Genomic DNA, 57671 nt, shown 5'->3' with positions numbered 1-57671 from the left:
TTCAGCTATTACTTGCGTGAAATTCCCGGCGCTTTCGCCCTTATCGGCGCCGATGACGGGAATGGCCACGACGCCCCCTGTCACAGTGCCTATTACGACTTCAACGACCAGCTAATTCCCAAAGTTGTCCGCCTCTATGCTGCCCTCGCGGGTGCGGCGGACGACCGACTCGGCTAAGCCCCTCGGGGCGAGCACGGCGGTAGCATGGCTGCCGCCGATTCTAAAAATCAGGAGGAAGCATGAGCATTTTTGAGCAACGTGAATCCGAGATCCGCGCCTACTGCCGGACGTACCCGGTAGTGTTCGATACGGCCAGCAATGCGCGCCAGACGGACGACCAGGGTCGCGAGTACATCGATTTTTTCGCCGGCGCAGGGGTGCTGAATTTCGGGCACAACAATCCGCATATGAAGCAGGCGATGATCGACTACCTGCAGCGCGACGGCGTCACCCACAGCCTGGATATGCACACCACCGCCAAGCGCGCCTTTATGGAGGACTTCACCCGCACCATTCTCGAACCCCGACATATGCCCCACAAAATGCAATTCATGGGGCCGACCGGGACCAATGCGGTTGAAGCGGCGTTGAAACTGGCTCGCCGTGTCACCGGGCGCAGTGAAGTGGTGGCGTTCAGCAAGGGCTTTCACGGCATGACGCTCGGCGCATTGGCCTGCACTGCCAACAGTTACTTCCGCTCAGCCGCAGGCGTCTCGCTGGACAATGTCAGTCACTACCCCTTCGACTGCGACGCCGACAGCCGCGACCACACACTGGGAGGCGGTGTTGAAGCGTTGGCGCAACTGCGGGCGCTATACAAGGATGGCAGTGCGGGGCTGGCGCCGCCGGCGGCTTTTCTGGTGGAAACCATTCAGGCCGAGGGCGGCGTCAATGTCGCCAGCCAGGCCTGGCTGGAAGCCCTGCAAACCCTGGCCCACGAGCTGGGCGCCCTGTTTATTGTCGATGACATTCAGGTGGGCTGCGGGCGCACCGGTCACTACTTCAGCTTTGACGGCCTCGGTTTAAACCCCGATATCGTCTGCCTTGCCAAGGGCCTGGGCGGCGTGGGTACGCCCATCGCCATGAATCTGGTGAAACCGGAACACGACCAACACTGGTCGCCCGGCGAACATACCGGCACGTTCAGAGGACAGGGGCTGTCCTTTGTCGCCGGACGCGAAGCGCTGCGCTATTTCGACGGCGACGACTTCATGAGCGAAGTCCGCGCAAAAGGCGAGACCATGCACAGCGCCATGCAAGTGATCGCAGAGCGACACCAAGGTGTGGAGCTGCGCGGCAAAGGCATGATTCTCGGCCTGGACGTCGGCGACGGCGAACTCGCTAAAGCCATTGTCGGCGAGTGCTTCAAAGAAGGGCTGCTGGTCTCTGCCTGTGGCAGCGGCGGTCGGGTCGTGAAACTGATTCCGCCGCTGACCATTCCCGACGCCGACCTGCAACAGGGTCTGGACACGCTTGCAAGCGTCAGTAACCGTATTCTGGAGGCCGCATGAAACAACGCGATGACATGACCTTTGCCAATGAGGAGTACCAACAGCGCATCAACGGCCTGCGTCAGCGAATGCAGGAGCGGCGGCTTGATGCGGTGGTGATTTCCGACCCGGAAAACATCATGTACCTCACCGACTACCAGACCACCGGCTACTCTTTTTTTCAGGCACTGGTGGTACCGATAGATGACGAGCCATTCATGATTACCCGGGCCATGGAGGAATCCAATATCCATGCTCGCACCTGGATCGAGCGTACCCGACCCTACCCCGACACCGGCGACGCCATTCAAATGCTGGTCGACGCGCTGCGGGAGTTCGGTCTGGCCGACAAGCGCATCGGCTATGAGCGCAACAGCTACTTTTTCCCCGCCTACCAGCAGGACCGCATTCACACCACATTGACCGATGCAAAGCTGCTGGACTGTTTCGGCATTGTGGAAGAAGGCCGTGTGTGCAAATCGCCGGCGGAAATCGAGCTGATGCACCGCGCCGCCATCGCCACCGAAGAAGGCATGAAGGCCGGTATCGAGGCGGTACAGGCTGGCGTGACAGAAAACGAAATCGGCGCGGCCGTCAGCGCCGCCATGTTTCGTGCGGGCGGCGAACCCCCAGCAGTGATGCCCTACGTCACCTCAGGCCCGCGCAGCATGATCGGCCACGCCACCTGGGAGGGCCGCACCGTACAACCGGGCGACCATGTATTTCTGGAAGTCGGCGGCTGCTATCGCCGCTACCACACCGCGATGATGCGCACCGTGCTCACGGGCCCGCAGACCGATGCCTTGCTTCATGCGCAGGAGCGAATGATCTATGCGCTGGATCAGGTCCACGAGCTGTTCCAGCCGGGCATGACCGTCTCTGACGCCGACAATATGATCCGCAACATCATCTCCGACAACCACTGCGGTGCTCGGCTGATTACCCGCTCGGGTTACTCCATTGGTATCGCCTTCCCGCCGAGCTGGGATGAAGGCTATATCGTCAGCCTCAAGCAGGGGGAGTCCACCGTACTCAAAGAGGGGATGACCTTTCACATCATTCCCTGGATGTGGGGCGTGGAAGGCGATAAAACTGTAGGCATTTCCGACACGATCTATATTACTGAAGACGGCTGCCGTTCGTTCTTCACCACCCCTCGAGAAATGACCGTAAAGCCGCCGCAAGATGCTGCCATGCCGATCAAACTGGATGAGGTAAAAGGCCGCAAGAAGAACCAGGACAACACTCCTGAAAAAGCCGAACAGAAGTCCTAGGAGGCGCAGATGCTGATAGCGAGAAACCCGTTTAATGGCGAGATTATCGCCGAGTACCCGGCGCTGACACCCACTCAGATGCACGAGCGTATCGGCGATGCCGACCGCGCCTTTGATAGCTGGCAGAGCAGTACCTTCGAAGACCGGGCAAAGGTACTGAAAGCCGTTGCCCGCGAGCTGCGCGCCGACAAGGATCGGCTCGCAGAACTGATGGCAATCGAAATGGGTAAGCCGATCAAAGAAGGCGTGCCGGAAGTTGAGAAAGCCGCCTGGTGCGCGGAATTCTATGCCGACAATGCCGAGCAGTTCCTGAGCACAGAGACTCTGGCCTCTGATGCCTCAAACAGCTACGTCTGCTACCAGCCACTGGGCACAGTGTTGGGCATTCTGCCCTGGAACGCGCCCCTGTGGCTGGCCTTTCGCTTTCTGGCGCCTGCACTCATGGCGGGCAATACCTGCGCCATGAAGCACGACCCTAACGTCCCGGCCAGCGCGGCGGGTATTGCCGAGGCCTTCCAGCGAGCGGGCGCGCCCAGCGACATTATGGTTAACCTGCCGCTGGAAACCGGCAACGTCGAGCAGGCAATTCGCGACCCCAGAATTCGCGCCGTGTCGTTCACTGGCTCCGACGCTGCCGGGCGCAAAGTTGCCGCACTGGCGGGCGCCGAGCTGAAACCCGCCGTGCTCGAACTCGGCGGCTCAGACCCCTTCGTAGTATTGGCTGACGCCGACCTGGAGAAGGCCGCCGATATCGCGGTACTGTCGCGTATCATCAACGCCGGACAAAGCTGTATTGCCGCCAAGCGTGTCATTGTTGAAGAGCCGGTGTACGGCACCTTCGTCGAGATGTTGCAAAGTCGGCTGGCAAAACTGCGCCTCGGTGACCCACTGGACAAGGGCACCGACATTGGTCCCCTTGCCCGCGCAGATCTTCGGCAGAATCTTCACCGGCAAGTCAGCGAAACCATCGACGCTGGCGCACAGTGTTTGCTGGGCGGCGAGCTGCCCGAGGGGCCGGGATTCTTCTATCCAGCCACCCTGCTCACCGAAGTCAGTGAGACGATGTGTGCCTTCAACGAGGAGACCTTTGGCCCGGTCATGTGCGTGACCCGCGCCGCCGATATGGAAGAGGCGCTGCAACTCGCCAATGAAACCGACTACGGTCTCGGCGCCGGCATCTGGACCGCCAACACGGAACTGGCTGAGCAGATGGCCCTGCGTATCGACGCCGGGCAGGTCGCCATTAACGGTATTGTCAAAACGGATCCACGTCTGCCCAGCGGCGGCATCAAGCGCTCGGGCTATGGTCGAGAACTGGGGCCTCATGGAATCCGTGAATTTGTAAATGCCAAGCAGCTCTGGATCGCCTGAGAAACCACCTGTGGTTGACGCAAATCAAGCGGCAACCGAATGCGCGAAGCGCCCAGCCCGAATGACTGGGCCTTCGCCATAGCAACCGCTATAGTCTGTGTATCCCCATTCCCAGCCCCCATGGAACAGACTTATGTCGGCATCGCTCAAGAAGTACGGACTCTTCGCCATCATTGCACTGTTAGCGTTCGCAGCCTACAGCTGGATGCAGCAGCAGAATTCGGGGTATGGCGACGCCTTTGTCAGCGGTAACGGCCGCCTTGAGGCCACCGAAGTGGATATTGCCACCAAGCTTGCCGGGCGTGTTGACAGCATTCTCGTTAAAGAAGGCGAAATGGTAAAAACCGGCCAGGTGCTCGCGCGAATGCAAGTGACCAGCCTTGAAGCACAGCGCAATGAAGCCCGCGCCATGCTGATGCAAACTCAGCAGAGTGTCGCGACCGCTGACGCGCAGGTGGCGATGAGCGAGAGTGACATGGCCGCCGCACGCGCGGTGGTATTGCAGCGAGAAAGCGAACGGGACGCCGCGGCAAAACGCCTGAAACGATCAGAAGCACTCGCCCGCGAGGGGAATATTTCCCACCAGACAGTGGATGACGAACGCTCAGCCTTGAACAGTGCCATCGCGGCCGTCAGCGCCGCCAAAGCCCAAGTTAAAGCCGCAGAGTCGGCCGTCGTCGCCGCAACGGCTCAGGCCGAAGGCGCGAGAACCGCCGTCACCGCTGCCGCCGCGACACTGGCCCGCATTGAAGCTGATCTAGCTGACGCCGAACTCAAAGCCCCCCGCGACGGACGGATTCAATACCGCGTTGCCCAGCCCGGCGAAGTCGTCGCGGCGGGAGGAAAAATTGTCAATCTGGTCGATCTTACCGATGTCACCATGAACTTTTTCCTCCCCGAAGCGGCGGCCGGGCGCCTGAAGCTGGGCAGCGATGTTCGCCTCATTCTCGATGCAGCCCCCGATCTGGTCATTCCCGCCTCGGTTTCCTTCGTCGCCAGCACTGCCCAGTTCACCCCGAAAACGGTCGAAACCGCCAGCGAACGCCAGAAACTGATGTTCAAAGTCAAAGCCCGCATTGATCCCGCACTGCTGCGACAACACCAGTCCGTCGTCAAAACCGGCATTCCCGGTATTGCCTGGATCAAGCTGGATGACAGTATTGACTGGCCCGAAGCCCTGCACATCAAGGTGCCACAATGAGCCATGGCGACAGCGCGGTCGCCTGCCGCGATGTCTCGCTGCACTACGGCCAGTGCTGCGCACTGGACAAGCTCAGCCTAAGTGTCCCCACCGGCAAGATGGTGGGATTGATCGGCCCCGACGGGGTCGGTAAATCCAGCCTGCTGGCGCTGATCGCCGGCGCACGCAAAATACAGGATGGCGAGCTAAATGTGCTCGGCGGGGATATGCGCGACAGCCGGCACCGCAACCGGATTTGCCCGCGCATCGCCTATATGCCCCAGGGCCTGGGCAAAAACCTTTACGCCACGCTATCAGTGGAGGAAAACCTGCAATTTTTCGGGCGCCTGTTCGATCATGACGCCGATGAGCGGCGGCGACGCATTGACCAGCTGACCCATAGCACCGGGCTCTACGATTTTCTTGACCGGCCCGCGGGTAAACTGTCCGGCGGCATGAAGCAAAAGCTGGGGCTATGTTGCGCGCTGATCCACGACCCCGACCTGCTGATTCTCGACGAGCCGACCACCGGCGTCGACCCGCTGGCCCGCAGCCAGTTCTGGCAGCTGATCAGCGATATACGCCGTCGCCGCCCGGCAATGAGCGTGATCGTCGCCACCGCCTATATGGATGAGGCCCGCAATGCCGATACGCTGATCGCAATGAATCAGGGCCGTATTCTGGCCAACGGCAGTCCAGAACAATTACTGGCCAAGACTGGCAGCGACAGCCTGGAATCCGCCTTTATTGCGCTACTGCCCGAGGCACAGCGCCGGGACTACCAGCCGGTGCAGATTCCCCCTCTGAACATCAGTGAGCAGGCCGATTACGCCATTGAAGCCAGCGAGCTGACCATGCGATTTGGCGATTTTGTGGCGGTGGATCACGTCAATTTTAAGATCCGGCGCGGCGAAATTTTTGGCTTTCTGGGCTCCAACGGCTGCGGCAAGTCGACCACTATGAAAATGCTGACCGGCCTGCTGCCCGCCAGCGAGGGTGACGCCAAACTATTCGGCAAAGCCATCGACCCCCGCGATCTGGCAGTCCGCCACCGGGTCGGCTACATGTCGCAGTCGTTCTCGCTGTATAGCGAACTGACTGTCATGCAGAACCTGGTCCTTCACGCCCGGCTGTTCGGCGTAGACGACGCAGACATTCCCGGCCGCGCCGAGGAAATGCTGGAGCGCTTTTCGCTGACAGGCGTTCGCGACAGCTTGCCCGGCAATCTACCACTGGGCTTGCGTCAGCGCCTGTCACTGGCCGTGGCCCTGGTGCATAAACCCGAACTGCTGATTCTCGACGAACCAACGTCAGGGGTCGATCCGGTGGCCAGGGATAATTTCTGGCGACTGCTTGTCAGCCTGTCCCGGCAGGACGGCGTTACCATTTTTATCAGCACCCACTTCATGAATGAGGCAGAGCGCTGCGACCGCATCTCGCTGATGCATGCCGGGCGGGTACTGATCAGCGACACACCAACAGCCATCCAGCGCTCACGGCAGGCCGAGAGCCTGGAGGCCGCTTTTATTGAATATCTGAGTGAGGCAAGCAGGCAGCGCCGCGACAGCGATGTCGACGCGGCACCCGAACTCGCCGACACCCCGCGCAAGATCAACCCGCACTTTAGCTGGCGTCGAACACTCAGCTACACCCGGCGCGAAGCCCTTGAGCTGCGCCGCGATCCCGTTCGCGGCATGCTGGCGCTGATCGGCTCGGTGTTCCTGATGATTGTGATGGGCTACGGGATCAGTCTGGACGTGGAGGATCTGACTTATGCCATCTACGACCTGGATCAAACCAACCTCAGCCAGAGCTATGCACTCAATCTGAGCGGCTCGCGGTATTTTATTGAGCGACCGCCCATCAAAAGTTACGACGATATGGACGCCCGTCTGCGCAGCGGTGATCTGGCACTCGCCATAGAAATTCCACCGGGCTTCGCTAGAGATGCCAAGCGTGGTGACACGGTGACCGTCGCCGCCTGGGTCGATGGCTCCATGCCCAGTCGGGCGGAAACCGTCGGCGGTTACGTACAAGGCATCCACCAAAACTGGTTAATTCAAATTGCACGCATGCAAATGGGCATGGACGCGCAAACCCTGGCAACAGCCGCCTCGGTAGAAACGCGCTTTCGCTACAACCCCGATGTAACCAGCCTACCGGCCATGGTGCCCGCCATCATGCCGATTCTGCTGCTGCTGATTCCCGCCATGCTCACCGCCCTGTCGATTGTGCGGGAAAAGGAACTGGGCTCGATCATCAACCTCTATGTCACCCCCGTTCGCCGCAGCGAATTTTTGCTGGGTAAGCAGCTTCCCTACATCGCCCTGTCGATGCTCAACTTCCTGCTGATGACTGCCCTTGCGACAACGCTTTTCGACGTCCCGGTTAAAGGCAGCTTCCTGGCGCTGAGCATTGCCGCGTTGCTTTTCTCGGTTTGCGCAACCGGCATGGGACTGGTCGCCTCTGCCGTCACGCGCAGTCAGATTGCCGCGATGTTCTTCACCATGCTGGCCACCCTCATGCCCGCCGTGCAATTTGCCGGCTTACTGAATCCCGTGGCCTCACTGGAAGGCCCCGGCCGCGTTGTCGGCGAACTGCAACCGGTGTCCTACTTCCTCACCATCAGCCGGGCGATTTTCAGCAAGGGACTGGACCTGCCGCAAATTCAGGGATCGTTGTGGCCGATCATTCTCGCGATTCCGGTCATCATGGGTATGGCCTTGTTGCTGCTGAAGAAGCAGGAGCGCTGACATGTCCAAACTGTCGAACACCTACCGCCTGGGCGTAAAGGAACTGTGGAGCTTGGCCCGCGACCCCGGCATGCTCCTGCTGATCGCCTTCACCTTTTCGATCTCGATATACAGTGCGGGATCGGTGATGCCGGAATCGCTGCACCGCACCCCGATTGCCATTGTCGACGAGGACCAGTCGCCGCTGTCGGCGCGCATCCGCGATGCCTTTTATCCTCCGCGCTTCAACCCGCCAGTCTTGCTGAACATCAATGAGGTCGACCCGGCGCTGGACGCCGGACGCTACACCTTTGCCCTGACGATTCCGGTGAACTTTCAGCGCGATGTGTTGGCCGGGCGGCAACCGGAAATGCAACTCAACGTGGATGCCACTCGTATGAGCCAGGCATTTACCGGCAGCAGCTATATTCAGCAGATCGCTCTGGGTGAAGTCTCTGAATTTGTGCAGCGCTACCGCAGCGACAGCAGCCTGCCGATCGATCTCAACCTGCGCATGCGATTCAACCCCAATCTCGACGAGAGCTGGTTCGGCTCGCTGATGGAAATCATCAATAACGTGACGCTGCTTTCCATCATTCTCACCGGCGCCGCACTGATCCGCGAGCGGGAGCACGGCACGATCGAACACCTGCTGGTGATGCCGGTCACGCCCGGAGAGATCATGCTCGCCAAAGTCTGGTCGATGGCGCTGGTCGTGCTGCTTGCCGCCACACTGTCACTGAATGGCGTTGTGCGCGGGCTGATGCAGGTTCCCGTCGAAGGCTCGATCGCGGTGTTCGTACTGACCACCGCGCTGCATCTGTTCGCCACCACGTCCATGGGCATTTTCATGGCCACCATTGCCCGCAGCATGCCCCAATTCGGCATGTTGCTGATGCTCACGCTGCTGCCGCTGGATATGCTGTCGGGAGGCATGACGCCAAGAGAAAGTATGCCCTTGCTGGTGCAGAGTTTAATGCTGGCCGCGCCCACTACCCACTTCGTTGCTGCCAGTCAGGCCGTGCTCTACCGCGCCGCCGGACTATCGATTATCTGGCCGCAACTGCTGGCGCTCGCGGCCATCGGGGCCGTATTTTTCAGCGTTTCGCTGTGGCGCTTCCGCAATACGATCAGTCGTATGGCCTGAGCTCAGACAAACGGCGCTTCGCTTTCCAGAAAGCGCCGCAGCTCCTCACACTCGTCGGCATTGCGGTCGCCCGTGCCCCGCCGACTGTCCATCACGTCGATATAGTTCAGCAGCCCCACCTCATTGAACGCGTACATCGGGGTGTCAGTATCGAAATCCGGCTCCGCCCGCTGTGCCTGCCAGTTGCCACTGCGGGCGTGAAACAAGCGGTTGCGGGAGCTGTTGTCGATAAGCAGCAAACCCGGATGCTGATTCACCAGCAGCCCCCAGCCTTGCGCAATACTCTGGGCCTGAAGACGCTGGTGAACCTCGTCGATTGACGCGCCTCTACGCAGAGCGCTCATAACGCGCTGCACCCCGTCCTCGCCCATCACCCAGGTGGCAAAATAGCGACGCGGCGCCGGTAGCCAGAACGCCGTAGGATAGGGCGGCGTGTCCTGATGCGGTTGCTGACAGAAGTCGGTGAGATAGGGATTGCTGCTGTATTGATGCTGCTGAGGCGCTCGCTGAGCCAAGGTGTAGTTTTGGGGATTTAATGGCAGACCGGGAAACTCGACAAGGCCGTAGTCCAGAATCTCCCGTCGCAGCTCCTGCAAAAACCCGTAGGCACTGCCGCAATAGGGGTAGCGCTCCCGCAATGCCTGGGGCACGGTAATTCGCAATCCCAGCCGGCGGCCATCGAGCCGGTGTACCCCGGACTCAACGCGGCACTCAGCGGCAATATCGGCAAAGCAGAACGGCACTCTGGGCATAAGGTTTCAGCGTATTTGCGAAAGAAGAAAACAACAGGATTATATATACTCACTCCCCCGTTTTCAGACCGCAAGTATCCTCGGAGTGTTCGATGCGCAGCGCCATGGCCCGCCACATTCTTGTTAAAACAGCCGACGAAGCCAAGGCACTGAAACGTCGTGTGGAGAAAGGCGATAACTTTGAGCAGCTCGCCCGCAAACACTCCCAGTGTCCATCAGGCAAGCGCGGCGGCGATCTTGGCGAAGTAAAGAAAGGCCAGATGGTCGCCAGCGTTGATAAGGCCATATTCAGCGGGCCGCTGCAGCAGGTTCAGGGCCCGGTCAAAAGCCGTTTCGGCTACCATCTGGTGCAGGTGTACTTTCGCGATTGAGCCTCAGGCAAACAGCGCCAACAGCAGGAAGACCGCCAGGCCACCTACCGATAATTGCAGGGTGCGAGTGCGCAGACCTTTGGCGGCCAGTCCCAGCCACAGCCCACTGAGCATAATCAATACCAGCGCCAGAGAGAAAATCTGCTGCCCGATACGGAACCACTGGGGGCCATGCCCTTTATGCAGTTCAATCAAAGACGCCTGAAGACTCGGCTTAACCACATCGATCTGCACCCCCCCTTCACTGGGCGTCAGACGATAGTTAAGACGGTTGCTGGGACGAGTACTCACCTCCCGGCCACGCACTTTAACTTGCTCAAAATCGCCGCCCAAACCGGCCTGATCCAGCAAGGCCCGCACATCCTCTTCCAGCTGCACGCTATCCGGGTTCAGGCTGCCCGGCAGCAGCACGGAGCTTTCCACACGCTGCTCACCTTTAATACCGACCAGATACAAACCACCGGAGATCGCCATCAGTATCACCATCGGTGCAAAGAAAGCGGCCAGATACAGGTGGATATTAATCAGTAACTTCCTTGACATGAAAACGCCCCCCTCGAGCATTCAATGCCGCCGGCAGACCGGACAGGCAAGACAGTAACGACGACCTGGTAAATCTGCGTCGTCGTGTAATTTACCACGTAATGCCAGTTTACCGACGCTAAATTAAGCCTGGATTAAAAGGCGTACTGCCAACCCGCTGTAAACGTGGACTGCTGTTCCATTTGCGGGCCATCGAGATGCTGGTAGACCGGTTCGCTGTACTCAAGCGCCAAACGGTGGCCCTTGGCACGGCCTTTGGTGAAGAGATAGTTCACCCCCACGGCCAATTCGCTGCGCTCACCGCCCTGCGCACCGGGATCTGCCGTGGGCACCATCATCGGGTTCAGATCATCGCGGGCACCATCAATATTGCCCCAGGCGCTGTGAATAAGGCGCAGAGAGCCGCTGAAGGCTGGCGTGAAACTGCGTGCCAGCCAGCCGCTGAGTTGGCCGCGATTGCCCATCCGGTAGTCATTGTCGTTGTAGTCGGTGGGCACCGTCAGCATGAGCTGCGCGCCCCAACTGAAGGTGCTTCCAAAACCCGTATAGGTCACTCCGGGCATCAGATCAACACTGCCGGAGCCGAGCTGCATGCGATAAGGCAGCTTCGCCTTATTCTGCGCGGGCGTGTCGTCACGCTCATCAATACTCCCCGTCGGCAGACTCACGCCAAGGTTGGCATGCAGTCGGTGGCGAGCGTCGTCACTCTGATAGAGTTTGAGCAGTGCAGAAGCCTTAACATCACCCACCCCCTCACTGCGCGTGGTAAAACGCTGTCCCATACGGGTTACATGCGTCATCTCGTTGCGCAGATACGGCAACATCAGCATGACGGTGACCTCGTCGCTCGGTGCGTACATCGCCCCGAACATATGCATTTCCATGTCCATGCTGAGCGGTGCCACCATATAGGGCCCCGGCGCCATCATCGTGCCGGTAATTTGCCCTGCCGACACACGGTCACCGCCGTCGAGATTGCCCTCCATCTCCATCGCCATATAACGATAGGACAGCATCCACTCTCCCACTTTATGGCGGTGATCACCCATCACGCCAATCGGTGCATGAGAGCTTGCCCCCATGCTCGCAGCCGCAGGAGCGGTTTCATGGGCAATGCTGAATGTGCTGACAAGCAGCGCCAGTAACGGCAGACCCTGCCGGATCGTTTTATACATAGGAGGAGGCACCCTGAGGAGTATGATTGTTTTTGTTTGGCGCAGAAGTTTACCATCAGGCGCAGAGCGACATCGCGCTGCTGCGACATAATGACGCAGCAGCGCAGGCCCGAACAGGGTCAACCGCTATACTTAGTCCTTTGTTTGCCAGGAGCCAACGTGAATCCGGATACCGCCAACCTCCGACGCCTGTGCGCCATTCGCAGCGTGGTGATCGCCGGTCAGTTTCTGGCCCTGGAATTTGCCAAGCATCAGCTCGGCTGGATGCTGCCCTATGTCACGCTGGAACTGCTGCTGGGGGTGATCGCCCTGTTTGCGCTGTTCTGCTGGTGGCGAAGCTATCAGCGCTGGCCGGTCATTGAGCTGGAGCTGTTTGTCCAACTTTGCGTCGACGTCGCGGGCTTTACTGCGGTGCTGTATTTCTCCGGCGGGAGCAACAACCCGTTTATCTCTTATCTACTGGTGCCGCTGTGCATCTCCGCCACCACCCTGCCCCTGCGCTACACCTGGGCACTGGGTGTGATGTCCCTGTTGGCCTACAGCCTGCTGCTGGTTTACTTCATTCCATTGGCGCCGCTATCGCCCCACAGCCACCAGACCATGCAGGGCATGACCCTCAACATGCACGTGGCAGGTATGTGGATGAACTTTGTGGTCAGCGCTCTGCTGATCGCCTACTTCGTTTCCGCCATGGCCAGCAGCCTGCGGCAGAAGGAGAACGAACTGGCGCAGGTTCGCGAACGCCAGCTACAGGATGAACAATTGCTGGCCGTCGCCACACTCGCCGCCGGAACGGCTCACGAGCTGGGCACCCCTCTGGCCACGATCAAGGTGATCAGCGAAGACCTGCGCGAAGAGGTGGAGACCGACCTGCGTGAAGATGTCGATGCGCTCAGCGAACAGGTGGATCACTGCAAGCAGATTCTCGACAAACTGGTGAGTACTGCGCGCGACCTGAGCGCCTTGCAGGCTGAAACGGAACCCCTGGCCAGCTACGTACAGGGCTTGGTGGACCGCTGGCAACTGATGCGACCCGGCAGTGAGTTAGTGGTGGATATCGCGCCCGAGCTGCGCGCCATGACCATCAGCCTCGACGGCACCGTAAGCCAAAGCATTCTCAACCTGCTGAACAACGCGGCAGATGTGACTCCGGACCAGGTGAGCCTGAGCATCTATCAAGACGACGACCAGCTCTGCCTTGCCATTAAAGACCGTGGCCCCGGCCTGCCAGGCGCCGAAGGCGTTATCCACAAAGCTTACGTCAGCACCAAAGGCAAAGGCCTGGGATTGGGCTTGATGCTCAGCCACGCCACCGCTGAACGCTATGGTGGAAATCTGCAGTGGCATCGACGGCGGGGCGGCGGAAGCCGTCTCGAACTGCGCCTGCCACTGGCCGCCATCAGCCATTATCGCGAAGAGGACAATGCATGAATGCTAGCCAACATAAACGCTTTCTGGTTATCGACGATGATGAGGCTTTCTGTCATGCGCTGTCGCGCTCACTACAGCGCAAGGGCTACCTTGTAGAGGTGGCGCAGGATCTGGACAGTGCCCGACAGGTCTGCCAGCAATTCAGTCCGCACTACGCCGTAGTGGACCTGAAGATTGATCAGGAATCCGGCCTGAGCATTATTCCCTACCTCCGGGAGCGCTTCCCCGACATTCGCCTGCTGATGCTGACCGGCTACTCCAGCATCGCCACCGCGGTGGACGCGATAAAGCTGGGCGCCGACAACTACCTGCAGAAACCGGCGGGTACCACTGCCATTCTCAACGCACTGAACGAAGAACGGCGCAGCCCGGCAGTCGAAAGCATCGACCCGATTAAGGCGCCGTCACTGGAAAGAATGACCTGGGAGCATATTCAGCAGGCGCTGAAGGAAAATGACGGGAATATCTCAGCCACGGCACGGCAGCTGGGGATGCACCGGCGCACTTTGCAGCGCAAACTGCAGAAGCGGCCGGTGAAGTCCTGAGGCTTACTCGGTCTCGGTACCAGTTCTCAGTCGGAAAATACGCACATTGCCGGTGGCGCTGTTGGCAACCGCCAGATACGCCACACTGTCAACCACGAAGGTAGCCAGCCCTTCCGGTCCGACATCACCCGTTTCATTGCTCAGCGATGCCGCAAAATTGCGGTTATTCAGGTAGCTGACGAACTGCACACCATAGGGTGAAGTGATGTCGTAAACCGCGACCCCACCGACGCCGTTGAGTGTGATCAGCGCATAGATACGCTCCTGACTGGAAACCAGGGCCAAGCCCTTGGGCTGTGCGCCCTTCTCGTCACTGAGGGTATCGCGATCATTGGCATTGTTACCCAGCAGGGTCTGTGTCACACGAATCAGATCATTACCGGAATCGTAGATCAGATTACCTTCCGCATCGCGAACCGAGAACGAGCGCGCACCGAAGGCGGAAATCTGATCGATATCACCGTCACCGTCGGTATCACCGCGCTCGCTGCTGACCTGCAGACGTCCCAGCTGGCTGTCATTGCCGGCGGCGGCAGCACTGGGGTTGGCAGGATCGATCTCCGGCCCAACTACACCGTCGAGGTCGCTGGCACGCAGCAACTCGGAGAAGCCACTGAAGTCACGGGCTCGTCCCTCATTGGCGGTCACGAAGAAATTACTGCCACCGCTTTGATAGGTGCGAAGACCATAGGGCTGATAAAGACCAACCACACCGGGCCATGTCTGCAGAGTAATACTGCCGTTGTCATTGACGTCGAGGCTGTTGCGAGCCTCGCCGAAATCTTTGACGCCCAGATCAATCAGCGCATCGACGCTGGCAGTTTCCAGGTCAATCACGGCCACTGCATTGTTGCTCTGCAGGCTGACGTAGGCTTTGTCGTTATCCAGGGTTACGCTGATGCGACCGGGCTCAAGATCCTGTGCCAGGGTCACACCGGGAGCCAGCGGCTTCAAGCCAGCGGGCACTTCATCAGCACGACTTCCACCACTGTTGAACTCACTGAAATCGATGTCGTTAATGGTCACATTGTCGACGCCATCGCTTAAATCGATCTGCGTAATCGAGCCTTCCGGATTGACGCTGTGGTCATCGCTCGGCAAGCCTTCGTTGGCAACCAGCAGACTGCTGGACAGCAAATCGAAGACAATGGCACTGGGACCGGGGCCAACGTCATAGGTCGCGACAAGGCTCAGATCTTCCAGCAGATAAAGCGCGGCAATCCCATCGTCCTGCGGATTATCCGCAGCGATCGCTACCGCCAGGAAACCGCTGCCTGTCGCAATGCTTGTGGCGGCACCCAGGGTTTTAGCGGCATCGGCTTCAGCGGCGCTGAGGTCGACGGTGCCATTGAGTACCGGCGAAAGTGCCTCACTGACGTCGACGATATCCACACCGCCCGTCTGCCCGTTGAGCACAAACAATTGGCTGTTGGTGGAATCGGAGGCCACCGCCTTGGCAGCACCGCCATTCAGCTGTGCATCATTGCGACGGATACTGGCCGATTCAGCGTAATCCATGCTGATCTGGAGCGGCACATTGTCAACAAGGAAGGCGCCCAAGGGCAGTATGGCAATACGGTTTGCGGTATCGCCGTACAGTCCGTAGCGGTTGTCATTGATCAGCGCAACGAAGTTCGCGCTCAACAGTGCCAGTGCTTCCACGTTTTCGCCCAGCGGGTCGATGCCGCTTGGCAGAGGCATGCTCAGGCTGTCAAAACCGAGGTGTTTGGGTACAAACGGAACCCCGGCCACCAGAAACTGCTCTTCCAGGCTGGGGCTTGTGTTGCTGTCGTCCCAGCTTGTGCCCAGAATGCTTTCGGCGTCGGCGAGATTGATTTTGTAGTACTTACTGACGCTGCGCGCCTGCTCAACCACCACCAGATAATCGGTGTCCACGGCCGCCGCTTCGGTCACGCGGATTTCGCTCTGATCAATCAGCTCACCGTTGTCCAGATCACCGCTGCCATTAAACAGCCGTGCATATTGCTCTGGGCTGTCGAGGCGATAGAGGTACTCGCCGTCGATGCTGGAAATCGTGCCGTCGTCATTAAGCGCCAGTTTGCCGATACGCACGATTCGCGACTCTGCCGCCGCTGCGCTGCCGGGATTGGCCAGCGGTGCCGCCATCACGAAATACAGGAAGGCATTGTCCGGGCTCAGCGCCAGCGCCGAGATACCCCGGCCATTTTGACGCTTGCTGAGAATGGACGGCAGGTAACTTTCACTCACCGTGTACGCAGCGCCAGTGTAGTCAGCACCGCGTCCGGCTGGGACTTCGCGACGCAGGATGGTGCCGTCACTGTCAATCAGCAGCAAACTGGGGCCGTAGTCGTCGGCCACCCAGAACCGTCCGTTCTCGAGCTTGACCAGCGCCTCGGGATCGATCCCGTTCGGCGTCGACAGCAGCTGGTTGCCACTCGGGTCGAAAGCCACTTCCTCGGGACCGTTGCTGTTGGCATTTGGCAGGCCACTGGCTTTTTGCGCCCCCGCCTCGATAAAGACGGTGTCCTGCTGCTCCAGCGCGAGCTTGGTACCCACACCACTGAGCTTCCATTTCTGGATGCGCGGCTGATATTGCGGCTGCACGAAGACCACACCGCTGTTGTCGTCGCAGAAATTGGCCTGACCAATCATCTCCGCACTGTCCGAACAGGGGAATGTCGGCCCGCGATCCGTGATCGTGTAGAAGATATTGCTGCCTTCATCGGTCGCGCGGAACGCACCACTGCCAACAGACAGGCTGACAGGCAGCGAGGCGCCATTACTGAACTGCACCGTGCCGAGCGATTCCTCAACGAAGAACTGCCGGGAGTTCAGCTCGAAGCTGAGTCGGCGACTGCTGGAGTCACTGTCACCACTACAAGCCACCATACCAAACGCGGCGGCCAGTAAAGGAAAGGTCTTGAGTAAGGCCCGTTTTGATCCAATCATGCACTCGATCCCGATATTGAAAGGCGGCTGCTCAGCCACCCTGAATGTTCTTGTTGTGTTATGGACTCGCCATCGCAGTAAAAAGGGGGCCACGGCCCCCTTTTTACTGCCACTCAGCCTGAGAGCTGCGAGCGGCCTTTGTTTGCGGCGATGCGCAGACGCAGTGCGTTCAGTTTGATGAAGCCTTCGGCGTCTTTCTGATCGTAGGCGCCCGCATCATCTTCAAAGGTGGCAATCGCCTCGTCGAACAGGGAGTTGTCTGACTTGCGACCTACTACGACCACATTCCCCTTATAGAGTTTCAGGCGTACGGTGCCGTTCACGAAACCCTGCGACTCGTCGATGGCCGCCTGCAGCATACGGCGCTCCGGGCTGAACCAGTAACCGTTATACACTAGCTTGGCGTAACGCGGCATCAGCTCGTCTTTCAGGTGGGCCGCTTCGCGGTCCAGCGTGATCGACTCAATGGCGCGGTGGGCCTTAAGCATAATGGTGCCGCCGGGGGTTTCATAACAGCCGCGCGACTTCATGCCCACGTAGCGGTTTTCAACCAGGTCCAGACGGCCAATGCCATTGTCACCGGCCAGCTTGTTCAGTGTGGCCAGCATAGTGGCCGGGCTCAGCGCCTCGCCGTTCAGCGTTACCGGATCGCCGTTCTGATAACCCAGCTCAATGTATGTGGGCTTGTCGGGAGCCGCTTCGGGGCTGACGCTCCAGCGCCACATGTCTTCTTCCGGCTCCCAGTACGGATCTTCCAGATTGCCGCCTTCGTAAGAAATGTGCAGCAGGTTGGCGTCCATGGAGTACGGCGACTTCTTCTTTTTGTTGGAGAAATCGACCGGAATCTGGTGCTGTTCGCAGTACGCCATCAGGGTCTCGCGGGAAGTCAGATCCCACTCGCGCCAGGGCGCAATCACTTTAATGCCGGGCTTCAGCGAATAGGCGCCCAGTTCGAAGCGCACCTGGTCGTTGCCCTTGCCTGTCGCGCCGTGGGAGATGGCATCGGCGCCGGTCTCGTTGGCAATCTCGATCAGTCGCTTGGCAATCAGCGGACGGGCAATCGACGTACCCAGCAGGTACTCACCCTCATAAATCGCGTTGCTGCGGAACATCGGAAAAACAAAATCTCGCACATACTCTTCGCGAAGATCATCGATGTAGATTTCTTTCACGCCCAGCGCCTGGGCTTTGGCGCGCGCCGGTTCCACTTCCTCGCCCTGACCAATATCAGCGGTAAACGTCACCACTTCACACTGATAGGTTTCCTGCAACCACTTGACGATGACCGAGGTGTCCAGGCCACCCGAATAGGCCAGTACAACCTTGTTGATATCCGACATAACACACTCCGAAAAACACCTGCGCGCCCAGTGCCGCAGGGTGGGAAAAGCCCGCTATTTTAGCGGGCTTTGCGGCCGCACGCCATGCCGCGCGCGCAGCGCCCATGCGCCGTGATGAGGCAGTGCGCAAAAGTGGCAAAAATGTTGGAATTTTTTCGCCCCTCAAGGATTGACTGCGCCGCCATATAGCCCGACATTAGCGCCGTTTTTTCACGTTTTTGTGGAGAGTTCCGGCGTGTTAGAAATCGTCGATGTTTCACGGCGCTTTGGCGATTACCAGGCGCTGAACTGCGTAAGCCTGCATGTCGAGGCCGGGGAGTTTTTTACTCTGCTCGGCCCCTCCGGCTGCGGCAAGACCACGCTGCTGCGCAGCATCGCCGGTTTTGAGCAACCCGACAGCGGCGATATTCTGCTTGATGGCCGCTCGCTGCTGAGTCTGCCGCCGGAGCAGCGCCCGGTGCACACCGTCTTCCAGAGCTACGCGCTGTTCCCCCACATGACGGTGGCCGACAACATCGCCTTCCCCCTGCGGATGGCTGGCTGCAACGAAACCGAGATTCGCCAGCGCGTTGCTGAAGTGCTGGAGGATGTACGTTTGCCCGACGCCGGCAGCCGCTTCCCCGACGCCCTCTCTGGCGGCCAGCGCCAACGGATTGCGATAGCAAGAGCACTGGTCAATCGTCCACGCCTGCTGCTGCTCGACGAGCCGCTGTCCGCGCTGGACGCCAAACTGCGCGAGCAAATGCAGATTGAGCTGATCAACTTGCAGAAAGAGGTCGGCATCACCTTTGTGTATGTCACCCACGATCAGGGCGAAGCGCTGGCGCTGTCACATCGCATAGCGGTGATGGAGCATGGCGAAATCAGTCAGGTCGACGAGCCCTCCGTACTGTACAGCTGCCCGGATAACCGTTTTGTGGCGGATTTTATCGGCCAGTGCAATCTGCTCGACGGCAAGGTCATCGAACAAGACGGTGAACGAGTGCGTATTGCGCTGGCGGGGCTCGGCGAGATGACCGTGCCCACCAACGAGGAAATCGACTTTCTGCCCGGCGATGCCTGCGCGCTGACACTCCGCCCGGAGAAAATCCGTCTGGCACGAGAACTGCAATGCGGCGACGACGAATTCCATGTGCGCGGCGAGGTGCACGACATGCTCTACCTGGGCGACGTCACGGTGTACATCATTGAAGCTGACGGTGTGCGTATTGAGGCGCTGCTGGCCAACAGCGCTCCCGGCCGCACCCGCCTGTTTGAGCCCGGTGATACCGTTGAACTGTGCTGGCGTTACGACGCCGGACACCTGGTGCGCTAGCGTGAAGAACCTTTCTGCCAAGCTGGGGCGCGCCCTGCTGTCGCTGCCCCCGGCGGCCTATTTGCTGCTGTTTTTCGCACTGCCGACGCTCATGATGCTGTTGGCTTCTTTCCGGTATCCCGGCGACTATGGCGGTCTCGCGCCCTGGTATTACCTGGACGATGGCGCGCTGAGTTTTGACCTCACCACCGAAAACTGGGCGCGACTGTTCGAGTCCACCATTTACCTCAGCCTGTTGATCAAGTCGCTGGGCTTTGCCTTGCTGACCACCGCCATCTGCGCCGTGATGGCCTACCCCCTGGCACTGACCATCGCCCGCAGTCCCAAGAAATACCGCGACCTGCTCCTGCTGCTGGTGATTCTGCCGTTCTGGAGCAACTTTCTGGTGCGCATCTACGCCTGGATGATTATTTTCAGCCCCCAGGGCGCCCTCACTGTCGCCCTTAACACCCTGCTGGAAAGCGTCGGCCTGCCCACCGTCAACCTGATGTTCAGCAGCACCGCCGTTATCACCTGCCTGGTGTATGTCCACCTGCCCTTTATGGTGTTGCCGCTGTACGCCAATCTGGAAAAACACGATCCAGCGCTGCTCGATGCCGCCCGCGATCTGGGCGCCAGTCGCCACCAGTGCTTCTGGAAAATCACCTGGCCACTGAGCTTGCCCGGCCTCTATGCGGGCAGCGTGCTGGTATTCATTCCCTCCCTCGGCATGTTCGCCATCCCCGACCTGCTCGGCGGCACCGAGGGCATTATGATCGGCAATGTCATCAAGCAGCAGTTTGTCGAGGCCCGTGACTGGCCCTTTGGCAGTGTGCTGTCGCTGGTGCTGACCGCCTTTACCCTCCTGCTGGTGCTGGTAGCCGGCCGCGCGGGCAAGGCCTCGGGCGGCAAGGAGGCGCGCTGATGAAACACAATGCTCTGCTGGTCAGCGCCACCCTGATGGTCTATGCCTTTTTGTATCTGCCGCTGATGGTGGTCGTGCTGTTCAGCTTCAATGATTCCAAGCTCAACGCCGAGTGGGTGGGCTTCACCCTGAAATGGTATGAACAGCTTTTCGATAATCCCGCCATGCTGAAAGCGGCGATGAACTCGCTGATTATTGCCACAGTTAGCGCGCTGTTGGCCGGCATTCTGGGCACGCTGGCGGGCATTGCCATTCACCGCTTCCGGCAAAAGTGGCTGTCGGCACTGGTACTCGGCCCGGTGGCGATGCCCGATATTCTGATTGGCGTGAGCTTGCTGCTGATGTTCATGCTGATGAATATCAGCCTGGGTATGGTGTCGATTATCCTCGCCCACGTCAGCTTCAGCATTGGTTTTGTTGCGCTGGCAGTGCAGTCGCGCATGGCGGGCATGGACGACAGCCTGATTGAGGCCGCCCGGGACCTGGGCGCCACACCGCTGCAAAGCTTCCGCCTGATTACCCTTCCACTGCTGATGCCCGGCATTATCGCCGGCATGATGATGGCGTTCACGCTCTCTATCGACGATTTTGTTGTGACCTTTTTTACTGCGGGTGTCGGCAGCTCAACCCTGCCCCTGGAGATTTACTCCATGGTCAAGATTGCGGTCACGCCCGAAGTTAATGCGGTATCGACACTGCTGATGCTGTTGACGCTGATTCTGATCACCGCGCTTTCCCGCTTTTCGCCGCAAACGCTGCGAAGCTAACCCGAGGATACACACCGTGAAATCCCTGCTGCGCTCTCTGCTGTTCAGTCTGTCCGTCGTCGCGGTGCCGGTTTCGGCCGCCGACAAAACCCTTCACCTGTTTAACTGGAACGACTATATCGCCGACGAAACCGTCGCCCGCTTTGAGTCCCAGTGCGGCTGCACCGTGGTGCAGGACTATTTTTCCGCCACGGAGGAAATGATGGCCAAGCTACTGGCTGGCGGCGGCGACTACGACATTGTCATCCCGACCCAGAATGCGGTTGAAGCGCTGATTGCCCAGGGCTTTCTGCTGCCGTTGGACAAGAGCAAACTGGACCGCATCGGCAATTTATCACCCGGCTTTATGAACAAAGCCTACGATCCCGGCAATGTGTACTCGCTGCCCTATGCCTTCACCACCACGCTGGTGGGCTATAACGAGCAAAAGCTGGCCGAGCTGGGCATCGACCCCAGCGACTGGTCGGTGATCTTTGATCCCACTGTGCTCAGCAAGATCAAAGGCAAGGTCACGGTGATGGACGATTCGGAAGAACTGTTCGCTGCCGCCCTGAAATACCTGGGCTACTCGATTAATGACAACAACGAAGCGCACCTGAAAGAGGCCCAGCAGGTCATTCTCAAAGCAAAACCCTACTGGGCGGCGTTCAACTCATCGAGCTACATCAAGGAATTGACCGTCGGCAATATCTGGGTAGCCCACGGCTATTCCAGCGACATGTTCCAGGCACGCGCTGACGCGGCCGATGCCCAGCGCGACTTCAGCGTTGGCTTTGTGCTTCCCAAACAAGGCGCGGTGCTGGCACTGGACAATATGGTCATCCCCAAGAAGGCCCGCAGCCCGGAACTGGCCCACCAGTTCATCAACTTCATGCTGGCCCCGGAAAACGCGGCTGAGCTGAGTAACATCGTCGGCACCGGCAACCCCAACGCCGCTGCCAAGCCGTTTATCGAACCGGAAATTCTCGCGATCAATGCGATCTTCCCCAGCGAAGAACAACTGGCGCAGCTGGAAACCGTCGCCGCCAAGAAATCCCGCGAGCGCCGATTGGTCAGCCGTTTGTGGACAGAGGTAAAAGTCCGCTAAGTCGCCCCAGCGCCAACGTGAAGGCCCGCCACCGTGCGGGCCTTTTTATTCCGCATGCTGGAAGCCATTCCGACGAACTGCTGCTAGACTGAAATGGCGCCAACGGATGGCGCCCTACTTTATCGTGAAACCAAAAGGACTTGTGCCATGCATACTCTTTCCCTGACACGCATTACTGCCCTGCTGACCCTGATGATTGCCTTACTGGGCGGTGCCAGCTTTACTCACGCTCTCGACGTCAACCGCGCCTCTGCAGAAGAGCTGACCGAACTCAAGGGTATTGGCCCCAAACGGGCCGAAGCCATTGTGCGCTACCGGGAGGCTAACGGGCCGTTTGCCAGCCGCGAGGCCCTGCTAGCCGTTCCTGGCGTCGGCCCCAAGCTGTTGGAAGATAACGCGGCGATGATCGAGCTGGGCTCAAGCTCCGCAAGCAAAAAATAGCGTGCTGCGGGTTTCGCGTGCCCTCGCCGTGGGGGCACGCGAAGCCCGGAGGCTGCTGAGTGAAAAGCTGACTCAGCGGGGCGTAATCGAATAGTTCTTGCGCGGAAAATGCACATGCAGACGCCCGAACTGCGGTGTGTCGCGGGCAACAATAATCCGTGTATCAGTGACAGCGGCCAACTCTCCGCTGACCGGCACCAGGCCGTAATCCTCTGGCGCCACGTTTACCGTTGTGCCCAATGCTACCGGCAAGTCGTCGATACTGGTCGGCACGGCCACAGGCTCCGCATCGCGGGCGGCGGCAAAGGCCTCACCTTGAGAGATCTCCCGGCGCTGACCCTGTCCAATCTCCGCGACACGCGCAAACCACGCCGTCACAACGGAGGGTGCCACCAGCGCGCGGCGGCTGACGTTCGCGTGCAACCAGAGTGGGTGGTATACCGACAGGTCCACGATGGACGGCGCATCACCACTCAGCCAGTCCTGATGCTGCAAGCGCGACGCCATTGCCGAAAACAGCTCGCTTAACACCTCTTTGGCACGTTCAGGGGTTACGCGACTGACTTTCCCGCCTTTTAGCAGGCTCGCCCGGTCTTTCATAAAACGGCTGACCCCGAAAGGGCCGAAGGCCATCAACATCGTTGTCAGCGCACGCAACTTGGGCACCGCCACAATCGCCGAGAAGAACGCCTCACCTTCCGCCAGTGATACGAGCGACTGGTCCGCGTCATTCAATCCATAGGGCGACAGCGCCTGACAAGCCGTGCGCTGCGCGACTTCCTCGGCAATCACTGCCGAATCGCAGAAAATATCCGCACCGCACTGCGCAACAGGAATGCGGCGATATCCTCCCGCCAGCGGGTCAACATTCGGCCGGGGTGGCCACGGCGGCGACAACAGCGACTGCCACTCGCTATGGGTCACACCAAACATCAACCGCACTTTCTCCGCGTAAGGCGAGCGGTCGTAGTGGTGCAAAATAAACGCATCTGTCATTGTCATAGCTCCTCTTGGGCATTCGCTGCATAGCCGGTATCGGCCTTTTTAACACAGTAGCGAGACATGTACGGCGGTCACGCGTCACAGCGATGTGCCTGCGGACAATTCTCTCTCGCCAGGGACAACCCCGGACTCGATACCGATAAGCGCGACAAGGCTGACCCGCGCTTGATCCAAATCAGCGCCCTCCCTCAAGCCGCGTTCTACAGTGACGTAATACCTGCAAGGGAGGAGCAACTGTGAACTACAAAAAAATGGCGGGCACTGCCGCAGTCTTTGTGTTTGCCGACCAACACGCCAACAAACCCGTTGAACGCCAGGGTGAGATATGGAGCGAGGAAGAACTTCACCTCAATACGCTTCCCGCCGAGCTGAATCCTAAACCCAGCATGGCCAGCAGCCTGGCACTGGAAGGACTGGAGAGCTACGACCCGCCGCGCCACGGCGACCTGCGGGATGTCAGCGCATTGAACGCCCGTTTTGTTTATATCGATGGCATCAAGGGCTGGGTAGAAGTCGGAACCACCGCAGGGGCTGACTGAGCCCTTTGCCTAGTTGCCTCACACCGCCGCTAGATCAATGTCGACAGCGGCGAATACTGTTTCGCCGACATGGCGTTCGACAATGTGGGGAATGCTACAGCAGTGACTTTTCGATACGACGACAGCTACCTGAACATTCATGCCAATCGCTTTGCATACGTCACAACTAAACGACGTGGCGGCTTCAGGCGGCTGATACCACCACGACGGACCAACATCGTCACGCTACCGAAACGGTATCCATCTAACCCCCGTCGACATTGAATCCGGTGGTCGTCGGCGGGCGAATCTGACTGCCAACACCATCAGGCAACCCTGTATTGATATCTTGACGAACACGTTCCAGCAAGGGCCCACGCAAGCTTCCGGCAGCGCGAGGAGAATGTCACGCTGGACGACACAGCCTTTTATACTCGCGCCACCATCGCGGTTGCCGAAACAGGCAGTATCGGCGTGGACAGTCACGTCGCCGCAACACACAAGCTCTATCTCTGTGATCACCTGTACCTGGGAATCACGGAGCACAACATCGTGCGTTACTTGCACGATGCATTGCGCATTGCCGGGAACACGGGCGCGCGCGCCTTCCACTTGATTACCGGCCCATCGCGCACCGCCGATGTCGAGCAGACGATTCAAATCGGCGCGCATGGCCCCAAACAGCTTACCATCATGATCTATCGCGATGACTCATAAGCCCCCTATCTGATACCCCGTTGACGCAAAAGGTCATTGGCCCACTGAATGCATCTCGATAAACTTTGATACACACTATTTTCCGATTGATAATCGCGCTGCCGACGATCACCGCCTCGGCGGACGGTCACGGCCGAGCAAGGATTCCGTATGGCATTACGACTGATTGGTGACCTTGGCGGCACCAACTGTCGCCTCGCATTAAGCGAGGCCGGTGGGGGCCCCGAACAGCTATGCAGCTTACGCGCCGCAGATTTTCCGACGCTGGAGGAAGCCGTACAGCACTACCTTGATGAAGTGAAAGCCAGTCCCGACGAAGCCTGCCTTGCCGTGGCCGGCCCGGTCAGCGAAACCCGCTTTCAGATGACGAATGTGGATTGGAAGTGCGACCGCCTTGCTCTGCAACGGCAGTTCGGCATCCAACAGCTCGCCTTCATCAACGACTTTGAAGCCATCGCGCTGTCGCTTCCCGCCCTGCAAGACGCCGACCTGATGGCGCTGGGCGGCAGTATTGATCTCTCTGCACCGATGGCCGTACTCGGTCCGGGCACCGGCCTGGGCGCCGCGCTATTGATCCCCTGCGACGGACACTTCAAAGCCATCGCTACCGAAGGAGGACATACGAGCCTTCAAGCGGAAAATGAGATCGAGCAACAGGTTTTCGCGTACTGGCGAGAGCAGGGGATCCCGCTTTCCAGAGAGAGCTTCCTGTCGGGCATTGGACTCTACCGGCTGTATCAGGCGATCGCACATATCAGCCATCAGCCTCTGCACGCGAATAATGGCGGCGACGTCAGTGCATTGGCGGAAACGGGAGACGCAACGGCCTGTCAGGCCATTGCGATGTTTATGGGCTTGCTGGGTAGCGCCGCGGGGGATCAAGCCTTGGGTAGCGGCGCGCGGGGCGGGATTTTTCTGGCCGGGGGAATTCTGCCGAAACTGCGGCAACATCTGGCCAACAGCGATTTCCGTCAACGTTTCGAGAACAAAGCGCCGATGGCGCATTACCTCCAGCCGATCGCCGTCCGGCTGGTCCTGCACGACAACCCCGGCCTGCTGGGCGCCTCGCAGTACACACTGCCCTGACGTCAGCCCCGTGCCGCGCTCGACTCGCGAACAACCAGCTCGTGCGGCAGTACGATGCGCGAATCCGCAGGCGTATTGCCCGCCAACATCGCCAGCATCATCGTCATGACCTGCTCACCAATGCGGTTACGCGGCTGGTGTACGGTGGTCAATCGCGGGTGGGTATAGGCTGCGAAGCCGATATCATCAAAGCCCACTACCGACATGTCACCGGGCAGGCTTAAGCCCGCTGCGTGGCAGGCCTGCATCGCGCCAATCGCCATCTCATCGTTCGCGCAAAAGAGCGCTGTCGGCGGATTCGCCGACGCCAGTAAGGCCGCGGTGCAGTCATAGCCTGAAGCAAGGGTAAAATCTCCCTGCTTGATCAATGCGGGCTCCACCGTCAGTCCTGCTTCTCTCAAAGCTTGCTCATAGCCTTGCAGGCGATCTTCACAAAGCGGTGATTCACTCGGGCCGTTCACATAGGCAATGCGTTGATGCCCGAGCTCAAGAAGATGATTGACGGCATCTCTGGCCGCCGCAACGTTATCAATGCACACCGTGGGCACCGGAATTTCACCGTGGTACTCACAGGCCATAGCGAATGGCGGCCAGTCGGGGTCGAGTGTCTTGCGCCCTTTTCGATAGCGGAACGGGATATTGCGTCCCAGGCAAATCACGCCATCGGCCTGCCGCTGGGAGACCAGATCGGCATAGGCCTGCTCCCGCTCCTGCTCTCCCTGCGTATCCCCCAGCAGAATACGGTATTGATGGCGGCTGGCGACCCGCTCGATACCTTGAATAATATTGGAAAAGAAGGGGTTCGCAATATCCGGCACCAGCACAACGACCATATTGCTGCGGCGACGGCGAAAATTCCGGGCCAGAGTATTGGCAACGTAGCCGCTGGTTTCCACCGCTTCCATAACCTTTTTACGGGTCTTTTCCGACACCTTGTCCGGCTCGGCCAATGTGCGAGAGACGGTGGCAATCGACACCCCCGCCATCTTCGCAACATCCTTTATCGTTACCATGCAATCACTACTCTGCAATCATTCTTTATGCTGGCGACGATCGCGCCACCACACCAGACCAAACACCGGCAGCAGCAACAGGGGAAGTATCGCTACGGCTTGAAAAGACTCCACCGAGGCATAACGCAGTACGGCGTCCAGTTCCTCACCCCCGAGGGTCGACAGTCGCGCGACACCGCCTGCGGCCTCTATTTTAGCGCTGTCAAAAATCGCACCCATCTGCGGCAGTACAAACTGTATCGACAGGCCTGCGGCAAAGCCGGTCAGCCCTAAAAACAGCGCCCCGCCTTTCGGGTAGCGCTCGCTGACCACCGACAGCATGGTCGGCCAAAAATAGCACACTCCCATCCCCCATACCGTCGCAGACAGGAAGGCCGTCAACGGCGATGTCGACAAGCTCAGGCCGTACAGCCCCAGCGCCGCGAAAATACAACCGAAGAACAGCAAGCCAACGGAAGAGATATGCTTGGCAATCGCACCGGCAAAATGGCGCATGACAAACATCAGCATACTGACATAAATCAGTACCAGAATGCCCGGCATCCCCACAATATTGGTCAAGGACAGATCAACCCACTGCCCCGGAGCCAGCTCCGCAGCCGCAGTGATCATCATACAGAAGAACCAGATGAAATAGCCGGGAGCCCGGAACAGCTCCTTGAACATATCGCCGTAGGACACGCCTGACTGCACGCGTTCGGAAACGGGAAACTGCGTAGACAGGGTGAGGTAGGCAAGCCAGCAGGCCGGCAACACCAGCATCAGCAAATTGACCTGCCAGGGCAGACCCAGCTCGGCAAACGCCAGTCCGGCAATGCCGCCCACCACAATACCGGCTGGCCACCAGGCGTGCAGAATATTCAGTCGATGGGTCTTTTCCTCGGGATAGACCGCCGTGACCATCGGGTTGCTGGCAGCCTCCACCGCGCCCCACCCCAAACCGGTTAACAGGAAGCCGGCAAAAATCAGCCAGTAGCTGAGCATGGAGACCGGCATAAAGGACACCGCCAGCACCAGCGCGCTGCCGATGATATAACCCAGCGCCGAGAACAGCAGCATGGCGCGCATACCAATACGATCAACCAGTGCACTGCCAAATAACAGAGTCAGAGCGAAGCCGATAAACGTTGCCCCCAGTACCTCGCCGACCAGACCCGCCGAACGCGCCAGATCCAACTGATTGAATAAATCGTTTTGAATGTCGGAGGCGATGCTGGCGCGCACAGCGAACCCCAGACCAATCATAAAGATCGACAGATTCCCGACCAAAAATAGACGTTTGCGATCCAGTGCATCGCTCATGTGGTGATTTCCCCGTTATTAGTATGTAGACGTCGCCAGCCCGCTAGCTCAAGCCCAGGACTCGGCGATTAAAAACCTCGTCACTGCCAACCCCGGCAAAATCATCAAAGGCGCGGTCCGTCAGTCGTATCATGTGATCGCGAATAAATGGCGCGCCCTCCCGCGCCCCATCCTCGGGATGCTTCAGGCAGCACTCCCACTCCAGTACCGCCCAGCCTTCGTAGCCGTATTGAGCCAGCTTGCTAAAAATCCCTTTGAAGTCGACCTGTCCGTCGCCCAGAGAGCGGAAACGACCGGGACGATCGACCCAGGCGTCATAGCCGCCGTAGACCCCGCTTCGACCATTCGGGCGAAACTCGGCGTCCTTCACGTGAAAAGCTTTGATGCGCTCGTGGTACAAGTCGATAAAGGCCAGATAGTCGAGCTGCTGCAGCAGCAAGTGGCTGGGATCGAAGAGGATATTCGCGCGCGGATGCTGATCCACGGCCTCCAGAAAACGTTCAAAACTGGCGCCGTCATGCAGATCTTCACCGGGATGAATTTCAAAACAGCAATCCACCCCTGCCTCATCAAAGGCGTCCAGAATAGGCCGCCAGCGTTTACCGAGTTCCGCAAACCCGCTGTCAACCAGCCCTGCCGGACGCTGCGGCCACGGGTAGAAGGTTTGCCACAACAGGGCGCCGGAGAAGGTCGCGTGCGCCGTTAACCCCAAGCGCTGACTCGCCTTGGCGGCCAGCATAAGCTGGTCGACCGCCCATGCCTGACGCTCGGCGGGCTTGCCGCGCAATGCCTGCGGTGCAAAGCCGTCCATCAGTTCATCGTAAGCGGGATGCACGGCAACCAACTGCCCCTGCAAATGCGTGGACAACTCGGATATCTCCAGCCCCGCCGCGTTGACCTGGCCTTTCAGTTCGTCACAGTAATCCTGACTCTCCGCCGCCAGAGACAGATCGATAAGATTGCGCTCAAAGCTCGGCAGTTGAATCCCCTTGTAGCCGAGTTCAGCGGCCCATCGGCACAAGCCCTCCAGCGTATTAAAGGGCGGCTCAGCACCGACAAACTGAGCAAGAAATATAGCCGGACCTTTCATAGCTGATTCTCCAACGCCATCAAGGCGGGTAAGCGGTGCCATTTCTGATCAGTGCTTGCGGCGCTGACCGTCGCTTCAATAAAACGCATACCGCGCAGAGCATCGACGATGTCAGGGACATCGCTCTCGATCGCCGTTGCGGCTCGGCCTTCCAGCCGCGCGCGAATCTGGCCCGCAAAATTACGGTAGTGGTTGGCGAAGGCTTCGAGATAGCCCTCGGGGTGTCCGCCGGGCGTGCGGCAATTGGCGAGCGCAAGCTCCGTCAGGCCCGGACCGCCCGCACGCAGCATCTCGGTGGGACGATCAATCCATTTCAACCACAAGGTATTGGGCTCGTGTTGCTGCCACTCCAAGCCGCCTTTTTCCCCATAGATTCTGAGCTTCAGATTATTCTCTTCACCGGCGCAGATCTGGCTGGCAATCAACACCCCGCGCGCGCCATTTTCAAACCGCAGCAGGACCGTGGCATCGTCATCCATTTGCCGACCGTCTACCACGGCATTCAAGTCGGCGCAGATTTCGCTGATCGCCGTACCGGCCACATATTCACTGAGCTGAGCGGCATGCGAACCGATGTCGCCAATACAGCTACTGACACCCGCCTGATTGGGGTCGAGACGCCATGCCGCTTGTCGGCTATGGGCCTCGATGCCCGCCTCCGCCAGCCAGCCCTGGGGATACTCCACCAGCACTTTTCGCACACGCCCGAGCGCGCCCGCGGCGATCATACTGCGCGCCTGCTTGATCATCGGATAACCCGCATAGGTGTGGGTCAGGCCGTAGAGCAAACCGCTTTGCTGAAGGCTTGCGGCAAGCTGCTCGACTTCGTCCAGCGACTTGGTCGCAGGTTTGTCGCTCAGCACATGAAAGCCATGCTCAAGCGCCGCCTTGGCAATCGGAAAGTGACTGTCGTTCGGGGTCACAACGGCGACAAAATCCATGCGTTCTCCGTCGGGAAGCGCGGCTTCGCCTTGCATCATCGCCCGATAGTCGGGGTAGACCCGCTCGGCGGGCAAATGCAGGGACTCGGCAGTTTCCCGACTCCGCTCGAGGTCTCGGGAAAAGGCCCCGCAAACCAGCTCAACCTCACCATCAAGACGTGCCGCCAGACGATGAATAGGACCGATCATCGAGCCGGGGCCACCCCCGACCATCCCCATACGAATCTTGCGGCGCATCATTCGCCTCCCTCATCACTCGCGACCGCCTCGGCGTCGGCCTGCGGTTCAGCAGCGCCGCGCACCCAGTGCATGGCCTTGACGAGAAAGGCCTGATACATCGGCAATTCATAGGTATAGGGCTGATGACCAATGGCACTGTAGAACACCCGCCCTTCAGCCAGCTTGTGCCGCCAGGCAATGGGGTGCTCGCCCTCCATGTGGTCGTTACCGAAGAAGTTTTCGCCCTTGATGCGGTAAGAGTCCTCGTCGAGGGTCAACAGAATTTCATAACCTTTATCACGCGGGTTATTGGCAAAGGCGTACCACTCTTCCTTTTCCACCGTCCATCGCGCGGGCAGATGATCGGTAACGGCCAGAGTGTCATCGGCCACAAGGACATCGGCATCCTGAAACTGCGGGTGCATGGTGTGACCAATAAACTGTGCACCCAGCAGGGTGTCGCCATACCAGGACCACAGGTAGCTGTGGTCGCCGCCCGAGGCATGAATCCCCAGCCAGCCGCCACCACTTTCCAGCCACTGTTTCATTGCCGCGCGTTGCGGCTCGGTCAGCACATCACCCGACACATTGTTCCAGATAATGAAATCGAACTGTTCAAGCAACTCTGGAGAATGCACGGCCGCATTATCCGTGAGGTACGCTTCCCAGCCCTGCTCGGCGATCAGTTTGCCCAATACGCGTTTGGCCACGGGAATCGCATCTTTATGAATAAAGCCGTTGGTTTTGGTGAATACCAGCACCGCCGGCTTGCTGAAGGTCGGCAAGGTCGGCGGCACGGTGTCATAGTCGTAGCGCGGAAAGACTCCCATAGACCGGAGCTGGTAGTACGCCGTTCCGCCAAGCAGGAGTACGACGGCCAGCAGCGTCCAAAGGCTGCGCTTTATCCAGAGTTTCATTGTTGAAATACACCTCGTGAAAATCGCGTGGAAACGCTCACAAATTCCCTGCCTGCATCTGCTTCACCGCGTAGTCGCAGGCGCGCGCGGTCAGCGCCATGTAGGTGAGCGATGGATTGACGCAGGATGCGGAGGTCATGCAGGCGCCGTCTGTCACAAACAGATTGGGCACATCGTGGGCCTGGTTATGGCCGTTGAGCACCGACTCGGAAGGGTCCGCACCCATGCGCGCTGTTCCCATTTCGTGAATACCCGCGCCCATGGGACTTTCCACCTCTTCCTGCGGCATGATCCAAACCGAACCCGCCGCCCGCATCAGACGCTCACTCTGTGCAACCGCGTCCGCCCAGAGCTTGTATTCGTTGTCTCGCCACTGGGCGTCGAAGACCACTTGGGGAATGCCAAAACGGTCTTTTTTGCTGGGATGTAAGTAGAGGCGGTTGCGCTTGTCCGGCAGCGCTTCGCCAAACGGCGTGAGCACCCAGATCCAGGGACCGGGTTTTCTCAAGTCGTTTTTGAGGTCGGCACCAAAGCCTTTGCGGTGGTAACTGGTTTTCCAGTTCAGGCGCACGATATTGGCTTGCATACCATAGCCCCGCAGGAAGTCAGTACCTTCCTCCTGACCCGGTAGATTGCGGAAGCGCGGGATGTAGCAGCCATTGGGGCGGTTGCCGTACCAATAGCTGTCCATGTCATCGAGGAATATCCCCATCGACGCATTGCCGTGCACGTGGTCCATCAGATAGTGGCCCAGTGCCCCGCTGCTGTTTGCCAGGCCATTGGGCGCCTCATCGGAGGCAGAGTTGAGCAGTAACTGGGTACTGCCCACCGTGGACGCGCAGAGAAAGACCAGTCGCGAGCGAAAGCGCAGTCGCTCACCCGTTTTACTGTCGATGACGCGCACTTCGGAAATTTTTCCGCTGTCACGATCAACGATCAGCTTTTCCACAACCGAGTCGGGGCGCAGCGTCATATTGCCGGTCGCCCTTGCCGCAGGCAGTGTCGAGCTCTGCGAGCTGAAGTAGCTGCCGGTAGAGCAGCCTCGGTGGCAGGGACCGCAGTAGTGACACGACGCCCGGCCATTATGGTCTTCCGTGAGAATCGCCGCCCGCCCGATGGTCATTTTGGCGTCAGGGGCTTTGCGCTTTAAGCGACCGCGAATGGTTTCCTCAATTTTGTGCATCCCCATCGGTGGCAGGAATTCACTGTCAGGCAGCTCGTCCAGACCGAGCTTTTCCCCACTGACACCGATAAAGTTTTCTACATAGCTGTACCACGGCGCGACATCCTCGTAGCCAATCGGCCACGGGGTGCCGTGACCATCGCGCTTGTTCGCCTCAAAATCCTGCTGACTCCAGCGGTAAGTTTGCCGCCCCCACAGCAGCGAGCGCCCGCCGACAACATCGGCACGAACCCAGTGGAAGGGCTTATCAGTCTGGTAGGGATTCTGCTGGTCGTTAACGAAAAAGTGGCGTGTCGCCTCGTTAAAGGCATAGGAGGTACTCTGTACCGGGTACTGTTCTTTATAGAGTTCCCGTGGCGGTTTGCCCTGAAACGGCAATTTCCAGTCGGGGGCGTGCTCGCCGAGATAGTCCACACCGTGACGCACATCGCGGCCACGTTCCAGCACCAGCACCTTCAAACCTTTTTCCGTCAGCTCTTTCGCGGCCCAGCCGCCAGTGATTCCCGAGCCGACCACAATGGCATCAAACTCATACTGCTTAACGTCAATCATCGCCATTCCTCAAATCATTACCGACATCCAGCTGCTGTCGTCATCGTCCAGCTTGCGGTGTCCATCAAATTTCATCGGCATGGCCTCGTAGCGCAGCACCTGCGTGCCGCCCACCTCGGAGGTAAAGAAGCCCCAAATCGTCAGTTCTTTAAGCTGGCAGATAAATGGCGCATCGCTGACATACACCGGGATTTCGCCAAAGGCGTACCAGCTGGAATCAGAGGCCTCGCGCTCCAGATCGTCGAGAATGTCGACACGGGTCGATTCGGGCAGCTCATCGAACGGCTGCTGATACTGCTCCTGCACCGTGGTCATCAGCGCATTGAAGCCTTCCAGAAAGAGTCGGCGCTCGTCCTCGTTCAGCCACTCAAAGACCATCAGCTCGACAAAGCGCGGCACACCGGCATCCATCGCCCCCGGCGTTTCGGTGCGCGGAATAATCGTTTCGGTCAACATGGCCAGCGTGCTTTTCTGCGCGGCCGTGAGGTACTCGACCTTGTGGTCAATATAGTTCGGTGCCGCCGCCAGATGCTGGCGCTGCTCATGGGTCAGCGATACCCCCAACTGACTGGCACTCGCGCCTGCAATCAGCAGTGCGGCGCACTCAAGAAACTCTCGCCGGTTCATCCCCGTCCTCCTATTGCACTGCGCAAATAACGCCACCAGGGCAGCGCCACCAAGGCTCCCACAAGCAGGCAGGCAAGCCACTGGTATTCCCAACTTCCGAAATAGTAGGCCGCCGCCTTAAACGCACTGTAGCCGTAATAAATCGCGCCGAATCCCGTCAGGTGGTAAAGCTCATAAAACAGTGTTGCCGTCGCCCCGAGCAGCGCATACAGGTAGAGCGCCAGCGCCACCCCCAGCAACACGCGCGCGGGACGAATAGAAGAGGTCGCCATCGCAATGGGCTCCTTGTTCATTAAAATCTCAGCTCCAGTTCCACACCGGAGGTTCGCGGCGGCAGATTACCGACCAGGGTCAGCTGATTGGGCCGGTCGCTACCCAGGAACAGCGGCGCCGCCGAGAAGAACAGATCGCTGTTGTCTTCGAGGTTCTCCACAAACGCGGTGATCTTCACCTGCCCGCTGACATTCTCCCAGCCCAGTCGGACCGAACTGTTGGTATAGGCTTCGACAACATCCTCGTCATTGCCCAGACCACGGCGGTTAATTTCATCCGTCCAACTGGTTTGCAGCGAGGCCGTCAATCGTCCCCAGTCGTTCAGATCAATCAGGTAACTGGCCAGCAGCGATACCGCAAACTCCGGTGATGCAGGCAGCGTCGCGCCGGAGAAGTCGAAGGGGTTTTCGGCATCACAGCCCGGTGCCGGATCACCCTGCTCACGCACCGGATCATTGCCGCAATAACGGTCATAGCTGGCGTCGGTCCAGGCAAAACCGCCCATCAGGCTGAAGCTTGCCGTCGGCATCCAGCGCACATCCATTTCCAGCCCTTGAATTGTCGCTTCTGCCGCATTCTCGGTAATGACACCGCCGGGGGTAATCTGGCTGACCTGCAGGTTCTGGTAGTCGTACATGTACAAGGCCATATTGGTCTGCAGACTCTGTTGCAAAAAGCTCGCCTTCCAGCCCAGCTCGATAGAATCCAGAAACTCGGGATCGACCGGATTCTGCAGCACCCCTTCATCGAGGGTTTCAATGCGCTGCGCCAGTCCTGGCTTGTAGCCGCGCGCGGCCTTCACATAGGCCATACCGCTTTCACTGTAGAACCAGCGCACACCCAGCTCGCCGGTGGTTTCTTCGAATGCCGCGTACTGGTTGATGTTCTCTTCCTGCACCAGCGGGAAGGTGCCGATGGGCGTTACCAGTGCGTTCACCGAGCTGTCGGTTTCGTTGGTGAATTCATCCCGGTTATGACGAATACCTGCCGACACCTCAATGTTGGGCAGCCCAAGCAGCTCGCCCAGATCCATATTCATATTGAAGAAGGCCGCCTTGCTGTCATCAACAATATGGATGCCATCAATCCGCACTTCGGCGGTAATCGGCATGGAGACGAAGTCCAGCCAATCGGGAAGACCAACCGTTGAGGCCGACAGGTGACTGCGAACATCGATGGCCTGATTCCAGTCATCCACTTTGCGATAGGCAAAAAAGCCCAGCAACCAGTCGAAGCCGCTGGCGTTGGTAGACACAAAGCGCAGCTCTGCGGAACGGCGAACATCGCTGGGGTGCTCGGAAAGGCCATCGGTGATAGCTGCCTCGGTGCCGTCAAGGTCGAACACCGAGCGCCAGTCGCGACGCATCTCGCCCCCGACAAACACCACGTCCATACTGCCCAGCAAGGGCAGGTCTTCGAGCGACCAGGTGATGTCGCCCGACACCCGTGTAAAGTCTTCTTCAAAATTGCCAAAACGCTCATGCGCCGTGGAACGGACGATCGTCAGATCGTCGGGCAGCGACTCGGCCCCTAACTGCTCCAGCTCGCCGCTGTTCCTGGTGGCCCTCGAGGGCGAAAAAACGGTATTCGTGCCGTTGGTACGATACTGATACTTGATGGCCCGCAGACCAAGCGCGAGGGAATCCGTCAGCTGACTGGTCAGGTAAATGCGCAGAAAACGATCCTGCAGGTTGCCCGGATCGGCGTCATCGGGAGTCAGCAGATTGTTATAGGTACCGTCTTTCTCGCGAGCTACTGCCGCCACCCGCGCCAGCAAACGGTCGTTATCCTCACCGAGCAGCGGCATGTTCACATAGGCGCGCAGCTCCTTGGAGTTGAGATCCGTTTGCCGATAACTGCCGCCGACACCCCACTCCAACTCCGGCTTTCGCCATTTGGCGTTGATCGCGCCGGCGGTGGCATTGCGCCCATAGGCGGTGCCCGACGGACCGCGCACCACCTCAACGGCCTGAAGGTCGTAATACGGCTCGCCGCGCATATCCAAAAACATATCGTTCACATGGAAGGCCACTGGCGACGGGCCGTCGCGTGTGCGACTGATACCGCGAATAGCCACTTGCTCGCTGCCGGCCTCTTCCCCCTGCACCACCATGCCGGGCATGAGTTCAGCCATGCTGCGGAAATCCTGAATATTCTGCTCAGCAATCATTTCGCCCGAAAGCGCTGACACTGACCCCAGCACATCCTGAAGCGACTCGCTGCGTTTGGAGACAGTGACGACCACCTCTTCAATGCGCAGTCCCGAATCCGTCACGTCGGGATAATCCTCAGCATGGGCAGAAATAAAAAACAAAAGCTGCAGCACAACGGCCACAATCAGTGAGTATTTTTGCATGGGTAAAGGTCTCCATACCCGTCGCCCAGCGCTTCCGCCTGGCGACTTCAACTATTATTATGTAATCGTTTACATCATAAGCAGAGATGGGGGGCAAAAACAAGCCCCGAATAGACGATTGGAGCCCTCGACACACATCTGGCAATGTGCGACTCCCCACCGATGGGCGAATCGCTGAATAGTACGACACCCAAACAAGGAGAAAGCAATGCGTTTTATCGTTATGGCCACACTATTCCTGCTCAGCTTAAGCAGTTATGCCGCAAGCCCAACGGTTGGCGAGCCGATGCCGTCGCTGGAGATTCGCGACAAGGGCGAACTCCACCTTAACGGCAAAGCGATAGACTACCGCCCCTGGGCTACCAGCTCATTGAATGGGGACTGGGCCCTGCTGCAGTACATGGCGGCGCGCCCCAAAGCCAGCAAAGTGAATCGCCACGTTGTCGACGCCGTATCCGAAAAACGCGCTCAAGGCGTAGCCGTTAATATTTTCAACATCATCAATGTTCGCGACGTGCCATTCGGCGCGACGGGATTCGCACTCGCCGAACTGGAGAACAATAAGCGGAAATACCCCGACAGCCCGCTGATTGGCGACATGGACAACGGTCGTCAGGCCTGGGAACTCAAACCCGGCGGCAGCGCGATTTTCCTCGTGGACCCCAAAGGCACGCTGCGTTTCTTCAAAGACGGCATTGTCAGCCAGCAAGAGCTGGACAGCCTGCTGACCCTCCTCCCGGCAGCGGATCAATAAGCTCTCACTTACGGCGCCACCAGCTCGACCACCGGGCTTTCGCGCCAGCCATAGCGCACGGATTTTGAGGCTACCCGGTCGCCCGCTTTAACGGGTACCGGGTCACGATAGAGCAGCCAGCGCCCGTCATTGGCGCGATACCCGACCGACGCTCCCTGCGTACCAGCGACTATACGGACCTCACTTTTCGCGGCCGTGTATTCCAGCTCAGGCTTCGCCGTTATCGGTGCCTGACCGCCCGGCCAGAAACGCTCGGCCATTTCGGACTCGTTCAGGCTGCCCATATCTGGCACCTCGCGCTGCCAGTGATCCAGCGCCTGCCGCATACGCAGCAAAATCGGGCGATAGGCGGGCAACGATGCGATGTTGCGAACCTCATGGGGATCGAGCTGAGTATCGTAGAGCTCCTCGGGAGGGCGCGGTGCAAACCATTGTGCCTGCTCCGTATTCAACTCCCCCTTCCGCTTTGCCGCCCAGAGTGACTGCATACTGCCCAGATAATCCCTGAACGCCAGCGGCTGGGCGCCAGGGCGGCCAGACTGGTAATTGCGGATGTACTTGTAGCGATGATCACGCACCGCCCGCTGGCGATCCTCGACCTCATCCATCCGGTCTTTCGCGGCATAGATATAGCGCCGCGGGGGATGCCCCCGATCCAGAAAATCCTGCCCGTGCATAAAGGCCGGGGGAGCAACACCGGCCATTGTTAAAATCGTAGGCGCCAGATCCACGAAGCTGATCAAGCGTGAGTCCACCTGACCAGGCGATAACCCGCCGGGGCGGAACGCCTCAGGCCAGTAGATAATCATCGGCACATGCAGCCCCGAGTCGAACAGTTCGCGCTTGGCTCTGGGCAGACCATCGCCGTGATCAGACAGCCAGATAACAATCGTCGAATCCAGCAGCGCCTCTCGCTGCAAGGCAGTCATAATCTCGCCAACACGCCGGTCCATCGTCGCAATATTGTTGTACTGACGGGCAATGTCGCGGCGCACCGCAGGCGTATCAGGGTAGTAAGGCGGCACACTTACCCTGTCTTCGCTCACGGGTGATGGCTCACCCCAATGCCGGTATATCTGCATGGCCGCCATCAGGGCGTGAAGGCCACTGCGAGGCCAGCAGCAACGCGGGAACAGAGCGGATTCATGGGTTTCCATGAAATTGTACATACCGAAAAATGGCCGCTGCGCGGGACGATCTCGCCAGCTCACCGGCGAGAAGAGGCTCGATTCCTGATCCCAGATCGTAAACGGCCCCGAGCCCGGCTGTGTTCCCGAAAACTGGTAGTCCAGCTTGTCATTCACATAGGTGTAGTAACCCGCGGCTCTCAACAATTCCGGAAAGGCCTTCAGGTCATGAGGGGGTACCGCGAGGTAGTCGCCACCAAGCCCGTCAGAAGCCCGCATATGCCCTGCTCCAAAACTGTTTTGATGAACCCCGGTAATCAGTGCAGCCCGACTGGGCGCACAAACACCGGCGGTCGCAAACACCTGATCAAAGCGCACACCACTACTGGCCAGTGCATCAAGATTGGGGGTCTGCGCCAGCGAATCACCGAAGCTGTTCAGGCGCGGGCCAAGGTCCTCGGCCACCAACAACAGAATATTCGGACGCGCCTGTGCCTGAGCGTTAACTGCGAAGAGCAAAAACAGCATTGCCATCGAAAAAATGGAGAACTTGCGCATAAATCCTGAGGCCCCACGCCCAAAACAGGAGGACTTTCCGGTCTCAGGCTTGACATTATTATGTAATCGTTTACAAAAACATACTTCATCCCCATCACACAAAACAAGTCTATTGAGAAAGGAGAAGCCCTTACCGCAATACTCAAGCTCGCGAACGGCAGACAGGCGCCTCGGCGCCAAGCATGCACACGTCTGCCTCATGCCAAATCGATAAAAGCCGCTGTATGACCGGTCAACGCAGTAATACGCGCAATGGCTGGCGGCGCTCACGAATTGGCGGCATTCCCCCTGACCCAAGCAAGCAACACCCCGCCTTCGCTTAACTGTGCTTATCAAAGACAGATGGACTGGCGGCAAAAATACCGAGCCTTGTCACGCTACTGTCCGCAGAGACACGAGCGAAAAGATGGCGTTCGTTTACGTTTTACTCATACCGGGAGTTTTTTGAGATGTTACGAACTTTATATATCGCGCTATTAACAACACAGCTCCGCCGTTTACGCCCTGTCGCGGCATCCATTGTGGCGGCCCTGTTACTCAGTGGCTGTGGCGGCGGAGGCAGCTCCTCCTCAGACTCAAGCGCTGAGCCCGATCAACGCGCCGACGCCAATACGCAGGAAGTGCTGCTGGTGGGCAATAACTGGGATGGCACGGCGGATATTCTTTCCGTGCCCGGCTATACGCGGCTGGCCCGCATCAATGTGGTACCCGATCTGGAAGAACGCAAGCTGGAGATTCTTACCAACCCCATACGTTTCGCCTATTACCTGGCGATCCAGCAGTTGATTGGCGAGGGCAACGACCAGCTCGTCGATGATATGTTTGCCTCTAACGACGGAAAAACCCTGTTTGTCTCGCGCCCGAGCCTTGCGGACGTGGTTGCCATTGATATCGCCAGCGGCGACATTGTGTGGCGTACCAAAGTGGCCGGACAGCGGTCTGATCACATGGCCATTTCGCCCGACGGCGAGCGCCTTGCGGTGTCAGCCTCGACCGGCAACGTGGTTCACCTTCTCGACACCGCTACCGGCGAAATTGTCGGCGAATTCGAGTCCGGCGACTCGCCCCACGAAAACAATTACTCCATCGATGGCTCAAAGATTTTTCACGCCAGCATTGGCCTGATCTACACCCCTTTCGACAACCCCATTCTGGATACCACCAAGGGTGAACGCTATTTCCAGATCGTCGATGCCGAGACCCTGGAAATTATCAAACGTCTGGATATGGGGAAGGTGCTTGAGGACGCGGGCTACCCCAATATGAGTTCTGCGGTTCGCCCGATGGCGCTAAGCCCCGATGAAAAAACCCTGTATTTTCAGGTGTCGTTCTTTCACGGCTTCATCGAATACGACCTTGAAAAGAATGAGGTCGTGCGTGTCGTAAATCTGCCCCTGAGCGAAGAAGCCAGAGACCTGCCAAAAATCGACTACATCCTGGACTCCGCTCACCACGGCATCGCCATTAACGGCGCGGGCGACACACTCTGTATTGCAGGCACAATGTCGAACTATGCCGCGATGGTGGACCTCAACACGCTCACCTATTCCATCCACGATCTGGGCGCGCGCACCTACTGGGCAACCACCAGCGAGGACGGTAAATTCTGCTATGTATCGGTTGCCGGCGACGATACCTTGTCGGTCTTCTCCTATGCGACCGACACCGAAGTGGCGCGCATTCCGGTTGGCGACCACCCGCAGCGCGTGCGCACGGCAAGGATTGCCAAGGCATCACTGCCTGAATAACACGGCGAAGCCGGTTTTATCCCTGCGGGGCGCAGCCGCCCCGCTAGTTTACGGACGACGATACAGCGTAACGACCGCCGCACCGCCCAAGCCGATATTGTGCTGCAAGCCATGCCGGGCGTTGTCCACCTGGCGCTCTCCAGCCTGTCCACGAAGCTGGGAAACCAGTTCATAACATTGCGCCAGTCCTGTCGCGCCAATGGGATGCCCCTTGGACATCAGGCCACCGGACGGATTCACGACCACGCTCCCGCCATAGCTGTTTTGCCCGTCGGCAACGAAGCGACTGGCCTCGCCCTCTCCGCACAAGCCCAGCGCCTCGTAGCTGATGACTTCGTTAGTGGTAAAGCAGTCGTGCAACTCAACCAGATCCAGATCGTCTGGCCCGACGCCCGCCTGCTCATAGGCCAGCTGGCTGGCGGCCCGACTCATGCCCGCACCGACCAACTGCATGGGATCGTCCCAACTGCTGGCGGTATCCGTCGCCATGCCCTGCCCGGCAATTTCAATGGCCTGATCCACACCCCGCTGGCGGAGAAAATCGTCACTGCACAACAACGCCGCTGCCGCGCCGCAGGTCGGCGGGCAACACATCAACCGCGTCAGGTAGTTCATATACAGCGGCGGCCCGGCCATCACCTCATCTACGGTCAGCGGGGCATTGAACAGGGCCAGCGGATTCTTGGTAGCGTGACGCCGGGTCTTCACGGCCACCTCGGCAAACAGGCTGGGCTCGGCGCCGTATTTCTCAACATAGTGGTGCCCCGCCGCGCCAAAGCAACGCAGCGCCAACGGCCCGGTGGGATAGCCCATGGTATCGAGGGCATCGTCAAAGCGCTTGAACGGCGATTCGTGCTGGTCCCATTGGGAACTGATCGCACCGGGGAACATCTCCTCAAAGCCGAGCACCAGCACACATTCCGCACTACCGGACTGGATCGCCTGCCGCGCCAGATAGAGCGCCGTCGAACCCGAGGCACAGTTATTGTTCACATTAAAAATGGGGATGCCGCTCATGCCCGCATCGTAAATGGCGTGCTGCCCGCAGCAGCTATCGCCGTAGATATATCCGGCAAATGCCTGGTCAACATCGGCAAAACTGAATCCGGCATCCGTCAACGCCTTGTCGATAGCGGCTTTGGCCATCTGGCGATACGGTTGCTGACTGCCCGGTTTGGCAAACTTCACCATACCGACTCCGGCTACATAGGTTCTGGACACAGTGCCTCCTGTCGTCTGTAAAGAAAAAAGCGGCTCGACCGAGCCGCATCAATCACCTCGAAGAGGGGAGTCCCCGTGGTGAATCAATAGTTGTAATCGAGTGCAATCGCCCAGGTTTTTGGCGCCGACACATAGCGGGTCACAATATCGCTGACCACCTGAGCGTGGGCGGTTGTTGCGTACTCATTGAAAATATTGCGACCGTAGAAGGTAAGCATCCACTCGCCGTCCGAGCGCCCGAAGCGCAGTCGCGCATTGGTAATACCGAAGTCGTCATGGGCAAAGAACGGATCGCCATCCAGTGTGGAGTTGGTCTCGTCCTTATAGCTGTAGTCCACCCCCACACCGGCCTCGTAGTTGCTGGCGATCGGCAGGCTGTAATCGACCAGAAAGGTATAGGTCAGCTCAGGCGAGTAGTTAAACGACTGCCCCGTTACGTCGGTGGGTTCGCCCCGGGTATTAAAGGCGTTGGGGAATTCCTTTACCTCGGTTTCGATATACGCCGCCGCGGCCGACAGATACAGACCGTCGATGGGCGCGCCGGAGATATCAAATTCAATACCTCGCACCTCCGACGACGGAGCATTCTGCAGTTGGGGCAGTGAGCCGAACAGCGGGTCCTGAATCCGCGAGAACAGTTGCTTGTCGCTGTAGTCGTAGTAGAACAGCGCCGTATTGAACTGCAAGCGTCGATCGAAGTAATTCAGTTTCGCCCCGATTTCATACGCGTCCACCTGCTCCTGCTTGGCGGGCTGATACTGTCCCTGGTCGGTGGTATTGGTCACCGGGAAGCTGCCGGATTTAAAGCCGCGAGACCGCGACAGATAAATCAGTGTGTTGTCGCTGGGTTCCCAGTCCAGCACCGCCCGCCAGGACAGACTGTGTTCTTCCAACGTATCCGCGTAGGGCTCCAGGCTGCCGTCCTCAGCCAGTGAAATACACTCCCCCGGCGAGGTGGTATCGGGCAGCGTTCCCGCCAGCAACGCACGCTGTAAAGACAGCGCGGTAAACACCAGATTCACATTGATATTGTTGTCGCGCGCATCGTCGCCCAGACAGCCGGTAAAGTCGCGCTCCTCATCGGTATAGCGCGCACCCAGACTCAGGCGGAAGGTGTCGCTGAGCTGCCATTCCATGTTGCCGAATGCCGACTGCGACTGATAATCCATATAGCCATAGCTGTAGTAGTAACTGCCCAGCAGACTGATGTCGTCCAGCCCCGGCAAAGCCCCCACCAGCGGCACCACATAAAACACGCTGTTGTTATCGCTGGCGCCAAACAGGCGCACATCGCTGCCCTCTTCCTGCGGCGTGGTATGAACACCCGCGGTCCATTTAATGTCCCGCGAGAACAGTTCGCCGGTGCCGCTCAGACGAAACTCAACATCCAGGTTTTCAATTTCAGAAAAAATGGTCGTTTCAATATGACGCTTGTTATAGGACGAGGAGGGAATTTCGGTGCCGTCCGACTCGAACTTGTTGTACGAGACCAATAAAATCGCTTCCAGAGACTCGGTAAAAAAGGTCGATAATCTCAGGGCCGCCTGATAGAAGCTCTCGTCGTTTTTGAAATCGTACGGTTTGCCGGTCACATCCACACAGGAGGGATCCCCTTTACAGAATTCCATCACCCGCGGGTCGTCAGTATCCGGAATATAGGGATAGTTCTGCACATTAATTGAGGTGAGCAATTCACTCTGCGGGTTCTGTGCATTGAAATACACCGGCTGTCCCGCCTGTGCATCACTCCTGTCTTTCCAGCCAGCCAGCATTAAACGTGCGCTGGTGTTATCGCTGAGATCCCAGTCCAGAATTCCCCGCAGCGAAAACTTGTCTTCTTCACCGTGGCGGTTGTCATGCTGGGTATTACTGTACTGCCAGGGTTCTTCCTGAAGAATATAACGACCTGCCAGCCGGTATTTGAAATTGTCGGTAATCGGCCCACTGACATAGGCTTCCAGATCTTTTCTGTCCCAGCGACCATACGAGGCGGTAAAGCCGGTGGCGAATTCGTCCGTGGGTTTTTCAGCAATATAATTAATGGCGCCGCCAGTGGTGCTGCGCCCGTACAGCGTTCCCTGAGGACCTTTCAATACTTCCACCCTTTGTACATCGAGGTTGGGCCCTTTCGACATAATGGAGTACGGCATGCTGACTTCGTCGATATACACACCGGTTGTCGGGCTGGCGAAATAGGTGGAATCCGGAAAACCGACACCGCGAAGGGTGTATACCGGTGTTCCATAACCGCCATTGGACGCCGAGAATCCGGGGACAACGATATTCAGATCGCGGGTGTCGGTCACACCCAGCGTGTCGAGCTGTTCCCCATTGAGCGCCGTCACCGCAATCGGCACATCATTGAGGTTCTGCTCCCGGCGCTGTGCCGTGACCACCACTTCCTCCAGCAGACTGTTACGTGTTCTTGAGCGAGCTTCTCCGGTACCATCCTGTGCCATCACCAGCAGAGGCTCTGCCAGTGCAAGCATTCCCGTTGTCAGTGTTATGGCTTTTGTCAGTTCTTTTTTATTTCACCATGACTCCAGCACCGAACTTCGCTGGACTACGCCACAGCCAGATACAGCAGGTTTATCAATAACTTAGGCGAGTTCATCATATGCCGGTGCTTTCTGAAACTTGACCCGGCTTCCACCCGCTTGGCTCCCAACAGGCTCCTGGAAATCGGGTCTTCCGAGGAGTCATCATGGCGAAAATCAAACTCACCAAGTCCGCAGTCGATGCGGCACAAGCCCAAGCGCAGCCAGTCGAACTGCGCGATACCCTGGTTCCTGGCTTCCTGTGCAAGATCACCCCGGCAGGCCGCAAGGTGTTCATGCTCCAGTACCGCACAAACGCCGGAGAGCGGCGCAAACCTGCCTTGGGCCTATACGGAGAACTGACCGTCGAACAGGCTCGATCGCTGGCGCAGGAGTGGCTGGCGCAAGTGCGCCGGGGTGGAGATCCTGCCGCAGAGAAGGCTGCAGCGCGTCAGGCACCCACAGTCAAGGAACTGTGCATCAAGTTCATGGAGGACTACTCCAGCCAGCGCAACAAGCCGAGCACGCAAGAAGGCTACCAGAGCGTCATTGATCGCAACATCATCCCAATGCTTGGTCGCATGAAGGTGCAGGATCTGAAGCGGCCTGACGTGGCTTCAATGATGAAGAAGATGGCGCACAAGCCCGCCGATGCGAACCGCACGTTCAGCGTGATGCGCAAGATGTTCAACTTGGCCGAGGTATGGGGCTATCGCCCTGACGGCACCAACCCATGCCGCCATGTGCCCATGTACCCGAACGGCAAGGCGACTCACCTCATCAGCGATGAGGAAATGGGCAAGTTGTTTCGCTACCTTGACCAGTTGGAGGCGGAAGGGCTGGAGCATGTAGTGATCCCGCTGGCCATCCGCCTGCAATTCGAGTTTGCTGCTCGCCTTTCTGAGATCGTCTCACTCCAATGGGATTGGATTGATCTGGAAAACCGGCGGGTGGTGTGGCCTGACAGCAAGACAGGCGGTATGTCCAAGCCCATGAGCGAAGAAGCCTATCGGCTTCTTTCGACGGCGGCTCGCAATGCTACGACGCCCCATGTATTACCGTCTCCGCGGCACCCTGATCGGCATTTGACCGACGGGGAGTATTACAACGGTTGGAGCCGCACTCTCAAAGCCGCTGGCGTGACGCATGTGGGTACGCACGGCATCCGTCACCGCTCGGCGACGGACATTGCCAATTCTGGCATCCCGGTGAAGGTCGGTATGGCTCTGACGGCGCACAAGACCGTGGCGATGTTCATGCGCTACGTCCATACCGAAGACAAGCCCGTGCGAGAGGCCGCCGAGTTGGTGGCGAACCGACGCAAGGCGATCACCGGCGCTAAGCAATCCCCTGCGGAGGTGGCGGCATGAGCAGGCGCAAGGTGTCCACCCCTTCACCAGCAGCGCCGAAGGCACTGTTGGGTGACATTCGGGCACTGATTGAGGCTGCGCGCCAGCGCGCCGCCTCGGCGGTCAATGCTGAACTGACCTTGCTGTTCTGGAGGATCGGCCAGCGTATCCATACGGAGGTGCTGGCCGGGCAGCGGGCCGAGTACGGCGAGGAAATCATGCCATCCCTGGCCGAGCAGCTTGTCCGCGACTACGGGCGCAGCTTCGCGGATAAGAACCTGCGCCGGATGGTGCAGTTCGCGGCCACTTACCCCGAAGAGCCAATTGTCGTGACGCTGTCACGACAATTGAGCTGGTCGCATTTCGTGGCATTGCTGCGACGTCCCCCCGCTTTCAGTAGCGGAGCTGTTTGGAGTCCGGCTTTATCGTAGCGGTTTCACCGCCAGCTGTTGGGCATAGGCGGCAGGCGTTAGCCCGCCGAGCGATTTCTTCGGCCGCTCTTCGTTGTACTCCCGCCGCCAGCGCTCGATCTCGGTGCGCGCGTGCAGCAGTGTTGGGAACCAGTGCTCGTTGAGGCATTCGTCGCGCAGGCGCCCGTTGAACGATTCAACGTAAGCGTTCTGATTCGGCTTGCCCGGCTGGATCAGACGCAGCGACACGCCACGTTCGTGCGCCCAGGCCACCATTGCCTTGCCGCAGAATTCCTTGCCGTTATCGGTCCGGATCACCTTCGGCAGGCCACGGCTGAGTGCCAGGCGGTCCAGCACGCGGCTGACGCCGTGGCCCGAGATCGCACGCTCGACCTCGATTGCCACCGCCTCGTGGCTGGCGTCATCCACAATCACCAGGCACTTGATGACACGGCCGTCGGCTGTGCGATCGAAGATAAAGTCCATCGACCACACCTCGTTGGCCGCAACCGGACGAATCAGTGGTTGCCGTTCGCCCAGGGGCACCTTCTTGCGCTTGCGCCGCCGCACCTGCAGTCTCGCCTGCTGATACAGCCGCTCGACGCGCTTGTAGTTCACGACCTGGCCGCCTTGCCGCAGCTTGAGGTAGATCATGCCCACCCCGTAGCGCTTGTGCCGATGCGCCAAGGCCTGGATCTGCGCCCGCAGTTCTACATTGCGGTCCGGACGAGGCGTGTAGCGCAGTGCGCTGGCACTCATGCCGACCACGCGCAGAGCGCGCCGCTCGCTGAGTCCTTTGCCTGCCATGTAGCGCACCTGCTCGCGTCGGGCGGGTGCGCTCACCATTTTTTTCGCAGCACGTCCTTGATCACTTCGTTCTCGAGGACCTGCTCGGCCAACAGCTTCTTCAAGCGCGCGTTCTCGGTCTCCAGTTCCTTCAGGCGCTTGGCCTCCGACACATTCATGCCGCCGAACTTGCTGCGCCACAGGTAGTACGACGCCTCGCTGAAGCCGTGCCGACGGCACAGCTCCTTGACCGGCAGCCCGGCCTCGGCTTCACGCAAGAAGCCGATGATCTGCTCTTCGCTGAAACGCTTTTTCACGTCCAATCTCCTTCTCGTTGGGGATTGGACTCCAAAGCAACTTGCTACTCAATTGAGGGGGGACGTCGGCTGCCGCTGAAAGATCCGCTCCAGCGGGACTATTACGCGCAGATGGCGAGCACCGAGCGCTGGAGCGTGCGGACGCTACGCGAGCGCATCGACTCGATGTTGTACGAGCGCACGGCGCTGTCCCAAAAACCGGAAGAAACCATCGCGCAGGAGTTGGCGACCCTGCGCGATGCAAAGCGCATGACCCCGGCGCTGGTCATGCGCGATCCCTACATCCTCGACTTCCTGGGGCTGCGGGATAGCTGGCAGGAAAGCGACCTGGAGGCAGCCATCATCCGCGAAATGGAAGCCTTCTTACTGGAGCTGGGCGCGGGCTTTTGCTTCGTCGCCCGTCAGAAACGCATCCAGATCGACGACGAGGATTTCCACCTTGACCTGCTGTTCTACAACCGCAAGCTGCGGCGGCTGGTGGCGGTGGAGTTGAAGATCGGCGAGTTCAAGGCCGCGCACAAGGGGCAGATGGAGCTTTACTTGCGCTGGCTAGACAAGCACGAGCGGGAGCCAGAGGAGGCCTCGCCGCTGGGGATCATTCTTTGCACTGGCAAGAAGCGCGAGCAGATCGAATTGCTGGAACTGGACAAGTCCGGAATCCACGTCGCCGAGTACCTGACAGCCTTGCCGCCGAGGGGCGTTCTAGTGGAGCGGCTACAACAGGCAACTCAGCGGGCGCAGTTGCAGCTAGAACAGCGAGAAACGCGCAACGATTAGCCTTGTCTCAAACAGACTAGCTTCCCAATGTGCCGCTCAAGCTATCTGCGGTATCTGGCCTCCAATCACCTAAAACGATCCTAGTGGGAGTCCTGATCCTTCGCTGACCGATCATCAACTGATGCAGCAGATCAAGGGAACGCTCACTTGCGCACTGGGCTGCTCAAGACGGGACAATCTATCGCTTGCCGAGCGTTACTTGACATGAATCTAAAAAAATGGGGACGTTGGAGTCCCCACTTAATTACTAAAAATTATTCGATCACAATGATCGGATGACCTCGGTCACGCGGCGATCCCGGGAAATTCGAATAGCACACTCTCTTTCCAGGCATGGCTGATGACTTTGACCCATAAACGCTTTCTCGACTAAAAAAGGTCGTTACACCGTCATCCCCGTCTATGAATCCGCTATATCCATTTTGAATCAGGTTGGTCACACTTCCAACTTTTCTGTCAACACCGATAAAGCAAAGATTAGAAATCTTCGCAACAACATCATCAGCGGTAGGGCGATCTGCAACATTGTACTGAAGGCAGTCTTCCACGAGGGATTGTAACTGCTGCGCAAGAATCTTATATTGCGGGTTTGACGTCATGAAGTCCGGCCACGGTTCTCTATTTCTATTTTGAACATTGACAGCCGCCTGGAGATAGACGCCGAAAGGAACTTTTCCGGTCAATATCTGGAACATCATAGCGCCGAGCGACCAAATGTCGACTGAGGCGCCTGGGTGTTCACCCGGCTGCCTGAACATCATCTCTGGTGCCATATAAGGAAGAGCTCCGCGAATTGTTCCAGATGTCGATCTGGTTATATCGCCTTCCCGCGCAGCTTCGTCAAAAACTTCTTCTGTTAGTGTAGCGATGCCGAAATCAGTTATTTTCAGTTCATGCAAATTAATGCCATGTTCAACAATGATATTGCTTGGCTTCAAGTCACGATGAACAACTCCAGCATGATGTGAAGCGGCAACGCCTTTGGAAACGTGCAGAAATATACGAGCAGCGAGGTGCGGGTCGATAGCTCCAAAGGTCTTGAGCTTATTTTCAAGATTGTCGCCATCAACGAATTCTTCAATAAGAAAAAGCCGACCATTCTCCTCAATGTAGTCTAGAGTTTTAGCGACGTTATGATGATTAACTCTAGCGGAAATCTTCGCACTGCTTTTGAATCTCTTATCGGGCTGTCCGGGTTGAGGTGTTTTTAGTGCAACGTTAGATTCCAACAATATGTCCTGCGCCAAATAGACGTCTTGCATACCGCCTCGACCGATATGGCGCTCTATGCGATAGCGCCCGGAGACAATATCTTGCGCATTCATGGCATTACCTCCGGGTTTGAAACATCAAAAGTCACGAACTTTCTGCCACTGCCGTTGCCGAAGGTTAGAACGCAACAGCCTGGCACTATCGCCCCTACAGTGACGGATGTGTTATTTATATAAACGGCACCAGCGACCTGAGTGACAGTGAAGGCTAAGCCGTCATATTCAATCGTGAGACTTCCCACGGTTGCATTCAGAGATATTCTTCTATTCTTGTGGTCTAGTGTGTTTGCTACGCCGTTTAAAACAACCGTGGCACGATGCCTGTCCCTCAGAAGATGTTTCTCCAACAAATTCTTGATGGCTTGCATGGATGGTCTATCCTGCCTGCTTGTCGCAAGACATTGGAACAGGGCATTTGTAATTTCAGCGGGCATCCCAGCGAACGGAGTAGAAAAATCTGCTAGTGTTGGCTGGCTTGGAGGCCTATGACGCAAACTAAGGGGAGGCTCGTTGGTCAGCAAGGCCAGACATGTCACACCAAACGCATAGACATCAATGGAAGAGTCAAACGCGATTGTTTGGTCACCCCATAGTTCCGGCGCCATAAATATAGGAGTTCCTATTATGCTCCTAGTCTCTGCATCGGCAGTATTTCTAGACAAACCGAAATCAAGAATCTTAACGACACCCTCGCCATCTATTTTTATGTTTCCGGGTTTAATATCTCGATGGATGATTCTGTGCGAATGAATGTCAGCAAGTCCGCATGAAATCTGCCATATCAGGTTTAGATAATCCGCATTGGCAGAAAGAGATCCAACTTGGAGTGTCTCTCCATCAATAAACTCAAGGACAATAGCGGGCTGTTGCGTGACTGCTCCTTGAATATTTACGATGTCATAAAGTTGAACGACGTGTTTCGACCTAACTTTTGACAATGCCTTTTGCTCATCGAGCAATCTACGAGCTTCGACGCCAGCCTGCAGATGCTTTAGCACAACTTGACGTTGTAGATGTAGATCTTCGCAAAAAATTACCTCCCCCATTCCGCCCCTGTCGGAGTTGTCGAGAGTTTTATATCTATTTGCTATCAACACCGACGTCTCCCTGTTCGGCAGAACTGCCAATTTCTATATCCAGTTGAACTTCTTCTGGGTAATTCTCGTTTTTCTTTTTTCGAGATTTGCGAACGGGTGGCTTTGACTTCTTCGGCGCCCCCTCATTCGTCGGCGGCGTACTGGGTATCAGTTGGGATGAAAAATTATTTTTTGCTTCATTCGTCTCGTTTGGAACTTGAGCGTTTTTTGCATTAAAGGCCTGGTCTTCCTCTCGCAGCCAAAGCGTGGTTAGATCTCCAGCTGCATCCCATAAACGGATTCCGCTTCCTTCATATCGTGCAAGCGATGGAGGCATTCCGGCAATGTCAAATATGGCCGATGTTGAGTTGTCATTCCCCCCGCACCACATCGCGACAGAATTCAGACGCTCGGAGGCATCATTAAGGCTTGATGAATTTTCTAGAATCCTGCTGAGGGTCTTTTCTTCTATGCCGTGTATGCCATCAGTGGTAATGGCGCAAAAACCTTCCTGACAAAAAAAATCAGTTATCTTGGGCTGCATCGAATCGCCCATTCCAACAAATTGGAGTAGTTCTCGACCGCTTCCACCAACAGCTTCGACGAGAGAGTCGTCCGTTGTGTGCCGCTCAACCTTTTTCCCAGCCCCGAAAGTGTAGACACGCGTATCGCCAAGATGAACAATTATCTTGGTGCCTTGAGAGTCAAGCAAAACGGCAGTCAGCGTAGAGCCGCCATCGCCTTGATATGTGTCGAACACCTGTTTGTTTGACGCTTTTACAGCTTCATAGGCCCGTTCCTTGATACCTAAATTACGGTGCTGTATCAAAGAGTAGAAGAAGCTCGATATTGCCAATGAAGAGCATTTCCCTCCATCGCGCATGCCTCCCATGCCATCAGCAACTGCTATCGCAAACAGGGGATTTATCGACTTCTTTCCAGTATAGAGAGCGGCCACTCGATCCTGATTCTCCTTTCGAACCAGTCCTATATCACTGGAAAGCACAAAAGGAATCTCAAGGGATTGACTGGACGTGCGGTCTGCAAGACGCCTAGAAATCCAAGCTTGTATGTTTTCTTGGAATGGGTGCATTGTGTTTTCGTAACTCCTATATTGAAAGCAGTCTATTTGCGTCTTCTTTCGGACTTACGTCACTTTGATTTTGAAATGCTGTGCGATAGTTACATTTTAGCTGAGGCACTTCAAAGCGTCACGCTCATAGTGGCTCACGTCGCCGACGCTTCCGACCGTCTCGGGCGGGGCCGCTTGCAGGCTGAGCAGCACGAGTAGCCCAAGCAGCAATTCGTGCGCCCCGCGCCTCGTGCCGAATCGTGGCCATTCGGCTTTGACCCCTGACATCTTCGGCCCTGACGGGCCTGCGCGCTTCGCTTGCCATGAAAACCTACTGTGCGCTGTGGGTGGGAGTGGGCGGTCTTGCTGTTCCCTTCACCGTATCACGGCGTTCTCGCCGTCAATGGCTGCACGCGCCATGCGCGCTTGCGGCCCATTGGCCGTCTGCGACCCCTGACTGCTTGCGCTGCGCCGTGCTGGCCACGGTTCCGGGCAATTCCGCCCGTGCAACCGGAGCACGATCATGTCGCAACTTTCTCTTTCTTCCTTCGATTCCGTTCTGATGGTTCGTAGCGCGCGTGGGCGCTACCAGCCAGCTTCTGCCGATCAGATCCTCGAAGCCGCACGCCTGGTCATCGACCAGAAAATGCCGCGCGGCGAATCCTTTACATCACCGATGGCGGTAAAGGAGTATCTGAGCACCAAGCTGGCGTGCCTGGAGCATGAAGTCTTCGCAGTGTTGTTCCTCGATACGCAACATAGGCTGATCGAGTACAGCGAGCTTTTCCGGGGCACCATCGACAGTGCATCGGTGTACCCGCGTGAAGTTCTCAAGGAGGCACTGCGGCTCAATGCAGCGGCAGTCATCATTTCTCATAACCACCCGAGCGGGAATCCCGAGCCTAGCGCAGCCGATAAGTTGCTGACGAAGCGACTTCGGGAGGCGCTGGCGATGGTGGACGTGTGCGTGCTGGATCACATCGTTGTGGGTGGCACGAAAACGACGTCGTTTGCGGAATACGGCCTTATTTGATCCTAGGGGCTTCGGCCCCTTCTCTCAAAACAAACCGAGCATGGGGCGGTAGTCTTCTTGAACTCTAGGCCGATGCCTCTGCAAAATACTCTTGAATCAAGTCTCTATTATTAAAATAAGCGTCGAGAACCTGAATCAAGAATATATTTCCGTTGACCCTGGAATTGAATGGGATCATTGATCCATCGACTTTGAATGTCTTTACCTTTCTATGCCCCTTTACTCCTGCATTGCCCATTCTTTCCCCATACTGTTCAATGGTGTAAATAATGAACTCATGATCCAGGTGGGTTATAAAGAACTCATCACCTCTTGATGTGTATTCAAGGTGAATAACCTGCGTGACGACATTGTCATCAGCCACCTCAAAATCCTCCAGGAGTTCTTCAAATGTCAAACTCTGCTTTATTTGGTCATGCTGAATCCACAGATTATTGTTGTAATTATCTGTAGAGTAGAATTTGGATAGTTCGGGCAGGGATGAAATACTCAATTTCATTGGAGATCCAAACTCCTTCTCCTCCATCGAAGGAACATGATCGGAAACATAATCCACCCTGAATGCAATTTCAGCAATCATTCTTTGTTCAATCAGGGATTCAATGCTCGCTAGCAAGCCTCTTGGTACTTTGATCCAGAAATACTTATCTAGCCGGCTGTCCTGTATCGTTTGACTGTCCTTGTCATTGAATATTTGAATATTGTCACTGAGGCTAATGAGTTTGTATTTTGAAAACTGGAGATCCTCCTTCTCTATGTCAATTCCCAACTTTTCATATTCAGACCTGACGACATCAGAATATTTCATGCTCAGCATGTCGCCCCCGCCTTTTTCGGACTGGTGTTTTCGATACAAAATGGAGCCAATCGAGTAATTGACATAGTTATTTCTTATATATTTAGTGCCGTCTGCATTGTGGATTATTTTGTAAGCGTTATTGAACACCTCTAACGATCCTGCGTACTTGTCTAGGTGGCTGCCTAGAGAATCAATAAGCTGCTGAAATGTCTTTATAGAAAGCTTGCTATCAACAAGATCAAGTTGCGGAGTGTAAAACCTCAATGCATCCGGATGACCTCTCGTTGCATCTAGTTTTTCCATTATTGCTTGCTTTTCATTGATGCATTCATTGGTGTAAGCCTGCATCACGTCGGACTGAAATTTTTCGTCTGTGGATGAGGCATCAATGAGGGGAAATAGTCTTTTGACAACAGTCGGATTTTCCCCAAGAAATGCATCGCAGAATCTCCCAAAGCTCGACCGCTCATCTTCTTCGAGATGAATGCCGTCTATTTCTTCAAATATATTTTTCATTTTTCCTCCAAAATAGTTATGCATTGAATAGTAACCATTGAAGCCACTGGCGTCTCCGCTTCGCAGACCGCGCTGCTCCAGGTTCGCTATTCGCTCATCCCTGACGGGACTGGCATTCGCCAGCCTTCCACATCCCTGACGCCTACGGCCCGGCTTCCAGCTTCGGGCCTGCGCGCTTGCGCTTGCGTGCGGTCTGCACATCGCGGCGGCCGTTGCCATGTCCAGCCGTCTCTCCTGACTCCATCACCTTGCTCGCGACTGTAGCCCGTGGCCGTGTGCCATCAAGGCGCGCCAGGCCGTGTCCTCGGCTGCGCCTGCGGGCCGCACCAACCTGACGCTTTCCTCCTTGACGGCCCACGTCCGTGGGCTCCTGACCGTCGCGGGCGATGAACTCAGGAAAGACGGTGGCAACAGGGCCAACCGGGTTCCTCGTGCCAACCGCACCGAACAGCCGAAAGGCTGGGCTCCGAATCTAGGAATCCGGTGTGCGGCTTGAACAGCAAACCATTTTCGTCAGGAGAAAGACCATGCTTGCATCCCGTTTCGCTTCCCGTTCCCCGGTACTGCGCAGCGATTCCCCGCTGTCCGATGACCAGATCCACCGCGTGGCCCCGTCCATCTTTGCGGAAGCACCCCACGAAAGCCGCTCCCAGCGTTACGCCTATATCCCCACCGCCACGGTGCTGACCGAACTGCGCAAGGAAGGGTTTCAGCCCTTCATGGTGACGCAGACCCGCACCCGCCACGAAGACCGGCGCGACTACACCAAGCACATGATCCGGCTGCGCCATGCCAGCCAGATCAACGCCCGAGGCGAAGCCAACGAAATCATCCTGCTGAACTCGCACGATGGCACCAGCAGTTACCAGATGCTGGCCGGCATGTTCCGTTTCGTGTGCAGCAATGGCCTTGTTTGCGGCGACACCGTGGCCGATGTGCGCGTGCCGCATAAGGGCGATGTGGCTGGGCAAGTGATCGAAGGTGCCTATCAGGTACTGCACGGTTTTGACCGTGCGCTGGAATCCCGCGAATCCATGCAGGCCATCACGTTGGACGAAGGCGAAGCCGAAGTGTTCGCCCGCGCCGCGCTGTCGCTCAAGTACGACGACCCGGACAAGCCCGCACCGATCACCGAATCGCAAATCCTGATGCCGCGCCGTTTCGACGACCGCCGCCCGGACTTGTGGAGCGTGTTCAACCGCACCCAAGAGAACCTGACCAAAGGCGGTTTGCACGGACGCAGCGCCAACGGACGCCGCCAGCAGACCCGCCCGGTGCAGGGCATTGATTCCGATATTCGCCTCAATCGCGCCCTGTGGCTGCTGGCTGACGGCCTGCGCCAGTTGAAAGCCTGATTTCCCTGCGCGGCAGGGGCAGGCAGCAACCCTTGCCGCGTCATTCGCTGCTGCATTCCATCATCGCAAGGAGTCTTCACCATGAACGCCATCAACCACACCGAAGCCCAAGCCATCCACGCCACGGCCATCGCCGCCCCTGCCGTGCTGCTGGAAGCCGCCGACCCGAGCAAGAATCTGATTCTGGTGCCGCTGTCGCGGCTGGTATCGCGCCCCACGGGCCGCAACGTGCGCAAGACCCCGCGCATGTCGATTCCCGAACTCGCCGCCAGCATCCAGCGTGTCGGCCTGCTGCAAAACCTGATCGTCACCGCGACCGCTGACGGCGAGCGTTACGAAGTCGTGGCCGGAGGCCGTCGCCTTGCCGCCCTCAAGCTGCTGGCGAAAAAGCACCGCATCAGCAAGGAATGGGAGGTGCCTTGCCTGCTGGTGGCCGATGGCACCGCCCGCACCGCCAGCCTGACCGAGAACGTGCAGCGCGAAGCCATGCACCCCGCCGACCAGTTCGAGGCATTTGCCGCGCTGGTGGCCGAAGGCCGCCCCATCGAGGACATTGCCGCAGATTTCAGCGTCACGCCGCTGGTGGTGCAGCGACGCCTGAAACTCGCCAACGTGTCGCCGCGCCTGCTGGCCGACTACCGGGCCGAGGCCGTGAGCCTTGACCAGTTGATGGCCCTTGCCATCACCGACGACCACGCCGCGCAGGAAGCCGCGTTCTACGATGCGCCCACATGGCAGCGCAGCCCGCACAACCTGCGCGACCGCCTGACCGAGCGCGAGATTGATGCCCACCGGCATCCGCTGGCGCGCTTCGTTGGACTGATTGCTTACGAGGCCGCAGGCGGTGGCACCCGCCGCGATCTGTTCGCGGAAGCCGATAGCGGCGTGTATCTGACCGATGCCACGCTGTTGGAACGGCTGGCGCAGGACAAGCTGGCCAGCCTTGCCGCCGAGGTGAAGGCCGAAGGCTGGGTATGGGTGGATGCCACCCCCGGCACGACCCATGCCGACCTGCAAGCCTTCCAGCGCGCCCCGAGACAGCGCCGCAGCCCGAACAAGCGCGAAGCCCAACGCATCGAGAAGCTGCAAACCAAGATGCAGGCGCTGGCCGAGGCCGTGGATGCCGCCCTGGACGCCGACGATGAAGAAAAGGCCGACGCCTTGCAGGAGGAAGGCGAACACCTGGGCGAACAGTTGCAGGCGCTGGAAAATGGCTTGCAGGACTACGGGGAAGCCGTCAAAGCTGCCGCCGGTGCCATCGTCACCATCGACCGCAACGGCGAGGCCGTGATTCATCGTGGCCTGCTGCGCGAAGCCGAGGCCAAGGCACTGCGCACGCTTGAACGGCTGCGGCAAGGTTTCGGCAGCGAGGGCGAAGCCGGGAACGACGAAACCGGCGAGGAAGCCGACGACGCCCCCAAGCCCGCCGCCATGTCCGACCGGCTGGCGCAACGCTTGAGCGCCCACCGTACCGCCGCGCTGCAAATCGAAGTGGCCCGGCATCCGCAGGTGGCGCTGGCCGCACTGGTGCATGGCATGGTGCAGACTGTCTTGCAAGGCAGCCACTACGGCCACGATCTGCCGCTGGGTGTGAAACTGACCCAGCAAGATCGGCTGGAAGGCATGGCCCCGGACTGGCCGGAATCGCCCGCCGCCGTGGCACTGCGCGAACTGCAACAGGTAGCGGGTGAAGCCTTGCCGGGGGACAGCGCCGAACTGTTCGCCGCGCTGCTGGCGAAGCCGCAGGATGAACTGGTGCGCCTGCTGGCCGTATGCATGGCATCCACGGTCGATGTGGTGACGCCCCGCGCCACGCAGCACCAGCCGGGTGCCGAACTGGCGCAGGCGGTGGGGCTGGACATGGCGGTATGGTGGCAACCCACCGCAGATGGCTATTTCCAGCATGTGCCGAAGGCCGCGATTCTGGACGCCGTGGAGCATTACGCCCCGGAGCACGTCACCCGGCTGGCGAAGTTGAAGAAAGGCGACATTGCCAGCGAAGCCGAACGGCTGGCCGATGGCACCGGCTGGATGCCCGCCATCTTCGCCGCCAAAGCCACGCAGCAGGCCGCGCAGGACGTGAAGGCAGACGAGGAAGCCGAAGCACAGGAGGAAGTCGCCGCCGTGGCGGATGAGCAGACGCAAGCCGAGGCACTGGCCGCTTGACCCCGCACCACAGATAGCGCCCCGGTTCCGGCCGGGGCGCTTTCATGCCGGGGATTCCCCCATGAGCCACGACACCACGAACCGCCCGCGCATGGCCGCGACTTACGCCCCCGGCACGATACGCGCCCGCCGCTGGCATGGCGATGGCGACGTGCGCGGCTATCGTCCGCCTCGCGGCTGGACAGCCCGTGCCGACCTGACCGACCT

At 58.2% G+C, this 57671-nt stretch carries 51 protein-coding genes (2 of these 51 cut by a window edge); 27 read left to right on the top strand and 24 right to left on the bottom strand.

What is annotated here, in order from left to right:
- The 7 genes from doeB2 to G411_RS0118420 all read left to right on the top strand — a co-directional run.
- A protein-coding gene (gene doeB2, locus G411_RS0118450) for a N(2)-acetyl-L-2,4-diaminobutanoate deacetylase DoeB2 (protein ID WP_022960671.1) crosses the window boundary here: on the top strand, positions 1 to 177 show its 3' end. It extends 990 nt beyond the left edge of the window; 177 of the gene's 1167 nt are visible here — the last part of the coding sequence; the start codon falls outside the window, past its left edge; it ends in the stop codon at positions 175 to 177.
- A 62-nt stretch (positions 178 to 239) separates the two neighbouring features.
- Entirely contained in the window at positions 240 to 1511 is a 1272-nt protein-coding gene (locus tag G411_RS0118445) for an aspartate aminotransferase family protein (protein ID WP_022960670.1), read from the top strand.
- Positions 1508 to 2764: an ectoine hydrolase gene (gene doeA, locus G411_RS0118440; RefSeq protein ID WP_022960669.1), complete on the top strand. Its 1257-nt coding sequence runs from the start codon at positions 1508 to 1510 to the stop codon at positions 2762 to 2764. The genes G411_RS0118445 and doeA overlap by 4 nt, the downstream gene beginning before the upstream one ends.
- A gap of 9 nt (positions 2765 to 2773) precedes the next feature.
- Positions 2774 to 4135: an NAD-dependent succinate-semialdehyde dehydrogenase gene (locus G411_RS0118435; RefSeq protein WP_022960668.1), complete on the top strand. Its 1362-nt coding sequence runs from the start codon at positions 2774 to 2776 to the stop codon at positions 4133 to 4135.
- A gap of 133 nt (positions 4136 to 4268) precedes the next feature.
- Positions 4269 to 5336, top strand: coding sequence for an HlyD family secretion protein (locus G411_RS0118430; RefSeq protein ID WP_022960667.1), 1068 nt, complete (start codon positions 4269 to 4271; stop codon positions 5334 to 5336).
- Positions 5333 to 8068: a ribosome-associated ATPase/putative transporter RbbA gene (rbbA, locus tag G411_RS0118425; protein ID WP_022960666.1), complete on the top strand. Its 2736-nt coding sequence runs from the start codon at positions 5333 to 5335 to the stop codon at positions 8066 to 8068. The genes G411_RS0118430 and rbbA overlap by 4 nt, the downstream gene beginning before the upstream one ends.
- Before the next feature lies 1 nt (position 8069).
- On the top strand, positions 8070 to 9194 hold the full coding sequence (locus tag G411_RS0118420; RefSeq protein WP_022960665.1) for an ABC transporter permease: 1125 nt from the start codon (positions 8070 to 8072) through the stop codon (positions 9192 to 9194).
- 2 nt (positions 9195 to 9196) lie between these two features.
- On the opposite strand, the gene G411_RS0118415 is transcribed toward G411_RS0118420, so the two are convergent.
- Complete coding sequence (locus G411_RS0118415) at positions 9197 to 9946, bottom strand: hypothetical protein (RefSeq protein ID WP_022960664.1); 750 nt, start codon at positions 9944 to 9946, stop codon at positions 9197 to 9199.
- Between the two features lie 92 nt (positions 9947 to 10038).
- Here G411_RS0118415 and G411_RS0118410 point away from each other — a divergent pair, with 92 nt between their 5' ends.
- Entirely contained in the window at positions 10039 to 10317 is a 279-nt protein-coding gene (locus G411_RS0118410; RefSeq protein WP_022960663.1) for a peptidylprolyl isomerase, read from the top strand.
- Between the two features lie 3 nt (positions 10318 to 10320).
- Here G411_RS0118410 and G411_RS0118405 read toward each other — a convergent pair whose 3' ends face one another.
- Together G411_RS0118405 and G411_RS0118400 are read right to left on the bottom strand one after the other, a co-directional pair.
- Positions 10321 to 10860 carry a PepSY-associated TM helix domain-containing protein gene (locus G411_RS0118405; RefSeq protein ID WP_028968592.1) on the bottom strand — a complete coding sequence of 180 codons (540 nt, stop codon included), beginning with the start codon at positions 10858 to 10860 and terminating at the stop codon, positions 10321 to 10323.
- A gap of 134 nt (positions 10861 to 10994) precedes the next feature.
- Positions 10995 to 12035, bottom strand: a complete 1041-nt coding sequence (locus tag G411_RS0118400) for a transporter (protein ID WP_022960661.1) — start codon at positions 12033 to 12035, stop codon at positions 10995 to 10997.
- Positions 12036 to 12194: 159 nt separating this feature from the next.
- Between G411_RS0118400 and G411_RS21155 the strand changes: the two genes are divergently transcribed.
- Together G411_RS21155 and G411_RS0118390 are read left to right on the top strand one after the other, a co-directional pair.
- Positions 12195 to 13466 carry an ATP-binding protein gene (locus G411_RS21155; RefSeq protein WP_022960660.1) on the top strand — a complete coding sequence of 424 codons (1272 nt, stop codon included), beginning with the start codon at positions 12195 to 12197 and terminating at the stop codon, positions 13464 to 13466.
- Positions 13463 to 14011 carry a response regulator transcription factor gene (locus tag G411_RS0118390; protein ID WP_022960659.1) on the top strand — a complete coding sequence of 183 codons (549 nt, stop codon included), beginning with the start codon at positions 13463 to 13465 and terminating at the stop codon, positions 14009 to 14011. The genes G411_RS21155 and G411_RS0118390 overlap by 4 nt, the downstream gene beginning before the upstream one ends.
- Positions 14012 to 14014: 3 nt before the next feature.
- Here the strand turns inward: G411_RS0118390 and G411_RS21725 are convergent, their stop codons facing one another.
- Positions 14015 to 16942 (bottom strand): choice-of-anchor I family protein, encoded by a 2928-nt coding sequence (locus G411_RS21725; RefSeq protein WP_157581411.1) that lies wholly within the window; start codon positions 16940 to 16942, stop codon positions 14015 to 14017.
- 113 nt (positions 16943 to 17055) lie between these two features.
- Entirely contained in the window at positions 17056 to 18282 is a 1227-nt protein-coding gene (locus G411_RS0118380) for an argininosuccinate synthase (RefSeq protein ID WP_022960657.1), read from the bottom strand.
- 235 nt (positions 18283 to 18517) lie between these two features.
- Here G411_RS0118380 and G411_RS0118370 point away from each other — a divergent pair, with 235 nt between their 5' ends.
- From G411_RS0118370 to G411_RS0118350, 5 genes are all read left to right on the top strand, one after another.
- On the top strand, positions 18518 to 19597 hold the full coding sequence (locus G411_RS0118370) for an ABC transporter ATP-binding protein (RefSeq protein ID WP_022960655.1): 1080 nt from the start codon (positions 18518 to 18520) through the stop codon (positions 19595 to 19597).
- Position 19598: 1 nt separating this feature from the next.
- On the top strand, positions 19599 to 20501 hold the full coding sequence (locus tag G411_RS0118365) for an ABC transporter permease (RefSeq protein ID WP_022960654.1): 903 nt from the start codon (positions 19599 to 19601) through the stop codon (positions 20499 to 20501).
- On the top strand, positions 20501 to 21268 hold the full coding sequence (locus G411_RS0118360) for an ABC transporter permease (protein WP_022960653.1): 768 nt from the start codon (positions 20501 to 20503) through the stop codon (positions 21266 to 21268). Before G411_RS0118365 ends, G411_RS0118360 begins: the two co-directional genes overlap by 1 nt.
- Before the next feature lie 16 nt (positions 21269 to 21284).
- The gene (locus tag G411_RS0118355) at positions 21285 to 22355 is read left to right on the top strand and encodes an ABC transporter substrate-binding protein (RefSeq protein ID WP_022960652.1); all 1071 of its coding nucleotides are present in this window, start codon (positions 21285 to 21287) and stop codon (positions 22353 to 22355) included.
- Positions 22356 to 22502: 147 nt separating this feature from the next.
- Positions 22503 to 22796, top strand: a complete 294-nt coding sequence (locus tag G411_RS0118350) for a ComEA family DNA-binding protein (RefSeq protein WP_022960651.1) — start codon at positions 22503 to 22505, stop codon at positions 22794 to 22796.
- Positions 22797 to 22868: 72 nt separating this feature from the next.
- Here G411_RS0118350 and G411_RS0118345 read toward each other — a convergent pair whose 3' ends face one another.
- Positions 22869 to 23792, bottom strand: a complete 924-nt coding sequence (locus tag G411_RS0118345; RefSeq protein WP_022960650.1) for a glutathione S-transferase family protein — start codon at positions 23790 to 23792, stop codon at positions 22869 to 22871.
- Positions 23793 to 24034: 242 nt separating this feature from the next.
- Between G411_RS0118345 and G411_RS0118335 the strand changes: the two genes are divergently transcribed.
- Positions 24035 to 24337: a hypothetical protein gene (locus G411_RS0118335; RefSeq protein ID WP_022960648.1), complete on the top strand. Its 303-nt coding sequence runs from the start codon at positions 24035 to 24037 to the stop codon at positions 24335 to 24337.
- Between the two features lie 18 nt (positions 24338 to 24355).
- On the opposite strand, the gene G411_RS22535 is transcribed toward G411_RS0118335, so the two are convergent.
- On the bottom strand, positions 24356 to 24478 hold the full coding sequence (locus G411_RS22535) for a hypothetical protein (RefSeq protein ID WP_281168412.1): 123 nt from the start codon (positions 24476 to 24478) through the stop codon (positions 24356 to 24358).
- A 249-nt stretch (positions 24479 to 24727) separates the two neighbouring features.
- Here G411_RS22535 and G411_RS0118330 point away from each other — a divergent pair, with 249 nt between their 5' ends.
- Positions 24728 to 25033 (top strand): LUD domain-containing protein, encoded by a 306-nt coding sequence (locus G411_RS0118330; protein WP_084495692.1) that lies wholly within the window; start codon positions 24728 to 24730, stop codon positions 25031 to 25033.
- Between the two features lie 150 nt (positions 25034 to 25183).
- Positions 25184 to 26119 (top strand): glucokinase, encoded by a 936-nt coding sequence (gene glk / locus G411_RS21145; RefSeq protein ID WP_022960646.1) that lies wholly within the window; start codon positions 25184 to 25186, stop codon positions 26117 to 26119.
- A gap of 2 nt (positions 26120 to 26121) precedes the next feature.
- Here the strand turns inward: glk and G411_RS0118320 are convergent, their stop codons facing one another.
- From G411_RS0118320 to G411_RS0118280, 9 genes are read right to left on the bottom strand one after another with little or no spacing between them, the layout of a single operon-like run.
- The gene (locus G411_RS0118320) at positions 26122 to 27132 is read right to left on the bottom strand and encodes a LacI family DNA-binding transcriptional regulator (RefSeq protein WP_022960645.1); all 1011 of its coding nucleotides are present in this window, start codon (positions 27130 to 27132) and stop codon (positions 26122 to 26124) included.
- 18 nt (positions 27133 to 27150) lie between these two features.
- The gene (locus G411_RS0118315) at positions 27151 to 28434 is read right to left on the bottom strand and encodes an MFS transporter (protein ID WP_022960644.1); all 1284 of its coding nucleotides are present in this window, start codon (positions 28432 to 28434) and stop codon (positions 27151 to 27153) included.
- Between the two features lie 43 nt (positions 28435 to 28477).
- Positions 28478 to 29524 carry a sugar phosphate isomerase/epimerase family protein gene (locus tag G411_RS0118310; protein ID WP_022960643.1) on the bottom strand — a complete coding sequence of 349 codons (1047 nt, stop codon included), beginning with the start codon at positions 29522 to 29524 and terminating at the stop codon, positions 28478 to 28480.
- Positions 29521 to 30705: a Gfo/Idh/MocA family protein gene (locus G411_RS21140; RefSeq protein ID WP_051151395.1), complete on the bottom strand. Its 1185-nt coding sequence runs from the start codon at positions 30703 to 30705 to the stop codon at positions 29521 to 29523. Before G411_RS21140 ends, G411_RS0118310 begins: the two co-directional genes overlap by 4 nt.
- On the bottom strand, positions 30702 to 31601 hold the full coding sequence (locus tag G411_RS21135) for a ThuA domain-containing protein (RefSeq protein ID WP_022960641.1): 900 nt from the start codon (positions 31599 to 31601) through the stop codon (positions 30702 to 30704). Before G411_RS21135 ends, G411_RS21140 begins: the two co-directional genes overlap by 4 nt.
- A 37-nt stretch (positions 31602 to 31638) precedes the next feature.
- Positions 31639 to 33336, bottom strand: a complete 1698-nt coding sequence (locus tag G411_RS0118295; RefSeq protein WP_022960640.1) for a GMC oxidoreductase — start codon at positions 33334 to 33336, stop codon at positions 31639 to 31641.
- A 9-nt stretch (positions 33337 to 33345) separates the two neighbouring features.
- Positions 33346 to 33963 carry a gluconate 2-dehydrogenase subunit 3 family protein gene (locus G411_RS0118290; RefSeq protein ID WP_022960639.1) on the bottom strand — a complete coding sequence of 206 codons (618 nt, stop codon included), beginning with the start codon at positions 33961 to 33963 and terminating at the stop codon, positions 33346 to 33348.
- The gene (locus G411_RS0118285) at positions 33960 to 34256 is read right to left on the bottom strand and encodes a hypothetical protein (RefSeq protein ID WP_022960638.1); all 297 of its coding nucleotides are present in this window, start codon (positions 34254 to 34256) and stop codon (positions 33960 to 33962) included. Before G411_RS0118285 ends, G411_RS0118290 begins: the two co-directional genes overlap by 4 nt.
- Entirely contained in the window at positions 34256 to 36592 is a 2337-nt protein-coding gene (locus G411_RS0118280; protein ID WP_022960637.1) for a TonB-dependent receptor, read from the bottom strand. The genes G411_RS0118285 and G411_RS0118280 overlap by 1 nt, the downstream gene beginning before the upstream one ends.
- A 208-nt stretch (positions 36593 to 36800) precedes the next feature.
- On the opposite strand from G411_RS0118280, the gene G411_RS0118275 reads away from it, so the two are divergent.
- Positions 36801 to 37346 (top strand): YtfJ family protein, encoded by a 546-nt coding sequence (locus tag G411_RS0118275; protein WP_022960636.1) that lies wholly within the window; start codon positions 36801 to 36803, stop codon positions 37344 to 37346.
- A gap of 8 nt (positions 37347 to 37354) precedes the next feature.
- Here the strand turns inward: G411_RS0118275 and G411_RS0118270 are convergent, their stop codons facing one another.
- Positions 37355 to 39031, bottom strand: a complete 1677-nt coding sequence (locus G411_RS0118270) for a sulfatase family protein (protein ID WP_022960635.1) — start codon at positions 39029 to 39031, stop codon at positions 37355 to 37357.
- Between the two features lie 449 nt (positions 39032 to 39480).
- Here G411_RS0118270 and G411_RS0118265 point away from each other — a divergent pair, with 449 nt between their 5' ends.
- Entirely contained in the window at positions 39481 to 40779 is a 1299-nt protein-coding gene (locus G411_RS0118265) for a YncE family protein (protein WP_028968589.1), read from the top strand.
- A 48-nt stretch (positions 40780 to 40827) separates the two neighbouring features.
- Here G411_RS0118265 and G411_RS0118260 read toward each other — a convergent pair whose 3' ends face one another.
- Together G411_RS0118260 and G411_RS0118255 are read right to left on the bottom strand one after the other, a co-directional pair.
- Positions 40828 to 42000 carry a lipid-transfer protein gene (locus tag G411_RS0118260; protein WP_022960633.1) on the bottom strand — a complete coding sequence of 391 codons (1173 nt, stop codon included), beginning with the start codon at positions 41998 to 42000 and terminating at the stop codon, positions 40828 to 40830.
- Between the two features lie 83 nt (positions 42001 to 42083).
- Positions 42084 to 44489: a TonB-dependent receptor gene (locus G411_RS0118255; protein ID WP_022960632.1), complete on the bottom strand. Its 2406-nt coding sequence runs from the start codon at positions 44487 to 44489 to the stop codon at positions 42084 to 42086.
- A 215-nt stretch (positions 44490 to 44704) separates the two neighbouring features.
- Between G411_RS0118255 and G411_RS0118250 the strand changes: the two genes are divergently transcribed.
- Positions 44705 to 45907, top strand: coding sequence for a tyrosine-type recombinase/integrase (locus G411_RS0118250; RefSeq protein WP_022960631.1), 1203 nt, complete (start codon positions 44705 to 44707; stop codon positions 45905 to 45907).
- Positions 45904 to 46317: a DUF1016 N-terminal domain-containing protein gene (locus G411_RS0118245; protein ID WP_022960630.1), complete on the top strand. Its 414-nt coding sequence runs from the start codon at positions 45904 to 45906 to the stop codon at positions 46315 to 46317. Before G411_RS0118250 ends, G411_RS0118245 begins: the two co-directional genes overlap by 4 nt.
- Here G411_RS0118245 and G411_RS0118240 read toward each other — a convergent pair.
- Positions 46309 to 47399 (bottom strand): IS3 family transposase gene (locus G411_RS0118240; RefSeq protein WP_157581407.1). Its coding sequence is split into 2 segments (ribosomal slippage): positions 46309 to 47141 and positions 47141 to 47399, totalling 1092 coding nucleotides; the frame shifts between segments, so codons are not numbered across the junction. The two genes, G411_RS0118245 and G411_RS0118240, sit on opposite strands and share 9 nt — an antisense overlap.
- Here G411_RS0118240 and G411_RS21130 point away from each other — a divergent pair.
- Positions 47310 to 48176 (top strand): PDDEXK nuclease domain-containing protein, encoded by an 867-nt coding sequence (locus G411_RS21130; RefSeq protein WP_022960628.1) that lies wholly within the window; start codon positions 47310 to 47312, stop codon positions 48174 to 48176. The two genes, G411_RS0118240 and G411_RS21130, sit on opposite strands and share 90 nt — an antisense overlap.
- A 254-nt stretch (positions 48177 to 48430) precedes the next feature.
- Here G411_RS21130 and G411_RS0118225 read toward each other — a convergent pair whose 3' ends face one another.
- From G411_RS0118225 to G411_RS21720, 3 genes are read right to left on the bottom strand one after another with little or no spacing between them, the layout of a single operon-like run.
- Positions 48431 to 49501: a serine/threonine-protein kinase gene (locus G411_RS0118225; protein WP_022960627.1), complete on the bottom strand. Its 1071-nt coding sequence runs from the start codon at positions 49499 to 49501 to the stop codon at positions 48431 to 48433.
- On the bottom strand, positions 49498 to 50544 hold the full coding sequence (locus G411_RS0118220) for a serine/threonine protein kinase (protein ID WP_022960626.1): 1047 nt from the start codon (positions 50542 to 50544) through the stop codon (positions 49498 to 49500). The genes G411_RS0118225 and G411_RS0118220 overlap by 4 nt, the downstream gene beginning before the upstream one ends.
- On the bottom strand, positions 50528 to 51481 hold the full coding sequence (locus G411_RS21720) for a PP2C family protein-serine/threonine phosphatase (protein ID WP_060494925.1): 954 nt from the start codon (positions 51479 to 51481) through the stop codon (positions 50528 to 50530). Before G411_RS21720 ends, G411_RS0118220 begins: the two co-directional genes overlap by 17 nt.
- Before the next feature lie 637 nt (positions 51482 to 52118).
- On the opposite strand from G411_RS21720, the gene radC reads away from it, so the two are divergent.
- The gene (gene radC, locus G411_RS0118205) at positions 52119 to 52628 is read left to right on the top strand and encodes a RadC family protein (protein ID WP_022960623.1); all 510 of its coding nucleotides are present in this window, start codon (positions 52119 to 52121) and stop codon (positions 52626 to 52628) included.
- A 64-nt stretch (positions 52629 to 52692) separates the two neighbouring features.
- On the opposite strand, the gene G411_RS0118200 is transcribed toward radC, so the two are convergent.
- Positions 52693 to 54162, bottom strand: a complete 1470-nt coding sequence (locus tag G411_RS0118200) for a hypothetical protein (RefSeq protein WP_022960622.1) — start codon at positions 54160 to 54162, stop codon at positions 52693 to 52695.
- Positions 54163 to 54428: 266 nt separating this feature from the next.
- On the opposite strand from G411_RS0118200, the gene G411_RS0118195 reads away from it, so the two are divergent.
- The 3 genes from G411_RS0118195 to G411_RS0118185 all read left to right on the top strand — a co-directional run.
- Positions 54429 to 55298, top strand: coding sequence for a DUF932 domain-containing protein (locus tag G411_RS0118195; RefSeq protein ID WP_425423274.1), 870 nt, complete (start codon positions 54429 to 54431; stop codon positions 55296 to 55298).
- A gap of 81 nt (positions 55299 to 55379) precedes the next feature.
- On the top strand, positions 55380 to 57464 hold the full coding sequence (locus G411_RS0118190; protein ID WP_022960620.1) for a ParB/RepB/Spo0J family partition protein: 2085 nt from the start codon (positions 55380 to 55382) through the stop codon (positions 57462 to 57464).
- 61 nt (positions 57465 to 57525) lie between these two features.
- Positions 57526 to 57671, top strand: the 5' portion of a protein-coding gene (locus G411_RS0118185) for a hypothetical protein (RefSeq protein ID WP_022960619.1). It continues 64 nt past the right edge of the window; 146 of the gene's 210 nt are visible here — the first part of the coding sequence; it begins with the start codon at positions 57526 to 57528; its stop codon lies off the right edge, out of view.

This window comes from Spongiibacter tropicus DSM 19543, assembly GCF_000420325.1.
In the GTDB taxonomy this organism is placed as follows: domain Bacteria; phylum Pseudomonadota; class Gammaproteobacteria; order Pseudomonadales; family Spongiibacteraceae; genus Spongiibacter; species Spongiibacter tropicus.
The sequence above is the reverse complement of the archived record's forward strand: the minus strand, read 5'-3'. Positions and strand labels throughout refer to the sequence as shown.

Bases quoted from the DNA above. Each gene is read 5' to 3' on its own strand.
- G411_RS0118445 (WP_022960670.1), top strand. From the start codon at position 240: ATGAGCATTTTTGAGCAACGTGAATCCGAGATCCGCGCCTACTGCCGG.
- doeA (WP_022960669.1), top strand. From the start codon at position 1,508: ATGAAACAACGCGATGACATGACCTTTGCCAATGAGGAGTACCAACAG.
- G411_RS0118435 (WP_022960668.1), top strand. From the start codon at position 2,774: ATGCTGATAGCGAGAAACCCGTTTAATGGCGAGATTATCGCCGAGTAC.
- G411_RS0118430 (WP_022960667.1), top strand. From the start codon at position 4,269: ATGTCGGCATCGCTCAAGAAGTACGGACTCTTCGCCATCATTGCACTG.
- rbbA (WP_022960666.1), top strand. From the start codon at position 5,333: ATGAGCCATGGCGACAGCGCGGTCGCCTGCCGCGATGTCTCGCTGCAC.
- G411_RS0118420 (WP_022960665.1), top strand. From the start codon at position 8,070: ATGTCCAAACTGTCGAACACCTACCGCCTGGGCGTAAAGGAACTGTGG.
- G411_RS0118415 (WP_022960664.1), bottom strand. From the start codon at position 9,946: ATGCCCAGAGTGCCGTTCTGCTTTGCCGATATTGCCGCTGAGTGCCGC.
- G411_RS0118410 (WP_022960663.1), top strand. From the start codon at position 10,039: ATGCGCAGCGCCATGGCCCGCCACATTCTTGTTAAAACAGCCGACGAA.
- G411_RS0118405 (WP_028968592.1), bottom strand. From the start codon at position 10,860: ATGTCAAGGAAGTTACTGATTAATATCCACCTGTATCTGGCCGCTTTC.
- G411_RS0118400 (WP_022960661.1), bottom strand. From the start codon at position 12,035: ATGTATAAAACGATCCGGCAGGGTCTGCCGTTACTGGCGCTGCTTGTC.
- G411_RS0118390 (WP_022960659.1), top strand. From the start codon at position 13,463: ATGAATGCTAGCCAACATAAACGCTTTCTGGTTATCGACGATGATGAG.
- G411_RS21725 (WP_157581411.1), bottom strand. From the start codon at position 16,942: ATGATTGGATCAAAACGGGCCTTACTCAAGACCTTTCCTTTACTGGCC.
- G411_RS0118380 (WP_022960657.1), bottom strand. From the start codon at position 18,282: ATGTCGGATATCAACAAGGTTGTACTGGCCTATTCGGGTGGCCTGGAC.
- G411_RS0118360 (WP_022960653.1), top strand. From the start codon at position 20,501: ATGAAACACAATGCTCTGCTGGTCAGCGCCACCCTGATGGTCTATGCC.
- G411_RS0118350 (WP_022960651.1), top strand. From the start codon at position 22,503: ATGCATACTCTTTCCCTGACACGCATTACTGCCCTGCTGACCCTGATG.
- G411_RS0118345 (WP_022960650.1), bottom strand. From the start codon at position 23,792: ATGACAGATGCGTTTATTTTGCACCACTACGACCGCTCGCCTTACGCG.
- G411_RS22535 (WP_281168412.1), bottom strand. From the start codon at position 24,478: ATGAATGTTCAGGTAGCTGTCGTCGTATCGAAAAGTCACTGCTGTAGC.
- glk (WP_022960646.1), top strand. From the start codon at position 25,184: ATGGCATTACGACTGATTGGTGACCTTGGCGGCACCAACTGTCGCCTC.
- G411_RS0118320 (WP_022960645.1), bottom strand. From the start codon at position 27,132: ATGGTAACGATAAAGGATGTTGCGAAGATGGCGGGGGTGTCGATTGCC.
- G411_RS0118315 (WP_022960644.1), bottom strand. From the start codon at position 28,434: ATGAGCGATGCACTGGATCGCAAACGTCTATTTTTGGTCGGGAATCTG.
- G411_RS0118310 (WP_022960643.1), bottom strand. From the start codon at position 29,524: ATGAAAGGTCCGGCTATATTTCTTGCTCAGTTTGTCGGTGCTGAGCCG.
- G411_RS21140 (WP_051151395.1), bottom strand. From the start codon at position 30,705: ATGATGCGCCGCAAGATTCGTATGGGGATGGTCGGGGGTGGCCCCGGC.
- G411_RS21135 (WP_022960641.1), bottom strand. From the start codon at position 31,601: ATGAAACTCTGGATAAAGCGCAGCCTTTGGACGCTGCTGGCCGTCGTA.
- G411_RS0118295 (WP_022960640.1), bottom strand. From the start codon at position 33,336: ATGATTGACGTTAAGCAGTATGAGTTTGATGCCATTGTGGTCGGCTCG.
- G411_RS0118290 (WP_022960639.1), bottom strand. From the start codon at position 33,963: ATGAACCGGCGAGAGTTTCTTGAGTGCGCCGCACTGCTGATTGCAGGC.
- G411_RS0118285 (WP_022960638.1), bottom strand. From the start codon at position 34,256: ATGAACAAGGAGCCCATTGCGATGGCGACCTCTTCTATTCGTCCCGCG.
- G411_RS0118280 (WP_022960637.1), bottom strand. From the start codon at position 36,592: ATGCAAAAATACTCACTGATTGTGGCCGTTGTGCTGCAGCTTTTGTTT.
- G411_RS0118275 (WP_022960636.1), top strand. From the start codon at position 36,801: ATGCGTTTTATCGTTATGGCCACACTATTCCTGCTCAGCTTAAGCAGT.
- G411_RS0118270 (WP_022960635.1), bottom strand. From the start codon at position 39,031: ATGCGCAAGTTCTCCATTTTTTCGATGGCAATGCTGTTTTTGCTCTTC.
- G411_RS0118265 (WP_028968589.1), top strand. From the start codon at position 39,481: ATGTTACGAACTTTATATATCGCGCTATTAACAACACAGCTCCGCCGT.
- G411_RS0118255 (WP_022960632.1), bottom strand. From the start codon at position 44,489: ATGCTTGCACTGGCAGAGCCTCTGCTGGTGATGGCACAGGATGGTACC.
- G411_RS0118250 (WP_022960631.1), top strand. From the start codon at position 44,705: ATGGCGAAAATCAAACTCACCAAGTCCGCAGTCGATGCGGCACAAGCC.
- G411_RS0118245 (WP_022960630.1), top strand. From the start codon at position 45,904: ATGAGCAGGCGCAAGGTGTCCACCCCTTCACCAGCAGCGCCGAAGGCA.
- G411_RS0118225 (WP_022960627.1), bottom strand. From the start codon at position 49,501: ATGAATGCGCAAGATATTGTCTCCGGGCGCTATCGCATAGAGCGCCAT.
- radC (WP_022960623.1), top strand. From the start codon at position 52,119: ATGTCGCAACTTTCTCTTTCTTCCTTCGATTCCGTTCTGATGGTTCGT.
- G411_RS0118200 (WP_022960622.1), bottom strand. From the start codon at position 54,162: ATGGCAACGGCCGCCGCGATGTGCAGACCGCACGCAAGCGCAAGCGCG.
- G411_RS0118190 (WP_022960620.1), top strand. From the start codon at position 55,380: ATGAACGCCATCAACCACACCGAAGCCCAAGCCATCCACGCCACGGCC.